The 47,255-nt window shown below is 68.9% G+C and carries 39 protein-coding genes, 1 tRNA gene and 1 pseudogene; 11 read left to right on the top strand and 30 right to left on the bottom strand.

Going from position 1 to position 47,255, the window contains the following annotated elements:
- On the top strand, positions 1-154 hold a 154-nt coding region (locus MKK65_RS27385; protein ID WP_243957380.1), incomplete at its 5' end, for a transposase.
- A gap of 294 nt (positions 155-448) precedes the next feature.
- Here the strand turns inward: MKK65_RS27385 and MKK65_RS27380 are convergent.
- A complete protein-coding gene (locus MKK65_RS27380; RefSeq protein ID WP_243961282.1) occupies positions 449-1,375 on the bottom strand; it encodes an N-carbamoyl-D-amino-acid hydrolase in 927 nt (308 codons plus the stop codon).
- Between the two features lie 207 nt (positions 1,376-1,582).
- Between MKK65_RS27380 and MKK65_RS27375 the strand changes: the two genes are divergently transcribed.
- Complete coding sequence (locus tag MKK65_RS27375; protein WP_409565502.1) at positions 1,583-3,199, top strand: ABC transporter substrate-binding protein; 1,617 nt, start codon at positions 1,583-1,585, stop codon at positions 3,197-3,199.
- A 115-nt stretch (positions 3,200-3,314) separates the two neighbouring features.
- Here MKK65_RS27375 and MKK65_RS27370 read toward each other — a convergent pair.
- The 9 genes and pseudogenes from MKK65_RS27370 to MKK65_RS27330 all read right to left on the bottom strand — a co-directional run.
- Positions 3,315-3,413 (bottom strand): annotated as a pseudogene (locus tag MKK65_RS27370) (IS630 family transposase); the annotation flags it as partial.
- Positions 3,412-4,227, bottom strand: a complete 816-nt coding sequence (locus tag MKK65_RS27365) for a M55 family metallopeptidase (protein WP_243961280.1) — start codon at positions 4,225-4,227, stop codon at positions 3,412-3,414. The pseudogene MKK65_RS27370 and the gene MKK65_RS27365, both read right to left, overlap by 2 nt.
- A 3-nt stretch (positions 4,228-4,230) precedes the next feature.
- Complete coding sequence (locus tag MKK65_RS27360; protein WP_243961278.1) at positions 4,231-5,307, bottom strand: P1 family peptidase; 1,077 nt, start codon at positions 5,305-5,307, stop codon at positions 4,231-4,233.
- Positions 5,304-6,206 carry a glutathione ABC transporter permease GsiD gene (gsiD, locus tag MKK65_RS27355; RefSeq protein WP_243961276.1) on the bottom strand — a complete coding sequence of 301 codons (903 nt, stop codon included), beginning with the start codon at positions 6,204-6,206 and terminating at the stop codon, positions 5,304-5,306. Before gsiD ends, MKK65_RS27360 begins: the two co-directional genes overlap by 4 nt.
- Positions 6,207-6,213: 7 nt before the next feature.
- The gene (gene gsiC, locus MKK65_RS27350) at positions 6,214-7,134 is read right to left on the bottom strand and encodes a glutathione ABC transporter permease GsiC (protein WP_243961274.1); all 921 of its coding nucleotides are present in this window, start codon (positions 7,132-7,134) and stop codon (positions 6,214-6,216) included.
- Positions 7,135-7,239: 105 nt separating this feature from the next.
- The gene (gene gsiB / locus MKK65_RS27345; protein WP_243961273.1) at positions 7,240-8,790 is read right to left on the bottom strand and encodes a glutathione ABC transporter substrate-binding protein GsiB; all 1,551 of its coding nucleotides are present in this window, start codon (positions 8,788-8,790) and stop codon (positions 7,240-7,242) included.
- A gap of 31 nt (positions 8,791-8,821) precedes the next feature.
- Complete coding sequence (locus MKK65_RS27340; protein ID WP_243961271.1) at positions 8,822-10,732, bottom strand: dipeptide ABC transporter ATP-binding protein; 1,911 nt, start codon at positions 10,730-10,732, stop codon at positions 8,822-8,824.
- Positions 10,733-10,740: 8 nt separating this feature from the next.
- On the bottom strand, positions 10,741-11,718 hold the full coding sequence (locus tag MKK65_RS27335; protein WP_243961270.1) for an isoaspartyl peptidase/L-asparaginase family protein: 978 nt from the start codon (positions 11,716-11,718) through the stop codon (positions 10,741-10,743).
- The gene (locus MKK65_RS27330; RefSeq protein ID WP_313902064.1) at positions 11,715-12,650 is read right to left on the bottom strand and encodes a MurR/RpiR family transcriptional regulator; all 936 of its coding nucleotides are present in this window, start codon (positions 12,648-12,650) and stop codon (positions 11,715-11,717) included. The genes MKK65_RS27335 and MKK65_RS27330 overlap by 4 nt, the downstream gene beginning before the upstream one ends.
- Before the next feature lie 824 nt (positions 12,651-13,474).
- On the opposite strand from MKK65_RS27330, the gene MKK65_RS27320 reads away from it, so the two are divergent.
- Positions 13,475-13,696 (top strand): hypothetical protein, encoded by a 222-nt coding sequence (locus MKK65_RS27320; RefSeq protein WP_243961269.1) that lies wholly within the window; start codon positions 13,475-13,477, stop codon positions 13,694-13,696.
- A gap of 90 nt (positions 13,697-13,786) precedes the next feature.
- Here the strand turns inward: MKK65_RS27320 and MKK65_RS27315 are convergent, their stop codons facing one another.
- The 12 genes from MKK65_RS27315 to MKK65_RS27260 all read right to left on the bottom strand — a co-directional run bounded on the left by MKK65_RS27315 (position 13,787) and on the right by MKK65_RS27260 (position 25,035).
- Entirely contained in the window at positions 13,787-14,185 is a 399-nt protein-coding gene (locus MKK65_RS27315; protein WP_279596993.1) for an AtzH-like domain-containing protein, read from the bottom strand.
- Complete coding sequence (locus tag MKK65_RS27310; RefSeq protein WP_243961267.1) at positions 14,186-15,367, bottom strand: amidase; 1,182 nt, start codon at positions 15,365-15,367, stop codon at positions 14,186-14,188. It abuts the gene before it with no gap.
- A complete protein-coding gene (locus MKK65_RS27305; protein ID WP_243961266.1) occupies positions 15,364-16,980 on the bottom strand; it encodes an ABC transporter ATP-binding protein in 1,617 nt (538 codons plus the stop codon). The genes MKK65_RS27310 and MKK65_RS27305 overlap by 4 nt, the downstream gene beginning before the upstream one ends.
- Positions 16,977-17,804 carry an ABC transporter permease gene (locus MKK65_RS27300; RefSeq protein ID WP_243961265.1) on the bottom strand — a complete coding sequence of 276 codons (828 nt, stop codon included), beginning with the start codon at positions 17,802-17,804 and terminating at the stop codon, positions 16,977-16,979. Before MKK65_RS27300 ends, MKK65_RS27305 begins: the two co-directional genes overlap by 4 nt.
- A gap of 2 nt (positions 17,805-17,806) precedes the next feature.
- Complete coding sequence (locus tag MKK65_RS27295) at positions 17,807-18,778, bottom strand: ABC transporter permease (protein ID WP_243961264.1); 972 nt, start codon at positions 18,776-18,778, stop codon at positions 17,807-17,809.
- 4 nt (positions 18,779-18,782) lie between these two features.
- Positions 18,783-20,402, bottom strand: a complete 1,620-nt coding sequence (locus MKK65_RS27290; RefSeq protein ID WP_243961263.1) for an ABC transporter substrate-binding protein — start codon at positions 20,400-20,402, stop codon at positions 18,783-18,785.
- Between the two features lie 268 nt (positions 20,403-20,670).
- On the bottom strand, positions 20,671-21,591 hold the full coding sequence (locus MKK65_RS27285; RefSeq protein ID WP_243961262.1) for an acetamidase/formamidase family protein: 921 nt from the start codon (positions 21,589-21,591) through the stop codon (positions 20,671-20,673).
- 41 nt (positions 21,592-21,632) lie between these two features.
- Positions 21,633-22,469 carry an ABC transporter permease gene (locus MKK65_RS27280; protein WP_243961261.1) on the bottom strand — a complete coding sequence of 279 codons (837 nt, stop codon included), beginning with the start codon at positions 22,467-22,469 and terminating at the stop codon, positions 21,633-21,635.
- A gap of 1 nt (position 22,470) precedes the next feature.
- Positions 22,471-23,331 (bottom strand): ABC transporter ATP-binding protein, encoded by an 861-nt coding sequence (locus MKK65_RS27275; protein ID WP_243961260.1) that lies wholly within the window; start codon positions 23,329-23,331, stop codon positions 22,471-22,473.
- Between the two features lie 11 nt (positions 23,332-23,342).
- Positions 23,343-24,347 carry an ABC transporter substrate-binding protein gene (locus tag MKK65_RS27270; RefSeq protein WP_243961259.1) on the bottom strand — a complete coding sequence of 335 codons (1,005 nt, stop codon included), beginning with the start codon at positions 24,345-24,347 and terminating at the stop codon, positions 23,343-23,345.
- Between the two features lie 98 nt (positions 24,348-24,445).
- Positions 24,446-24,823, bottom strand: coding sequence for an ABC transporter substrate-binding protein (locus tag MKK65_RS27265; RefSeq protein WP_243961285.1), 378 nt, complete (start codon positions 24,821-24,823; stop codon positions 24,446-24,448).
- Entirely contained in the window at positions 24,787-25,035 is a 249-nt protein-coding gene (locus MKK65_RS27260) for a hypothetical protein (RefSeq protein WP_243961258.1), read from the bottom strand. The genes MKK65_RS27265 and MKK65_RS27260 overlap by 37 nt, the downstream gene beginning before the upstream one ends.
- 141 nt (positions 25,036-25,176) lie before the next feature.
- On the opposite strand from MKK65_RS27260, the gene MKK65_RS27255 reads away from it, so the two are divergent.
- The 5 genes from MKK65_RS27255 (at position 25,177) to MKK65_RS31615 (ending at position 28,966) form a co-directional block, all read left to right on the top strand.
- Complete coding sequence (locus MKK65_RS27255) at positions 25,177-26,076, top strand: fatty acid desaturase (RefSeq protein ID WP_243961257.1); 900 nt, start codon at positions 25,177-25,179, stop codon at positions 26,074-26,076.
- Positions 26,073-27,107 (top strand): alpha/beta fold hydrolase, encoded by a 1,035-nt coding sequence (locus MKK65_RS27250; RefSeq protein WP_243961256.1) that lies wholly within the window; start codon positions 26,073-26,075, stop codon positions 27,105-27,107. Before MKK65_RS27255 ends, MKK65_RS27250 begins: the two co-directional genes overlap by 4 nt.
- Positions 27,108-27,201: 94 nt before the next feature.
- The gene (locus MKK65_RS27245; RefSeq protein WP_243961255.1) at positions 27,202-28,233 is read left to right on the top strand and encodes an aldo/keto reductase; all 1,032 of its coding nucleotides are present in this window, start codon (positions 27,202-27,204) and stop codon (positions 28,231-28,233) included.
- Positions 28,234-28,300: 67 nt separating this feature from the next.
- Positions 28,301-28,609 (top strand): hypothetical protein, encoded by a 309-nt coding sequence (locus tag MKK65_RS31310; protein ID WP_279596992.1) that lies wholly within the window; start codon positions 28,301-28,303, stop codon positions 28,607-28,609.
- Between the two features lie 39 nt (positions 28,610-28,648).
- Positions 28,649-28,966, top strand: a complete 318-nt coding sequence (locus MKK65_RS31615; protein WP_409565503.1) for a hypothetical protein — start codon at positions 28,649-28,651, stop codon at positions 28,964-28,966.
- Positions 28,967-29,261: 295 nt separating this feature from the next.
- On the opposite strand, the gene MKK65_RS27235 is transcribed toward MKK65_RS31615, so the two are convergent.
- The 7 genes from MKK65_RS27235 to MKK65_RS27205 form a co-directional block, all read right to left on the bottom strand.
- The gene (locus MKK65_RS27235) at positions 29,262-30,650 is read right to left on the bottom strand and encodes a TAXI family TRAP transporter solute-binding subunit (protein ID WP_243961254.1); all 1,389 of its coding nucleotides are present in this window, start codon (positions 30,648-30,650) and stop codon (positions 29,262-29,264) included.
- 51 nt (positions 30,651-30,701) lie between these two features.
- Positions 30,702-32,027 (bottom strand): CHASE3 domain-containing protein, encoded by a 1,326-nt coding sequence (locus MKK65_RS27230; protein WP_243961252.1) that lies wholly within the window; start codon positions 32,025-32,027, stop codon positions 30,702-30,704.
- Positions 32,028-32,348: 321 nt separating this feature from the next.
- Positions 32,349-33,647: a family 16 glycosylhydrolase gene (locus MKK65_RS27225; RefSeq protein WP_243961251.1), complete on the bottom strand. Its 1,299-nt coding sequence runs from the start codon at positions 33,645-33,647 to the stop codon at positions 32,349-32,351.
- A gap of 79 nt (positions 33,648-33,726) precedes the next feature.
- Positions 33,727-35,043, bottom strand: a complete 1,317-nt coding sequence (locus MKK65_RS27220) for an HlyD family type I secretion periplasmic adaptor subunit (RefSeq protein WP_243961250.1) — start codon at positions 35,041-35,043, stop codon at positions 33,727-33,729.
- The gene (locus MKK65_RS27215) at positions 35,040-36,764 is read right to left on the bottom strand and encodes a type I secretion system permease/ATPase (protein ID WP_243961249.1); all 1,725 of its coding nucleotides are present in this window, start codon (positions 36,762-36,764) and stop codon (positions 35,040-35,042) included. Before MKK65_RS27215 ends, MKK65_RS27220 begins: the two co-directional genes overlap by 4 nt.
- 71 nt (positions 36,765-36,835) lie before the next feature.
- Positions 36,836-39,379 carry a hypothetical protein gene (locus MKK65_RS27210; protein ID WP_243961248.1) on the bottom strand — a complete coding sequence of 848 codons (2,544 nt, stop codon included), beginning with the start codon at positions 39,377-39,379 and terminating at the stop codon, positions 36,836-36,838.
- A 422-nt stretch (positions 39,380-39,801) separates the two neighbouring features.
- Positions 39,802-40,530 carry a lysophospholipid acyltransferase family protein gene (locus MKK65_RS27205; protein ID WP_243961247.1) on the bottom strand — a complete coding sequence of 243 codons (729 nt, stop codon included), beginning with the start codon at positions 40,528-40,530 and terminating at the stop codon, positions 39,802-39,804.
- Between the two features lie 413 nt (positions 40,531-40,943).
- Here MKK65_RS27205 and MKK65_RS27200 point away from each other — a divergent pair, with 413 nt between their 5' ends.
- The 3 genes from MKK65_RS27200 (at position 40,944) to MKK65_RS27190 (ending at position 47,060) form a co-directional block, all read left to right on the top strand.
- Positions 40,944-43,367, top strand: coding sequence for a PAS domain S-box protein (locus MKK65_RS27200; protein ID WP_243961284.1), 2,424 nt, complete (start codon positions 40,944-40,946; stop codon positions 43,365-43,367).
- Positions 43,368-43,488: 121 nt separating this feature from the next.
- Entirely contained in the window at positions 43,489-45,009 is a 1,521-nt protein-coding gene (locus MKK65_RS27195) for an ATPase domain-containing protein (protein WP_243961246.1), read from the top strand.
- Positions 45,009-47,060 (top strand): PAS domain-containing hybrid sensor histidine kinase/response regulator, encoded by a 2,052-nt coding sequence (locus MKK65_RS27190; RefSeq protein WP_201025795.1) that lies wholly within the window; start codon positions 45,009-45,011, stop codon positions 47,058-47,060. Before MKK65_RS27195 ends, MKK65_RS27190 begins: the two co-directional genes overlap by 1 nt.
- A gap of 67 nt (positions 47,061-47,127) precedes the next feature.
- Here the strand turns inward: MKK65_RS27190 and MKK65_RS27185 are convergent.
- A tRNA-Met gene (locus MKK65_RS27185) sits at positions 47,128-47,204 on the bottom strand.
- Positions 47,205-47,255: the final 51 nt, after the last annotated feature.

Genomic DNA, 47,255 nt, shown 5'->3' with positions numbered 1-47,255 from the left:
GAACGCCTCGTGGTTCCTGTCGCTGGCCGATGCCCGCGAGCGCATCGAGGACTGGAGGTGCCACTACAACGAAGATCGCCCCCATACGGCCTTGGGCGGCTTGACGCCCCGAGCCTTCGCCAACCAAGCTGTCACAGCCCGAAAACTTGCATAGGCCGTGGACCACAAACGGGGTCAACTCCACGTGCGCAAAGCCATACCTCAGGGAGGACCACTTTTCAGGGGGCAGGCCAGAAAGCGGACGAGCCACTCCTGACTCGCTGAGGTTATGCAGAGCGCCTGACATACAATGCCATGCGGGCAGAGTGAAAGCGCAGTCGCCGGCTCGTGATATATTACAGGAAAGCAATGAAGAGTTGTGCGCTTGTTTGTGAGCTCTACGATGCTCGTAGTTTGACTGGAGGTATCGCTCATCACAGCGGTGTCGGCATAAGACAGGTGCCACGGATCAAACCTCGACCTGCATGCCGGTTTGCGCGGTGATGCGGCTGTAGTGCTCGGTCCGGCGATGACGGGCGAAGTCGAAGATCGTCGTCTTGCCGAAGGCGCACTTGTCGAAGTCGCAGGCGGCCAGGATGAGTTCGTCCTCTTCTGTCGCCGCCCGGGCGAGGACGAATCCATCCGGATCGACGATGATCGAGCCTCCCATCAGCGGATGCCCATCCTCGATGCCGGCCTTAGCAACGCCGACGACATAAGTCGCGTTCTGATAGGCGCCCGCCTGAAGCGACAGGTCGGAATGGAACAGACGCTTCTCCAGGCCTTCAGAACTCTGCTGACCGTTCGCCGAGGGGGTGTTGTAGCCGATCGTGACGAGTTCCACCCCCTGAAGGCCCAAGCACCGGTAGGTCTCCGGCCAGCGCCGGTCGTTGCAGATCGCCATGCCCATCACGACACCGGCGTTGCGCCAAACGCGAAATCCGAGATCGCCCGGCTCGAAGTAGCGCTTCTCCAGATGCTGGTGGGTGCGCTCTGGGTCGTACTCGCTGTGCCCGGGTAGATGGATCTTGCGGTACTTGCCGACGATGGCGCCCGCCCGGTCGGTCAGGATCGAGGTGTTGAAGCGGCGGCCTTCGGGCGTCAGTTCGGCGTAGCCAAAGGTGATGGCAACGCCGAGGGCGCGTGCGCGCTCGAACAGGGGCGCCGTCGCGCCGTTCGGCATCTCGCGCTCGAAGAACGCGTCGATCTCGGCCTCGTCATCCATGTACCAGCGCGGAAAGAAGGTCGTAAGCGCGAGTTCAGGATAGACCAGCATCTCGACACCTCGAGCGGCGGCGGCTTCCAGCAAGGCGATCATCCGGGCCACGACGACCTGCCGGCTGTCGGCATGCTGAATCGGGCCCATCTGAGCGCCGCCGATGACGAGTTGAACCATGGGGAGCTCACCATTCTGGATACGTCACGGTCGGACCGAACGCCGTGCAACCGCGTATCCTCCCGCCGGTGCAAAGCCGCTGCCAAGCTCTGGAACCGGCGCGGGCACGAACCCGCATGCAACCGTTGCAGACAGCTTGGCTGGAGATTTGCGGGACCGCCGTCAGCCGCCGGCCATCCCACGTCGGCACGAGACCGAGGTCCCGACATGTCGACGTTGCCACCCTGGCGATCCGCGATCCTGTCCTTTGCCTTACTGCTGGGCATGCACGACGCCTCCTCGGCCCAGGGCGTGCTGCGGATCGGCATGACCGCCTCCGACATCCCGCTGACCACAGGACAGGCGGACAACGGTGGCGAGGGGATCCGCTTCGTCGGGCAAACGATCTACGACGCGTTGATCGCATGGGACCTCACCCACTCCGACAAGCCCGCCGACCTGATCCCTGGTCTCGCGACGAACTGGACGGTGGATCCGGTCGATAGGAACAGATGGACGTTCAATATCCGACCGGGCGTCAAATTCCATGATGGATCTGACTTCACCGCCGACGCAGCCGTCTGGAACCTCGACAAGCTGTTAAGGCCCGACGCTCCTCAATATGACCCACGCCAGTCCGCGCAGGGCAAGGTGCGTATCCCGGCGGTAGCGAGCTATCGGGCGATCGATCCGATGACGCTGGAGATCGTGACTAAGGCGCCCGATGCGACGCTGCCCTACCAGCTCGTTTATATCGCCATGTCCTCACCGGCGCAGTGGGAGAAGGTTGGTCGGTCCTGGGACGCCTTCGCCAAGCAGCCGTCCGGTACGGGTCCGTGGAAGCTTACGCTGTTCGCCCCGCGTGAGCGCGCGGAGATGGTGCCCAACGACTCCTATTGGGACGCGTCGCGTGTGCCGAAGCTCGACAAGATGGTGCTTGTGCCGCTGCCCGATGCGAACGCGCGTGTCGCCGCACTGCGTTCCGGTCAGATCGACTGGATTGAGGCGCCGTCGCCAGATGCAGTGGCGTCCTTGAGGAAAGCGGGCTTCACGATTGCCACAAACTCGTATCCGCACAACTGGACGTGGCACCTGTCTCGCATCGCGGGTTCACCCTGGAACGACATCCGGGTGCGCAAGGCGGTCAATCTCGCGGTCGATCGCGAGGGACTGAAGGAGCTGCTCGGCGGCCTAGCGGTTCCGGCTACCGGGTTCCTCCCGCCTGACGACCGGTGGTTCGGCAATCCGTCGTTCCAGGTCAGGTACGATCCCGGCGCGGCCAGGAAGCTTCTGGCGGAAGCCGGTTACGGGCCGGGTAGGCCCCTGAGGACGAAGATCGCAATCTCGGCATCGGGCTCTGGCCAGATGCAGCCCCTGCCGATGAACGAGTTCATACAGCAGAACCTCGCCGAGGTCGGCGTCCAGATCGACTACGAGGTGGTCGAGTGGAACACGCTCATCAACATCTGGCGCGCCGGTGCCAAGGCTGACATCTCACGCGGCGTGACCGGCATCAATTACAGCTACTCGCTGCAGGATCCGTACAGTGCGCTGATCCGTCATCTTAAGTGCGATCTGACGGCCCCCGTGGGAAGCAACTGGGGATATTATTGCGATCCAGCGATGGACAAGATGTTCGACGACGTGCGCAACACCTTCGATCCCATTCAGCAGGCCAAGGTACTGATGAAAATCCACGAGAAATTCGTCGACGATGCGCTGTTCGTCATGGTCGTTCATGACGTGAACCCGCGAGCCATGAACCCGAGCGTGAAGGGGTTCGTTCAGGCCCAGAGCTGGAACCAGAGCCTCTCACCGGTCTACATCTCGGCTCCGGAACGTTAGCGGATCAGATAAGCGCCGTCCTAAAGTCGATCGGACGTTGGCTGGATGTGGCAGAAAGCGGAATGACCGCTTCTGAAAAGGCTGCCCGGAGAAGCGGACGTTCTTCTACCAACCCAATTGAGGTGGCTGCCGCTGGCTCGTCGGGGAAGACGAGCCGCCCGGGGTCAAGGTCGGGCGAAGCCTCGAACCACGCCTCCTGCGCCGCCTCCACTTCACCGGAGCGCGGCCGACATAGCTGACATGCAGTTGATTATCCGAACGGCCTCCTCGATGCGCGCGGCAGTAAATGCGAATCCATTGCCCTCTCCCCGTCGCAGGCCCGGCCAAACGCAGAACAGATCCGCCAGAGCAGGAGATTGTGCCCACATGCGGATCTCGAAAGGAGCGTCGAAGCGGAGTGGCGGCGCTGCGCGATCCCGCAGCGCCGCCGCGACGGTCTTCTGGATCGCCGCGCAGGCCTGCGCGGGCGAGAGGCTGATGCCGCTGTTCTGTCCCGTCGCACGCTTGGTTTCCACGAATCGGGTCTGAGGAAACAGTGCATGGTTCTCGGCGATGAAGACGTCATCGCCGCTCCCCATCACGACCGGCACGCCGTATTCGCCAGCCAGCGCGCCGTAGAGACCGGCTTTGCCAAGTTCAAGGCCGTTGATCTCTAGCCGGGCGAAGGCGAAGTTGTTGACCGTGTGGGCCAGGATGCCCCGTCCGCTCGCCCGTGAGTGGTAGCCCACGAGGCAGACCGCATCGATGTCCTGATCGAGGCCGGCCATCATCCCGAGGGGCCGTGGCTTACCCTGGACGACCTGCGCCCTGGGATCGAGGAGGTCGGGGGGCATGTTGCGGAAGTTGCCGTGCGAGTCGTTGACCAGCACCGCTCGTGCGCCACCGTCGAACGCGCCCGCGATGGCGGCGTTGGCCTCCCGCGTCATCAGCAGCCGCGCGCGCTCGTATTCGGGGTTGCCCGGCGTCGTCTGGACGCGATGGTAAATCCCGGCGACGCCTTCGATATCCGTCGAGATCAGGATGCGCATCGCTCAGGCTCCGAGAATATCGGCCCAGCCGGGCAGGAGATCGGCCAGCGCGCGCCGCCTGTGGCCGTCGCGGCCCATTACCGCCTCGGCCCGCCATAAAGCGTGGATAATCGCCTGCTCGATCCCGTCCGCGGTGGCCTCGAACAGCGGGTCGAGCTCCGTGTCGTGCAGCAGGGCGAGCGCCGGCATCGGGCGCGCAGGATCGTGTGGCACGGTGTAGGCGGTCGAGAAAGCGAGCGCGATGTCGCCGCTGCCATGGCCGAACACCGAGCCGGTCCGGGCGAGACCCGCCCCGGCCCGCAGGGCGAGGCGGCGGAGCTGGCGCGCGTCGAGGGGCGCGTCGGTGGCGACGATCATGATGATCGACCCCTTCTCCGGGGCCTCCGCGGCCGAGTCCGGTTCGTCCGCGTCTGCCCGGAGGTGGGCGGCGAGCGGCGTGCCGCAGACCCGGATCTGGGACGGCTTGCCGAAATTAGAGAGGACGAGGGTGCCCAGCGTGAACCGGCCGCGCGTGCGCGTGCGGACCCGCCGGGAAGCGGTGCCGATGCCGCCTTTTAGGCCGAAGCTCGACATCCCGCGCCCGGCCCCTACCGATCCTTCCGCGACGTCGGCGCCGGCCGCGTCTAGGGCCTCGCGATAGTGGGACGCCCCCACCGCCATGCGCTGAATGTCGTTGAGGTAGCCGTCGTTGCACTCGAAGACGAGTGGGTTGAGCGTCGGCAGTACGCGCCCGATCTCCGGATTGTCAGCGATCGCCGCGCGGATCTGGGCCGCGGCCACCGCCGGCACCGCGAAGGTGTTGGTCAGGGCGATAGGCGTCTCCAGCACACCGAGCTCCTCGACTTGCATCAGGCCGACGGACTTGCCGAAGCCGTTCAGCACGACGCCGGCCGCCGGAACGCGGTCCCGGTAGGGATCGCTGCCGTGCGGCCGCACGACCGTGACGCCAGTCTGCACGTCGCCCTCGGCCAGCGTGCAATGACCGACTGTCACGCCCGGGACGTCGGTGATGGCGTCGCGCTGACCCCTCGGCAGGCTGCCGACGCGAGGCGTTGGGCGCGGGGGGGCGGCCGGCGTCACAGGCGGTCGATCTTCGGGTCGAGAGCGTCCCGGAGGCCATCCCCGAGGAGGTTGAAGGCTAGCACCGTGAAGTAGATCGCGAGGCTCGGGAACAGCGCGACGTGCGGCGCCGAGACCATGTCGGCGCGGGCCTCGTTCAGCATGGCGCCCCATTCGGGCGTCGGCGGCTGCGCGCCCATGCCGAGGAAGGACAGACTCGCAGCCGTGATGATCGAGGTACCCAGCCGCATTGTGAAGTAGACCACAATGCCCGAGATCGTGCCCGGCAGGATGTGGCGCAGGATGATCGTCCGGTCGGGAGCGCCGATGCTTCGCGCGGCCTCGATGTAGGTGCTGTTCTTCAGGACCAGGGTCGTGCCGCGCACGAGGCGCGCGAAGGCCGGGACGCTGAAGACCGACACCGCTACGACGACGTTGACGAGCCCGGAGCCGAGGATGGCGACGACGCCGAGCGCCAGCAAGATGCCCGGGAAGGCGAACAGCACGTCGGACATGCGCATGACGATCCGGTCCCACCAGCCGCCGTAGTAGCCCGCCAGGAGACCGAGCACGGTCCCGACGAGACCGCCGACGGCGACCGAGAGGAATCCAGTCGCCAGGGAGATCCGCGCGCCTTCGACGATGCGGCTCAGGATGTCGCGCCCGAGGGGATCGACGCCGAGCCAGTGCGCGAGCGAGGGACCCTCGTTGATCCGGTCGTAGTCGAAGTCGTTGACCGGATCATAGGGCACGATCCACGGGGCCAGCGCAGCCACCACGACCAGCAGGCCGATGAAGCCCAGGGCGACGACAGCGACGCGCTGGCGCCGAAACTTGCGCCAGAATTCCGACCACGGCGTCCGGATGCCGGTGGGGACGGGCGCGACGGTGGGGGCGGCGGGGACGAGGATGTCGGTCACGGCCGGCTCACCTGTAGCGGATGGTCGGGTTGATGAGGCCGTAGAGCACGTCCACGACTAGGTTGATTAGGATGAACTCCAGCGAGAACAGCAGGACTAGGGCCTGGATCACCGGATAGTCGCGCTGGTTGACGGCATCGACGAGCAGGCGGCCCATGCCGGGCCAGTTGAACACCGCCTCCACGACGATCGAGCCGCCGAGCAGGAAGCCGAACTGCAGGCCCATCATGGTCACGATCGGGATCAAAGCGTTGCGCAGGCAGTGCTTGGCGATGACAACGCGCTCCTTGAGGCCCTTTGCGCGGGCGGTTCGCACGAAATCCTCGCCGATGACCTCCACGAAGGCCGCGCGGGTGAAGCGGGCCATCACGGCGGCCACGGCCGCGCCCAGCGTCAGCGACGGCAGCACGTAGTGCCGCCACGTGTCGGCGCCGACGGTCGGCAGCCAGCCGAGCTCGACCGAGAAGATTTGCATCAGGAGGATGCCGAGCGCGAAGGCGGGGAACGAGATGCCGGACACGGCGAGCGTCATCCCGACCCGGTCGGGCCATTCGTTGCGGTAGACCGCCGAGACGATGCCGATGATCAGCCCGAAGGCGACCGCCCAGGCCATGCTGGAGAGCGTGAGCAGGAGGGTCGGCAGGAAGCGCTCGCCGATCTCGGTCGAGACCGGGCGGCGGGTGCGGATCGAGACGCCGAGATCGCCGCGTGCGAGGTTGGCGAAGTAGCGCACGAACTGTTCCGGCAGGGGCCGGTCGAGGCCGAGCTCTGTGCGCACCAGGGCCACCGTCTGGGCGTCGGCATCCTGCCCGGCCGCCAGCCGGGCAGGATCCCCGGGCAGCAGGTGGACGAACAGGAAGACCAGCACCGAGACGATCAGCAGCGTCGGCAGCAGCCCGAGAAGCCGCTTGAGCAGGAAGGTCAGCATAGGCTCGCGCCCGCGATCCGGGGTTTGCGTGAGGCTATCGCGCGGGCGCGCCGCGCCGGGCCGGCCAACGATCGGGCCAGCCGGCGCGGGGTCCGCGATTGGCGGCTACTGAGCGACAGCGATTTCGCCGGAATCGATGTTGCCGTCGGGCATGACGTAGACGCCTGAGAGCCGCGCGGAGGTCGCGTAGAGGTTCTGCTCGGTGACCAGCGGCGCCCAGGGGGCGTCCTTCATCACGATCTCCTGCGCCTTGGCATAGAGCTCGGCCCGCTCCGCGTCGTTGGTCGAGACCAGCGCCTTGGCGAGGAGGGCGTCGAACTCGGCGTTGCTGTAGTAGGCGGTGTTGTTAAGCTTGGGCGGCCACGCCTCCGTCGCCAGCAACGGCCGCAGGCCCCAGTCGGTCTCACCGGTCGAGGATGACCAGCCGGCATAGTAGAGGCGGACGCGGGCGGTCTTCGGATCGGGGGCGGTCTGCACCCACTCGGTGCGCTGGCCGGGCTCCAGGGCCAGGGTCTGCACCTTGATGCCGACCTGCCCGAGCTGCTGTTGGAGGAACTGGATCGCCTTCTGGGCGGTGGTGGTGGTGTAGGCGCTCCAGAGGGTCGCCTCGAAGCCGTTGGCGTAGCCGGCCTCCTTCAGGAGTTGGCGCGCCTTGGCCGGGTCGTAGGGCCAGGGGTCCATCTTGTGGGCGTAGCGCACGCCCTGCGGGACGATGCCCTGGGCGGGGAAGGCGAAGCCCGAGAAAGCGACCTTGGCCAAGGCCTCCTTATTGATCGCGTAGTTGATGGCCTGACGGACGCGCAGGTCGTCGAACGGCTTCTGCAGCACGTTCATGCTGAGATACCGCTCGATGATCGAGGCGTGGACCTCGATCTTCAGCTTCTTGCTGGCTTCGAGCATCTTGGCCTGCTCGTAGGGCAGCGGGAAGGCGAAATCGGCCTCCCCGGTCTGCAGCATGGCGGCGCGCGTGCCGTTCTCGGGCACCGGCTTCCACGTGATGGTGTCGACCTTCGGGAAGCCGGCCTGCCAGTAGTCGGAGAACTTGGCGCCCTTCACGTAGTCGGTCTGCTTCCAGTCGACGAAGGTGAACGGCCCGGTGCCGACCGGGTGGAAGGCGATGTCCTTGCCGTACTTCTTGAGGGCCGTGGGCGAGATGATCGCCGCCGAGGCGTGGGCCAGTGAGTTGATGAACGGCCCGAAGGGCTCCTTAAGGGTGATGCACAGACTCGTGGGCGAGAGCACCTCGATCGTCTTGATGCGGTTGAACTGATTGTACCGCGCGAGGTGATTTTCAGGATCGAGCACGCGGTCGAGGTTGGCCTTCACCGCCGCGGCGTCGAACGTCGTACCGTCGTGGAATTTCACGCCCTCACGCAGCTTGAACGTGTAGACGAGGCCGTCGGGCGAGCTCTCGTAGCTCTCGGCCAGAACGTTGCGGACCTTGAGATCCTTGTCGAAGCCGAAGAGGCCCTCGTAGAACGACTTGGTGACGGCGGTCGTGAGCGTGGTGTTGGTGTTGTACGGGTCGAGGGTCTCGGGCTGGCCGCTGATCGCCAGGATCGGATCACCCGCGGCGGCGGCGGCGGGCGCGGCCGCCGCGGCGAGCAGGCCGGTGGCGAGGAGGAAGCGCTCGAACATGGTCAGACCTCGGGACATGAGACGATCCTGCTGGCGGGAATAGGCGGTGTCAGGCGGCTAGCCCGCCGACCGTGTGGCGGGCGACGAAATGGCCGGGGCCGATCTCGACGAGGGGCGCGACCTGCGGCTCGTCGCCGAGCGCCCGGACTGGGCTTGGGATCTCATCGGTCAGGAGCCGGCGGGCGCGCAGGTGTCGGCGGGCCGGGTCGGCGATCGGCACCGCCGCCATCAGCTTGCGGGTGTAGGGGTGCTGTGGGTTCTCGAAGATCGCGCGGCGGGGGCCGATCTCGACGATCTGGCCGAGATACATCACCGCGACCCGGTGGCTGATGCGCTCGACCACCGCCATGTCGTGGCTGATGAACAGGTAGGCGAGGCCGAACTCCCGTTGGAGGTCGAGCATCAGGTTCACGATCTGCGCCTGGATCGACACGTCGAGCGCCGAGACCGCCTCGTCGGCGACGATGACCTTCGGGTTCAGGGCTAGGGCTCGGGCGATGGCGATGCGCTGCCGCTGACCGCCCGAGAACTCGTGTGGGTAGCGCTGGGCCTGGTCGGGGGTCAGCCCGACGCGCTCGAGCAGCCACGCCACCCGCGCCTCAGCCTCCCGACGCGTCGCGATCCCGTGGACTAGCAGCGGCTCCATAACCGAGAAGCCGACGGTTAGGCGGGGATCGAGGGACGCGTAGGGGTCCTGGAAGATGAACTGGATGTTGCGCCGCAGGCCGCGGAGCTGCCCGGGTGGCAGGTCGCGGACGTTGCCGCCATCGAACTCGATCAGGCCGCTCTCGCTCTCCACGAGGCGCAGAAGCGAACGGCCCGTCGTGGACTTGCCGCAGCCGGATTCGCCGACGAGGGCCAGGGTCTCGCCGGGGTGGAGATCGAAGCTGACCCGCTCCACCGCGTGGACGCGGCGGCGCACGCGGTTGAGCAGGCCGCCGCGGATGTCGAACCGGGTGACGAGGTCGCGCACCCGCAGGATCGGCCCGGCGCCAGCGCGGACTGTGTCGTGGGGCACGTCGACCGTGGCGGGCGCCCCCTGTCCTGCCGGCTGTTCCCGGGCCTCGGCCCGCCGCAGGTCGAACTTCCGGGGCAGATCGCTGCCCGCCATGGCGCCAAGCTTAGGCACGGCGGCCAGCAGCGCCTTGGTGTAGGCATGGCGCGGCGCGGCGAAGAGCGCGGGCGCCTCCCCCTCCTCCACCTTGTCGCCGCGGTACATGACCAGCACGCGGTCGGCGATCTCAGCCACGACGCCCATGTCATGGGTGATGAAGACGACTCCCATCTTCATCTCGGCCTGGAGGCTGCGGATCAGTTCGAGGATCTGCGCCTGGATCGTGACGTCGAGGGCCGTGGTCGGCTCATCGGCGATGAGCAGCTGCGGCTTGCAGGACAGGGCCATGGCGATCATCACGCGCTGGCGCATGCCGCCGGACAGCTGGTGCGGGTAGCGCGTGAGGACGTTGCGCGCCTCGGGGATGCGCACTAGGTCGAGCATTTGCAGCGCCTCGGCCCGGGCGGCCGAGGCGCTCTTCCCCTGGTGGACGCGGATCGATTCCGCGATCTGATCCCCGGCAGTGAAGACCGGGTTCAGGGAGGTCATCGGCTCCTGGAAGATCATCGCGATCTCGGCGCCGCGGATCGCCCCCATCTTGGCGTTCGGGGCGGCGAGATCGAGGATCTCGCCCGAGCCGCGCCGGAACAGCATCTGCCCGGCCGCGATCCGGCCGCCGCCGTGCTCGACGAGGCGCATCAGGCTGAGCGAGGTCACGGACTTGCCGGACCCGGACTCGCCGACGATCGCTAGGGTCTCGCCGGCGTCGACGTGGAACGCCAGGTCGCGGACCGCCTCCACCGTCCGCTCGGAGGTCGCGAAGCGGACGGTGAGCCCCGTGACGGAAACGACCCGTCCCTCGGGCAGAGCGGCAGGAGAGGCGGTCCCAGCTGCGATGGTCGGCATGGCGGATCTCATCGCGCGGAGGCCGGGACGCGGCGAGATTCGCCGAAGATAGCGGTGTTCAGCATCTCGCCGGGGCGGACGAGGCCGCGATACATGCCCTCTGTGTTGAACGGCATCGCCACCTGCCCGCGCCCGTCGACGGCGATCAGCCCGCCGCGGCCGCCGACCGACGGCAGGCTTTCCTCGACAACCGCCCGGGTTGCCGCCTCGAGGTCCTGGCCCCCGTAGGCCATGCGCGCGCAGACGTCGTGCGCCGCCGCAACGCGAATGAAGGCCTCCCCCGTGCCGGTGCACGAGACCGCGGCGGTCCGATCGTCCGCGTAGGTGCCCGCGCCGATCAGCGGCGAGTCACCGATCCGACCGGGACGCTTGTTGGTCATGCCGCCGGTCGAGGTCAGGGCGGCGAGGTGGCCGTTGCGGTCGAGGGCGACAGCGCCCACCGTGCCGAACTTGCGGGTCTCGTCCAGGGGGCCCGAAGCCGCGTCGTGGTCGAGAGCGACCTGACCGGCGGCCCGGGCCCGGCGAAGCTGGTCGCGGCGCGCCTCCGTCGAGAAAAAATCGGGCTCGACCATCTCTAGGCCGTGCCGGCGCGCGAAGGCCTCGGCGCCGGCACCGGCCATGAGGACGTGCTTGGCCGCTTCCATCACCGCGCGGGCCGCGCGGCCGGGCCGGCGGACCCGCGAGACGCTCGCGACAGCGCCGGCCCGCAGTGTGGCGCCGTCCATGATCGCGGCGTCGAGCTCGTGGGTCTCGGCGCTCGTGAAGACGGCACCGCGGCCGGCGTTGAAGAGCGGGCACTCCTCCAGGAGGTCGACGGCGACACTCACGGCGTCGAGGGCGCTGCCGCCGGCGGCGAGGCAGGCCGCTCCGGCCGCCAGGATGTCGGCGAGGGCCGCGTGATAGCGCGCTTCGCCCAGATCGTCCTGGCCCTGCGCGATCGTCCCGGCGCCGCCGTGGATCACGAGAACGGGGCGGTGGTCGCTCATGGAACGGTTCCCGTAGGCGTGGTGTCGGACAGGTCGTCGGATCCGCCCTGAGGCGGCCAGGCGGCGTAGTCGCGGTCGAGCCACGGCAGCACGGCCTCCGTCACCCGCGTCGCCGCTGGAACGAGATCCTCGGTGGCGTGGGCGAAGGCGCTCGCCAGGGCCTCCACGAGTGCCGTCAGGCTGGCATCCGAGGCGGCGAAGTAGTGGCAGTCGGTCTGCGCGTAGAGCGTGATCGTGGCGGCGGCGACGAGGGGCGAGTGCGGTCCGTCGGTCAGTGCCAGGACCGTGGCGCCGTGCTTCTGGGCGATCTCGGCCAGCCGCACCGTGTCGGCGAAGTACCGCGGCGTGGCGAGGGCGATGACCAAGTCGTCGGCGGTCAGCCGGCGCAGGGTCCGGGCGGCGAAGCCGGGCCCCTCCAGTGTCGCCAGCAAGTGGACGTCCTCGCGGTTGACGTCGAGGTTGCGCGCCAGGATGCCGGCCGGCCAGCTGCTGCTGCCCAGCCCGACAACGTAGACCCGCCGGGCCCGGCGCATCGCCTCGACGGCTTGCGCGCAGGTCTGGCCGTCGAGCCCGCGCCGCGTCGCCTCGATGTTGCGGATGATGTCGGCCAAGGCTCCGTCGAGGATGCCGGACGCGGTCGCGGGCTGATCACGGCTGCCGCGCAGCTTCTCGACCGGTGCGAGCGCCTTCTCATAGCCGAGGACGAGGGCCGCGCGGAACTTTGCGTAGCCCTCGTAGCCCACGGCGCGGGCAAACCGATTAGCGGTTGCGACTGAGACGCCAACCAAATCTGCAAGCTCATTCACAGGCAGAGTCGCAGCGCGCAACGGATGATCAAGGACGAAGCGGGCGACTTCTCGGTGGGCGGAGCTGAGCGCCGGAAACGCGTGCGCGATCCGTTGCGCGACAGAAGGTTCCTTAGACTCCAACACCACGACGCTTAAGCCGATCAAAAATTCTCACCTCTCATCAGTCTGAGAATTTTTTTGATCATCCGCAAGCGCTTCGACGCTTATTTTCGCGGCACCAGCTGCACAAATCGCTGAACTTCCCAGAGAGATTGGGTCATCTCACTCGTGATCAGATGCGGATCCGAGGGCTTCGTCCCGAGGCGAGCCGTGATAATTTTGGTTCGCGGGCGATCGGTTCGTCGGTTCGGAGCAGAGCTTTCGGTGACGCGGTGCGCCGCGGGCAGCCTCGCTTTGCGCAGGTTGTGCGTCGCATTGCGGGAGCATCGAAAAGCCACTTCAATCAGTGGCCCAACCGTATTCTCAGCAGCGAGATAGATTTCTCGCCGGGTCCGACGAACATGTCGGCGTTGGCGATCGACGCTTGTAACTGTGGTGCGTAGGTTTTGCCTCTACCGCAAGGTCGGGCGCTCGCTTGGCTACAAGCAGACCAGAGTCATCACATCGGGGTCCGCTTTCGGGGAAGGACGAGAGCCTCCTGAATGATCGAGATGGGCGCACGGCCGAACGTCCGATTTTGCGCGCTCTGGCGATCCGGCATGACGTGGTCTGGCCGAAAGCGGACCGGCAGCTCTGACGTCCGTCCGCTGCAAAGGTGAACCCAGTCTCATTCTAGGAGATATGAGCGCGCCGGAAATGAGGGCCTCGCCGTCCGAGACGAACAGGTCGTCGGTCCGACCGAAAACATGGAAGACTTCATCCACATCGGGACGAAATACGTCGCCGATGTCTGACCGGTGCGTCGCGAGGGTTCGTGATAAGAACCTGTGGCGGGCGAGCGCGACGGCATGGGCGCCTCGCTGATCGACGGGAGGGCCGAGCAGGCCGTCCCCGTGGTCGACGCCGTCGATGCCCTGCTCAATCTGATTGCCGAGGACGCGGCCCCGCTGAGCTGCTCGTCGCAGGTTGCGCATGCCAAGGTGATCGTTCGCCCCGGCTCAGGTGCGGCCGATCAGCTCGCCGGTCACGCGGCCGCCCTCGAGAGGGGAGGAGCGACGGTGCGGTGCTGAAGGCGGTCAGCGACGGGCTGGCGGCAGAGCCGAGCCGCGGGGTTGACCGAAGCTGAATGTGTCCGGTCCTCTGCGCCCAGCGATCCTGGGTCACATCGCGATCGGCAGGATGGACACATGGGCGGATACCACCTTCCATCCGAGACCGGGCAAGCGCATCCAGGTTTGGCTCTGGCGCCCGATCCCGGGCTTGCCGCGCGGCCTGAACTCCAGATTGACGGTGGCGAAATCGGTCCCGATCGTCAGGATTTCCAGTCGGATCCATGCCTCCTTGGTGCCCCCCGACGGCGGATCGGCCGCGACGCGGGCGGCGTGAATCTCGGCGAACCCGTAACAGTTCTCTCCCAGCGCGTAGCGGATCGTATGCGGGCTATCCCAGAAGGTCGCGTCGAGCACGGCGATATCCTTCTCGACGAGCGCCTGCTCGTAGCGCTCGAACAAGGTCGCGATCTCGGCCACGACCTCCCGGCGGTTCAGGGTCACGTCCATTCAGCCCTCCAGCGCGACCGCAAGGCGGATCAGGTCGAGGTCGGTGCCGCGCGCACCGAGGATCGACAGGCCAACCGGAGCGCCGTCGACGCGGGCGCCCGGGATATTGACCTGCGGGACGCCGGTGAGGCCACCGTGGCTCGTCAGGCACGCGATGCGCTCGCGCAAGGGATGCAGCGCACCGAGCGGCAGCCCGCGCAGGGGCGCCGGGAACGGCGTGGTCGGAAGGCACAGGATCGTGCCGGCGGGCAGAAGCCGCGCGAGGCGGGCCCGGGCCTCGATCCGCATCAGGCTCGCGGCGCTGCGCTCGGCATCGGTCATCATCGAGCCCTGGATCAACGAGCGGGCGACCGAGAAGGCCATGCGGGGATTGCAGGCATCGAGCCAGGGCTCGAAGGTCTGCCACGCCTCGCTGCTCTGCAGGACGCGCTGCGCCCGCTGCCACACGGACAGGCCCTGCGGCGCTAGGGTCACGTCGCGCCGGTTGCCGACCAGGGCGGCCAGGCGGTCGATCTGCGGGGCCAGCGCCGCCTGCACCGCGGCGTCGGCGAAGCCGAGCGCGTCCGCGGCTACGAGGAGCGTGTGCGGTAACGAGTCCGGCATCGCCTGGTCGAACAGCACCTCGCCGACCCGCGCGAAGGTGCGCGCGTCCCGGGTGAACCAGCCGCAGGTATCCGAACCCGGTGCCTGGACGCAGATCCCGGCGAAGTCGATGCGGCCGTGGGTCGGCCGGATCCCATAGAGGCCGCAGAAGCTCGCCGGCACGCGCACGGAGCCGCCGGTATCCGTGCCCAGGGCGAAGTCGCAGGCGCCCGAGGCCACCGCCGAGGCCGAGCCGCTGGACGAGCCGCCGGGCACCCGGTCGGGCATCGTGGGATTGAGCGGTGTGCCGTCGTGGGCGTTCTCGCCGAGGATCCCCAGGGAGACCTCGTCGGTCACGGTCTTGCCGACGACCGAGGCGCCCGCGTCGAGCAGCATCTGCACCACACCGGCATGGCGGGTCGGTGTCGGGTAGACGCGGGGCCAGTCCGGATTGCCGCCCCCCGTTGGGGTGTCCGCGACGTCGATCAGGTCTTTGACGGCGAAGGTGAGGCCGGCGAGCGGCCCCGTGGCGGATCCGGCGACGCGCACTCGCGGCCCGGGCAGGAACGGGTCCGTCGAGAGGGGCGGTTCGGCTGTCATGCGGGGATCGGCTCCTGCCACTGCACGCCGGGCACGGCGGCGAACAAGGCTTTCGTGTAGGGGTGCTTCGGCGCGAAGAAGATCTCAGACGTCGGCGCGACCTCGACCACTTGACCGGACCGCATCACGGCGATGCGGTCGCAGACCTGCAGCGCGACCCGGAGATCGTGGGTCACGAACAGCATGCTGAGGTGCAGCCGCGCCTTGATATCGGCGAGCAGCGCGAGCACCTGCGCCTGTACCGAGACGTCCAGGGCCGAGACGGGCTCGTCGGCCACCAGGATCTCGGGCTTCATGGCGAGCGCCCGGGCGATGCCGATCCGCTGGCGCTGGCCGCCGCTAAACTCGTGCGGGAAGCGCTGCGCCGCCGCGGGATCGAGGCCGACCAGCGCCAGCATCTCGCAGGCCTGGACCCGCGCGATCCTCGGTTCGGTGCCGTGAATGATCGGCCCCTCGGCGACGATGTCGATCACGCGCTGGCGCGGGTCGAGCGAGCCGTAGGGATCCTGGAACACCATCTGCACGCGTCGGCGGTGCGGGCGCATCTGGCGGCGGCTCAGGTCGGCGACGCTGTGCCCGGCGAGAAGGATCTCCCCGCCGTCGACGGGCATCAGCCGGGTGATCGCCCGGGCGAGCGTGCTCTTGCCCGAGCCGCTCTCGCCGACGAGGCCCAGGGTCTCGCCCCGCCGCAGCGTGACGTCGACGCCGTCGAGGGCGCGGGTGACGCGGCCCCCGAACAGGCCACGGGCGCCGTAGGTCTTCTCGACCCGCTTGGCCTCCACCACCAAGGGGGCGGTGCTCGCGGCGCGCCGCGGCGGCGGCACGAGCTTCGGCACGGCGGCGATGAGCGCGCGCGTGTAAGGATGCTTCGGCGCCCCGAGGACCGAGGCCGCCGGCCCCTGCTCGACCAAGACGCCCTTCTGCAGAACCGCCACCGTGTCGGCGATGTCGGCCACCACGCCGAAATCGTGCGTGATGAATAGGATGCTCGTGCCGTGCTCGCGCTGCAAGTCGCGGATCAGAGAGAGGATCTGCGCCTGCGTGGTGACGTCGAGCGCCGTGGTCGGCTCGTCGGCGATGAGCAGCCGTGGGTTCAGCGCCAGCGCCATGGCGATCATCGCGCGCTGGCGTTGACCGCCCGAGAGCTGGTGCGGATAGGCGCGCAGCAGCCGGGCCGGGTCCGGGAGGTGGACACTGTCGAGGAGCGCGAGGATGCGCGCCCGGCGGTCGGCGCGCCCGAGCGGCGTGTGGATGCGCAGGACCTCGTCGATCTGCCGCCCGATCGTGTGGAGCGGGTTCAGGGCCGTCATCGGCTCCTGGAAGATCATCGCGATGCGGGCACCCCGGACCTTGCGCATTTGACGCGGGGTGATCGCGGCGAGATTCGCGCCCTCGAACAGGATGCGCCCGCCCGCGACGCGCACGCGCGGTCCCGGGAGCAGCCCGAGGATCGCACGGGCCACCATCGACTTGCCCGATCCGCTCTCGCCGATCAGGCAAGTGACCGCACCGGGCCGCAGGACGAGATCCAGATCGGTGACGGCATTCGGCCGGTCCGCGCCGGGGGGTAGCGTGATCGTGAGCGTCTCGATCTCGAGGACGGCGTCGCTCATCGCTCTCGGAGCCTCGGGTTCAGGACCTCGTTCAGACCATCCCCGACGAGGTTGATGGCAAGGACGGTCAGCAGGATCGCCAGCCCGGGGAAGGTGCAGATCCACCACGCCGACCGGAGGACCGCGCGGCCCGAGCTGATGATCAGGCCCCAGCTCATCACGTTGGGATCGCCGAGGCCCAGGAAGGCGAGCCCCGCCTCGATCAGGATCGCCGTGCCGATCAGGAGCGTGCCGACCGCGATGATCGCCGCGGTGCAGTTCGGCAGCATGTGGCGGAAGATGATCCGCGTGTCGCCCGCCCCCAGGCCGTCGCAGGCCAGCACGAACTCGCGGCTGCCGAGTGCCACGAACTCGCCCCGCACGAGCCGGGCGATGCCCGGCCAGGAGACGGCCACAATGGCCACGACCTCGCTGAACAGCGACGGCGACAGGATCGCCACGATCAGGATCGCCAGCACGAAGGCGGGGATCGTCTGGAAAAACTCCGTGAGCCGCATCAGTGCGATATCGACGCTGCCCCGGTAGTAGCCGGCGAGCCCGCCGATCAGCGTCCCGAGCAGGATCGCCCCGCCGGTAGCGCTCAGACCGATGATCAGGGAGGTGCGGGCGCCGTACGCAATCTCGGCGGCCACGTCCCGGCCCAGCGTGTCGGTGCCAAGCAGAAACGGGCTGCCCGGCGGCTGAAGGGCCGGGCCGACGAGCGCGAACGGATCGCCCGGATAGAGGAGCGGCGTGAGCGCCACGAGGGCGACCAGCCCAAGGAGCACCGCCGCCCCCGCGAGGGCGAGGCGGTTGCGCGCGAACCGCGCCAGGGCCGTGCGCATCGCTAGAGCTCCAGCCGCGGATCGAGGCAGACGTAAACGAGGTCGACGGCGAGGTTGATCACCACAACGAGACAGGCCGAGACGAAGAAGATGCCCAGGAGCAGGTTGAGGTCGCGCGACTGGAGCGCGTTGAAGGCCAGCGTGCCGACACCCGGCCAGCCGAACACCGTCTCGACCACGATGGAGCCGCCGATCAGGTTGCCGGCCTGCACGCCCGCCATGGTGACTACCGGCAGCAGCGCGTTGCGCAGGACGTGGCCGGTCATCACCCGCGCTTCGGTCTGGCCCTTAGCGCGGGCGGTGGTGACGTAGTCCATGCCGACCTGTTCCAACACGGAGGCGCGCATCACCCGGGCGTAGACCGCGAGGTAGAACAGCGCGAGCGCCACCGCCGGCATGACGAGGTGGCGGCCGACGTCCCAGACCTCGTCCCAGCCCTCGTTGTCAGCGCCGACCGTGTCGTAGCCGCTGGTGGGCAGCCAGCCGAGCCGGATGGCGAAAACCACGATCATCATCAGCCCAAGCCAGAAGCCCGGGGTCGCGTAGGCCACAAGGCTGACGAGGGAGATGAGTGCGTCACGCCAGGAATTGCGCCCGGTCGCGGCCACGAGGCCCAGCAGCGTGCCGATCAGCAACGCGGCCGCGAAGGCGGTGAGCATCAGCAGCCCGGTGGGCCAGAGCCGGTCGATGATGAGACCCCCCACCGGGCTGTCGTTGCGGAACGAGTAGCCGAGATCGAGGTGGAGCATGTTCAGCAGGTAGACGCCGAACTGCGTGGCCAGCGGCTGGTCGAGGCCGAACTTGTGGCGCAGCTGCTCCATGTATTCGGGGCTCGCTGCCCCGCTCTCGCCGGCCAGCACGGAGGCCGCGTCGCCCGGGGCGAGGTGGATCAGGAAGAAGTTGAGCACAATGATGCCGAGCACCACCGGGATCGCCAGCAGCAGCCGGTAACCGAGGAAACGCGCGAGCCGCACGGGTTTAAGCGTCCAACCAGGCCTGCTCGAAGGCTTGTTGGGTCCCGAGGGGGCCAGTCGTGTGGTCCTTGAGGCGCCGGTTGAACACGCTGACGTATTGCACGTCGATGAGCCAGATCATCGGGCTATCCTCCGCCAGGACCTGCTGGACCTTCTTGTAAAGCGCGGCGCGTTTCTCAGGGTCCAGCTCGCGCGCGCCCTCACCGAGCATCCGATCGACCTGGGGATTGCTGTAGAAGGTGTCGTTGACGAAGGTCACACCCTTGCGGATCTGGCTGGTGAGGAACTGCTTGTTCAACCCGTAGACCGGATCGACGCCCTGGCTGAGGAACGGCTCGTTCAGGTCGTAATCGTAGTTCGTGTAGACGCGCCGCAGCCAGGTCGCGGTGTCCTCCGAGCGGAGCGTCACGGCGATGCCCACGACGGCGAGCGCCTGCTTCAGGTACTCGGCCTGCCGCAGCCACTGCTCGCCGAAGGAGTTCACTTCCAGGTGCAGGGCGAAGCGGGTCCCGTCCGGGCCGCGCGGGGCGCCGGCCTCGTCGAGCAGCTTGTTGGCGATGTCCAGCCGGTCGGGCACATCGTACTGGCGCACGTCGTCGGTGTAGAGGCCGGCGGTCTTGAACTTGCGGCTGAGCGGGCCGGTGGCGGGCAGGCCGTAGCCGAACATCACGTCCTTCAGGATGACCTTGCGGTCGATGGCGTAGGCGATCGCCTGACGCACGTCCTTCTTCTGAAGATGCGGGTGACGGCCGTTCAGCTCCAGGACGCTCTGGGCCGGCGTCATCTCGTAGCCCTTGGTCGTGAGATCGAGGATCGGGTTGGTCTTCATCCGCGCGAGGTCGGCGTAGTTCACCGCGCTGTAGCCGGCGAAATGCGCCTCCCCCGCCTCCATGGCGGCCGAGCGCGTGGCGGCGTCCGGAATGAACCGGGCGACGATCCGGTTGAGATACGGCAGGCCGGGCTTCCAGTACTTCTCGTTGCGATCGAGGCGCACGAACTGGCCGCGCTCCCAGCTCGTGAACTTGAACGGGCCGGTTCCGATCGGCTTGTTGGCGCTGGGGTTCTGCAGGACATCCGTGCCCTCGAACACCGAGCGGCACAGGATCGGCAGGTCTCGCCCGGAGAGCGCCTTCATGATGTAGGGCGCCGGATTGGCGAGCCGCAGGATTGCGGTCATCGGGTCCGGCGTGTCGACAGCCACCAGCTCAGCCAGCATGACCGGCGCGATCGGATTGTACTTATTCAGGATCTCCATGAAGGAGTACTGCACATCGGCGCTGGTGAACGGCTTGCCGTTGTGGAAGGTCACACCGTCCTGAAGCTTGAACGTGATGGTCTTGCCGTCGGACGCGACCTCCCACGACTTCGCGAGGTTCGGCTGCGGGTTCTGGTCCCAGTCGTAGGTGCACAGTCCCTCGTAGACCTGCGTGGCGATCGGCGGGATGTTGCCCGCCGATACCGCGTAGTGCGCCAGGGTCGAGGGCTCTGGATGGACGATCATCACCATCGTCCCCCCGCGTTTCGGCTCGGCGGCGCGCGCGCCGCTCGCCGCGACTGCGAGGCCGAGGGGAAGCGCGAGAACCGTGCGGCGGGAGAGATCAGTCGTGTCGAACGTGCGGGACAAGCCGGAGGACTCCTGAACCATCCCTTCGATCAGCAACATGCATGCCATGCAGATTTTTGACGGACGGGTCATGACATCGTCAGACCATGGAGATATTTTTGTAGATGCGACCGATCGCCTTCGAGGGCCGGATAAACATTCTGAACATCTTTGCCATGGCCGGACGCGCTGCCGCGCGACCTTCGGGCCGAGCAGCGGGCACGACGAACCGCGCGGTTCAGCCGGCTCGTATCCGGTCCGCCCTCGGATGGCAGAGCGGCGACTCAAGTCACTGCAAAGCCACGAGGATCGCCTTCGGCACCTTGCAGATATACGTGTATTTCGGATTGACCATCTGCGTGCAGCGCGCCTCGGCGATTTGCGCGAGCAGCAGGTAACCGTCGGGCTCGGGGATGTTCCACTCATCCGCGAGCCAGTAGATCATGTCGGCGAAGGCGATGCGCATCGCATCCTCGAGCGGCCGTGCGCAGCCGAGCGTGCAGATGTGCGTGGGCGTCTCGATCCGCGGATGGCTGAGCCGCGCCGGTGCAGGCGCGAGGCTCACCCGCAGGGTCACGTTCGCACCGATCTCGATCGCCCCCATTCCGACCGCTTCGCCGTCGCCCTGGAGCGCGTGACAATCGCCGATGAAGAAATGCGCGCCGGGCTTCTCGACCCGCAGCATCACCGTGTTGCCGGTGGTGACCTCCTGAACGTCGAGATTGCCGCCATGCGTGCCGTTGTCGACCGTCAGGACCGCGCCGTGGACCGGCGCGACGCCGATGACGCCGGCCATCGGCTTCACCGGCAGCCGCAGCCGGTCGTTCCAGATCACATGGCCGTCCTGCACGTCGACGACTTTGGTGCGGATGCCCCATTCCTTGCGGCGGACCCAGTCCGGGAACATGCCGTGCCCCGGCCAGAGCGAGCTGTAGCCGCGCGGGCCGAGTTCCATGTCGAGGATCTCGACCTTCAGCATGTCGCCGGGTTGCGCGCCCGCGATCTCGATCGGGCCCGTCGCCCCGTTCACGAACGGGAAGGTGACGTCGGCCTCGGTCAGGTTCTGCCCCAGATCCTTGATGACGCCGTCGCCGATGTTGATCACGCACTCGACCGTGACGATCTCGCCTGGTGCGATCCTCGCTACGAAGGGCTCGTCGCCCGAGAGGGCGTACTTGATCGTTCCCTGCTTGCTGATGCGCTGCGTCACACTGGGCTCCTGGTGGCGTTGGTTTCGGGGGATGGCGCGGGTCAGAGATGATCCCGCCAGGGCATGAGGATCCGTTCGGCCCGGCCGACCAGGAAGGTCAGGACGAGGGCCAGCGCGATCGTGCCGACCAGCGCGGCGAAGACCTTCGGGATCGCGTAGAGGGAGCCCGCCTGGAAGATGGCGTGGCCCAGACCCACGGACGACGACATGAACTCGCCGACGATCGCGCCGATCAGCGCGAAGCCGACGGTGAGCTTCAGGCCGGCGAAGATGTCGGCAAGGCTCGACGGCACGACGAGCTTGGCGAAGATCTGCGGTTTCCGCGCGCCGAGGGTACGCAGGAGGTTGATCTGGTCCGGATCGACGCCTAGCGCGCCCTTGTAGGAGGTCACGAGGGCGACCACGACGACCGACAGCGTCGACATCGCGACCTTCGAGGCGAGACCCGTACCGAACCAGATGATGATGATCGGGGCGAGCGCGATGATCGGGATCGAGCCGATCGCGACGATGAAGGGCTGGACGACCCGCGAGACGAAGGTCGAGTACCAGAGCGACAGGCCGGCGAGCGTCCCCACGACATTGCCGATCAGGAATCCGAGCCCCGTCTCGAGGGCCGTGACGCCCGCGTCGCGCAGGAGCGTGCCGTCGGCGAGACCCTGCCAGAGGAACCGGCCGATCGCGGAGGGCGAGCCGAACAGGAACGACGCTTGCGGGTTCAGGCGCGTCTGCCATTCCCAGGCCGACAGCAGAGCCGCAAGAAGCGTGACCTGCACGAGCAGGACGAGCACGCCCGCCCGCAGGCGCGCATTGTCGCGCGGCGGGGCCTTCTGGCTCTCTCCAGCGATGGTTGCCGGTCCGGTCACAGCGTCCGACATCTCAGGACCTCGCGGCAGCACGGCTGATGCCAGGCCCGGCGCGGCCGAGCGTGGAGCGTGGGATGTCGAGATCGGCCCAGATCTGGCGGACGTAGTCGCCGAAACCGGTGCTCTCGCGGGCGCCGATCATGTCGTCGGGCGCGCAGTCGAGGTCGATCGTGTAGCTGGCCTTGACGGCGGTCGGCCGCCCGCTCAGCACGAGGACGCGATCGGCGATCGACACGGCTTCCTCGATGTCGTGCGTGATCAGGAGTGCGGACTTGGCCCCCTCGCGCACGAGCCGTACCGTGTCGGCCTCGATCAGCAGCTTCGTCTGGAAGTCGAGCGCCGCGAAGGGCTCGTCGAACAGCAGGACATCCGGATCGTTGATCAGGGTGCGGGCGAGCGCCACGCGCTGGCGCATGCCGCCCGACAGGGTCGCAGGATAGGCCCCGGCGAACCCGTGCAGGCCGAGCTGGTCGAGGAGCGCCCGCGCCCGTTCGTCGGCCTGCCCGCGCGGCATCCCGCGCAGTTCGGTCCCGAGCTTCACGTTGTCGAGGGCCGTGCGCCAGGGCAGCAGAAGGTCCTTCTGCAGCATGTAGCCGATCCCGCTCGGCGGCCGTCCGCGTCGGTCGAGGGGCGCGCCGTTCCAGAGGATGCGGCCCGAATCCACCGGCGTCAGACCGCAGACGGCATTGAGCAGCGTGGTCTTCCCGCAGCCCGAAGGCCCGACGATCGCCACGATCTCTCCGCGGGCGAGCGCGAAGGTGAGGTCGCCGACGACCGGCAGGAGGCGACCGCCCGTCCGATACGCCTTGGCGAGGCGCTCGACGGCGAGCGGAGGCACGGGGTGGGGCGCGGCGGGCGGGGGGCCTTCGGACATTGGGGCGCCGGTCAACCGGCGCGCTTCGCGGCCTTGTCGGCAAAGGTATTGTCGACGACCTGATCGAAGTTGAGCGTGCCCTTGATGTTGCCGAGATACTTCTGCATGCCCATCAGGCTTTCCCAGGCGTCCTTCTCGGTCACGACGGTTGAAGCCGGAATCTTATATTTCAACTCGGCCTCGATCGCCGCGTCCACGACCTCGCCCGGCAAATCCGGGAATTCCAGCCGCGCGACCTTCTTCGCGTAGTCGGGATCGCCGTAGGTCTTGCGCCCGGCTTCCTCGAAGGCCGTTACCAGAGCCTGCACGGTCTCGGGATCCTTCTGGATCGTGCCGGGCAGCACCATGATCCCCGTGTTGCAGAAAGGTCCGACGTAGTTCGAGAAATCGAACACGATCCTGGCGCCCTGCGCCACCGCCTGCGCCACGCCGGGCTGATAGGCGACCGCGATGTCGGCCGCACCCGCGAGCATAGCGGCGATCTCGGTTCCGGGGCTCACCGGCACGATCGTCGCGTCGGTGCCGAGCTTCATGCCGTTGCTCGCGAGGAGCCGCTTGGTGACGCTGAAGTTGGTGTTGGGCTCCGGCGAGGTGGCGATCCGCTTGCCCTTGAAGCCCTTCGGGTCGGTGAAGGGCTCGACCGTCTTCGAGACCGCGAAGTAGTGGGCCCGCTGAACGACGGTGCCGACGACCATCCCGGGGCCGCCGTTCTCGCGCGAGATCACCACCATCGTGGGATCGCCGATGGCGAAATCCGCCGAGCCGCCCAGCACGGCCGCGAAGGTCTGCGTGTCGCCGCCGGCGGCGCTCACCTGCATGGCAAGGCCGTTCTTCTCGAAGATGCCGGCGTGAATCCCAACGTAGAGGTTTATGTAGCCCAGGTTGTGGACGGCCTCGCTGAAACGGACCGTCTTGAGGCCCGCGGCGCGTGCGGCCATCGGCGCACCGACCGCCAGGCCGGCCATGCCTTTCAGGATCGAGCGCCGATGGAGCAGGGGCGACCAGGATGGGGGCATGCGAACTCCGTGAACAGCGACGAGGCGATGGGTCGACAGCCGAACACGCGCAATCGCGCACGGACAAGATCGCACGATTTCAGCCGACGGCCACTATTCTAAGCAAGTTGGCTGCCAGACCACGCGATTGTTCGCCGAAATAAAGCGTTCTTCGAGCTTAGATCTGCTCGGCATGCGCGGGATGCATCACGTCTGTCCGAGAGTTGACGCAGATGAGGCGCCCGGTACGCCGCTCCGGCGCGTTCGACGTGCATCGGTGCCCGCAGCGTCAGCACGACGGTCCGGTCGTCCACGGCCTCGAGGCCGGTAGTCACGTCCATGAGCCGGCCGCCCAGAGCACCGCGGGCCGCCCAGCGCTTCAGCGAGGCGACGCAGTCGGCGGCCCGGACGGGCGCCCCATCGTGGAAGCGCAGCCCGTCGCGCAGGGTGAAGCGCCACGTCAGCCGGTCATCCGACACCGACCACGTGTCGACCATCTGCGGCCGGAACACGCCCGTGCGTCCGGCGCGAACAGCGTGTCGTAGACCATGTAGCCGAAGGTCCGCGTGATGTAAGCCGTGGTGAAGTAGGGGTCGAGGGTGACGATCTCGGCCTCCAGCACCGCCTTCACCGTCGTTTCCGCGCGGCCGGAGATCGGCGCAAGCAGCGCCGCGGCCGCGAGCAGGCCGCAAAACCAGGATCGTCTCATTGCGCATTCACCCTTTGCCCTGAGCCGGTAGGCAAACGGGATACCAAGCTGAGCACGCGCCTGGCGTATGAGCCGAGGCACCGGCATGGATGATGCAGGGCCTGTGCACCTTCGAGGCGCTCACACGGTCCAGGGAAACGCATGGCCTCCGCGAGCGGACGGGTTCTCACGGGCGCGGAGGTGAAGGCGCTGTCGCAGCGTTCGGACGGGCGCGGTGCCATCCGCCTCGGCGCGCATCTCCTGATGCTGGCCGGGGCCGGCTGGCTGGTCTGGTGCTCGGGACCCTGGACGCTGCTGCCCGCCATGCTGCTGCTGGGCATCGTGCAATCGGCCCTGTTCGCGCCGATCCACAAGACCGTCCACCTGACCGCCTTCCACTCGCGCAGGGCCAATGCGGTCGTCGGTTGGCTGGTGGCCTGCCCGTCGCTGCTGAACTGGCACTTCTACACGGCCTTCCACTTTGCCCACCATCGCCACACCCAGGATCCCGAGCGGGATCCGGAACTCGCGCTGATGCCGCCCTCCACCCTGGACGCCTATGTCTGGCGCGTGCTGGCGCTGCCCTACTGGCGAACCCGCCTGCAGGTGGCCTCAGCCGGCCTGCACGGCGGCCTCTCGGCCTACCCGTTCATCACCGATCGCGCCGCGCCCCGCATCATCCGCTCGATCCGGTCGATGTGCGCAGTCCTGTTCGCCGGCGCGGCCCTCGCCGTGGTTCTGGTCGGCTGGTGGGCGCCCCTGATCTTCTGGATCGGGCCGCAGCTTCTGGGACAGCCGTTCCTGCGGCTTTACCTGCTCGCCGAGCATACGCTCTGCGCGATGGATGACAACGGCCTGACCAACACGCGCACGACCTTGACCAACGGGCTCATGCGGCTCCTCATGTGGAACATGCCGTTCCACACCGAGCACCACCTCTACCCGTCGATCCCGTTCCACCGCCTGCCGGATGCCCACGCGGCGATGCGCGCGCGGCTCGGCGTGTTGCAGCGGGGCTATGCTCGCTGGCATGTCGGCTTCGTGCGGACGTTGCGCCCGTGAGCGGCTGGGCGATGGCCACCGGAACCTTCGAACTCGGGGACCTGTCCCTTCAGTCGGGCGCGGTGCTGCCGGGTGCGCAGCTGCGCTGGAAGACGCACGGGACCCTGTCGCCCGGGCGCGACAACGTCGTGCTCTACCCGACGAGCTACGCGGCCCAGCATCCGGACCTCGAATGGCTGATCGGCCCCGACGGGGTGCTCGATTCCGGCCGCTGGTTCATCGTCATCCCGGACATGTTCGGCAACGGCCTGTCGTCGAGCCCGTCGAATACGCCGAACTGGCCCGGCCTCGTCACCGCCTGGGACAACGTTTACGCGCAGCGCCGCCTGCTTGCCGAGACCTGGGGGATCGCGCGCCTGCACGCTGTCTACGGCTGGTCCATGGGGGCGCAGCAGGCCTATCACTGGGCGGCCCTGTTTCCCGAGCGGGTCGGCCGCGCGGTGATCAATTGTGGCAGCGCGCGGACCGCCACCCACAACCGCGTGTTCCTGAAGGGCCTCATGGCGGTGCTGGAAGCGGCGCCGGAGCATCACGGCGCAGGCCGCTTCTCGGCCGAGCCGATTGCCGCCCTCCAAGCCTTCGGGCGCATCTATGCGGGATGGGCGCTCAGCCAGGACTTCTACCGGGCGGATCTGCACCGGACCGCGCTCGGCGCCCCGGATCTCGACACCTTCCTGCGCACCGACTGGGAGGAGCGCTTCGCCCGCCGTCCCGCGGCCGATCTCTATGCGCAGCTCTGCACCTGGGAGGCGGGCGACATCAGCCGCGACCCGCGCTACGGCGGTGACCTCACCCGGGTGCTCAACGCGATCACGGCCCGGCTGCTGCTGATGCCGGGCGAGACCGATCTCTACTTCCGCGTCGCCGACAACGCTGCCGAGCTGCCGCACCTGCGCGATGCCGTCCTGCAGCCGATCCCGAGCATCTGGGGCCATCGCGCCAGCAACCCGTCGACCAACCCGGCCGATGCCGCCTTCCTGCGCGAGACCGTGCGGGCGTTCCTCGCCTCGGCTAAAACCGACGCGCCCTGAGCATCGCGCTTTCGCCGTTGCGGAAAACCCGGCCGGGGCGTGCGCGTTGAACGGTCAGGCGCCCCGCGCGTCGTGCGATCGTACAGAGGACCCGATGGAATACAGGCAATTCGGACGCTCGGGCCTCACCGTGCCAGTGCTTAGCTTCGGCACCGGCACGTTCGGGGGGACGAACGAATTCTTCCAGCGCTGGGGGCAGACGGACGTGTCCGAGGCGACCCGCATGGTCGATCTGTGCCTCGATTCCGGCGTTAGCTTCTTCGACACGGCCGACATCTATTCGGCGGGCGCCTCGGAGGAGATCCTGGGGCAGGCCCTCAAGGGGAAGCGCCAGCGGGCGCTGATCTCGACCAAGGCGACGTTCCGCTTCAACGACGACCTGAATCAGGTCGGGTCCTCGCGCTATCACCTGATCCGCGCCTGCGAGGCCAGCCTGAAGCGGCTCGGCACCGACCATATCGACGTCTACTTCATGCACGGCTTCGACGCGCTCACGCCCGTCGAGGAGACTTTGCGCGCCCTCGACGATCTCACCCGCTCGGGCAAGATCGGCTACATCGGCGCGTCGAACTTCTCGGGCTGGCAGCTCATGAAGGCGCTCGCGACCTCGGAGCGCTACGGGCTCGCCCGCTACGTCGCCTACCAGGGCTACTATTCCCTGATCGGCCGGCACTACGAGTGGGAGCTGATGCCCCTCGGGATCGACCAGGGCGTCGGCCTGATGGTGTGGAGCCCGCTCGGATGGGGCCGCCTGACCGGCAAGATCCGCCGGGGCCAACAGAACCAGAGCGGCCGCATCGCGGCGGGCGGTGCCGAGGGCGGACCGCCGGTCTCCGACGAGTATCTCTTCGGCGTCGTGGATGCCCTCGACGCCGTGGCGGCCGAGACCGGCAAGACCGTGGCGCAGGTGGCGCTCAACTGGCTGCTGACCCGTCCGACCGTGTGCAACATCGTGGTCGGCGCACGCACGGAGGAGCAGCTGAAGCAGAACCTCGGCGCCCTGGGTTGGGCGCTGACGCCCGAGCAGGTGGCACGCCTCGACGCGGCGAGCTGGGAGACGCCGATCTACCCCTACTGGCACCAGAAGGGATTCGACGAGCGCAACCCGAAGCCGACGACTTGGTAGAGAGCGCTGACAGTGGCTGTGCGCGGTGCATGGGCGGGGTCCACCCTGGCGGGGGGCGTGCCAACCAATGGTGCAGTCAGCCGCCTTCGGGCGGTACCGGGCGGTACCGGGCGGGATAAAGCAGCGCGTCGCCATCGCCCGGGTGATCGCCGACGAGGCTGAGGTGGTGCTGACGGACGAGATCTTCGGGGCGCTCGACTCCAAGACGCGAGCGCCTGCAAGACGAGCCGCTCCATCTCTGGTCCCGCACCGGGCTGACGATCCTGTCGGCACCCACGCCGTCGAGGAGGCGATATTCTTGGCCGGCCGCGGCGTGATGATGTCGCCCGGCCCCGGCCGGACCGAGACGATCTATCCGGTGGACCAGCCCCAGTAGCGCGATGTGGCGAGCTTGGCCGTCAGCGACTTGCGCCGGATGGGCACGGCCCCCGACCCAACCGGACGACCGCCCCTACGCCCTGGCGAAGGCCCGCCGCATCGTCCCGGACCGCTCCGGGTGGCCGGTGACGACGGGCGCGTGATCGAGAGGGAGGTCCAGGCTCTGCCGCCGGCCGCAATTCCAGAACCGCTCGCGATCGGCGCTCTCCGGCTCTTCGACGGGGCTGCGCCAAAGGTCTTCGCGGTGGAGGCTGCCGTCGCCGGGGCGGTCGACACCACGCGGTGCGGCGGCTGGCGCCGCAACATAGCCAGCCGTGCCGCGACATCACTGATTTGGCGATGTCGAAACCCATGACTTCCGGAGTCGACAATGTCTGTCTCTGAGGCGTCCGCACGTATCCAGTAACGTCCGCTTACGAGGCGTTGTCACGGCCGGCTCGATGACCGCAATGGGCGCATTGCGGAACGTCCGGTTTCTTTAGTTGCGTCACGGCTTGATTCGGGCTCCCATTGACCTCGACACGCCGAAGTAGCGGAAGAGCCGTTCAAATTATCGCGCCACCTCAATGACATACGTGTTCGCAGTTTTATTCCAACTGGCGCGCCAACGGCGCGGCGAACATCGGACATGGCTGTCTCGACCGCTCCGGTCACCCCTCCGCTCCCGAAGGCGTGCGTGCGCCGCTCTGCCCCGCGGCCGCGACGTGGCGGAGATCGGCGATCGTCGCCCGGGCGGTGTCGAGGGCGATGGAGACGGCCGACATCGTGGCGGCGTCAGGCGCCCGCTCGCGGGCGTAGCGGACCGCGTCGCCGGCCAGGCGCTCGACCTCGCGGGTGAGATCGGCGATCGCCGCCGGGTCCCGGATGGCCCGGGCCTGCTCGGTGATCGCCAGAAGGCGCTCGACGATCTCGTCGATGTGCTCCCGGCGCAGGCCGGCCAGGCGCTGCCGGATCCAGGCCAGGATCGAGACCAGGCCGCCGGCCAGCGCGCCGAGCAGGTAGAGCGTGTCACCGTAGCGCTCGACGAAGCCATGCTGTTCGCGCTCGTAATAGTCGAGCGCCCCCGGATGGATCGGGATCCGGGCGCTGGTCGCCGCCACCGTGGTCTCGTAGGCGGGGGCCTGGACGTAGTCGGCGGCCTCGGTGGCGTGGCCGGCTTCCGTGCGCTTCTCGAACAGCTGCTGGGTCATGTCGGCTGCCATCGCGCGGCTCAGGGAGGCGCGGGCCATCAGGCGATAGGAGGCGCCCACCGTCTTCACGTCGTCCGCCGGCAATTTCGGCCGGCCGCCGAACAGGCCGCCGGGGATGGTCACGGCCTGGAGCTTGGGGAAGCGCTCGATCACCGCGTCGTCGTCCTCGACGGCGACGAACTCGACCTTGCCGCCCCGGGCCACCGAGCGGACCGCCGCCACCAGAGCGAGGGCCTTTGGGGCGGAGGGCGCGATGATGCTGATGAAGGCGTCGATCCGCTTCTCGCGGATCGCCCCCGCCACAGCATCCTCCGCCACCGGCACGAGCACGACGGCGCGGTCGCCGGGGCCGCCCCCCGTCCCCGGCTCCAGGCTCAGGCCGTAATAACCCAGGACGCTCTTGAGCAGCCAGATATCCGCGTCCCGGTGGCCGCCGATGCCGAGCCGCTTGCCCGCCAGGTGCGGGAAATCCTTGATGCCGGCCTGCTCGGGCGAGGCGATGATCATCGCCTGGTCGCGCAGGATCGCCAGGGTGAGGCCGTTGGTCGGCAGCAGGACGTCGGGCCGCACCACCGCCAGGTCGGCGCGCCCGTCCTGCAGGGCGGCGGCGCTCTCGCGCACGTCGTCGAAATCGAGGATCTTGAGGCGCAGGCCGGTGCTGCCGGATTCCAGCGCGTTCGCGTAGGCCCGGATCAGGCCGGGCTCGGTCCCGTCCCGGGGGGCGACCGCGACGATCAGTACCGTTGCCTGCAGGAGATACCAGGCAAGGAGGGCGGCAGCGGCCAGGAGCGCGACGGCGCCGGCCAGCAGGGTCTCACGGCGCAGCAGCCAGGACAGGGCGGTGGGCATCGGCCTCTCGGTGGGTCACGTCCGCGCCCAGGGCGCAGCTGGGAGGAACGGCTACAACGCCATCGCGGGGGCAGGAGCGACGTCGCGGAGACGGGCCGGTGCCGGCCCGGTCTGCGCCGGGGGCTCGACCGAAAAATACGCCATCGGCTCCCGGCGGCCGCGCAGGGGCTCGCGGCTGACCTCCCGCCAGGTCGCGGTCACCGAGCTGGCCGCGTGCCGGACGGCCTCCGAGGCCAGGATCGGAACGCCGTGGACCTTGGTCGCCTGCTCCAGGCGGGCAGCCACGTTCACGGTGTCGCCCAGGACGGTGAACTCGTAGCGCGCCTCCTCGCCGATGATCCCGCTGAACACCTCGCCACAATGGAGCCCGACCCCGATCTGCACCGTGGCGTCGTACTCGCCCTTGAGGTTCCAGCGGGCGATGACCGCGACCAGATCCGTGGCGAAGGCCACCGCCCGGGCGGCGTCGTCGGCTTGCGCCTCGGGCAGGCCGAACACCACCAGGGCGCCGTCGCCGATGAACTTGTCGACGACGCCGTTATGCAGCCGGGCCACGCGCATCACCCTCCGCCGGAACGCCGACAGGAAGGCCGAGAGCTGCTGCGGATCCAGGCGCTCGGCCAGGGCGGTGGAGCCGCGCATGTCGACGAAAGCGATGACCGCCTGCTGCCGCCGGCCGGCCCGCAGGCTGCCATCGTCGTCGGCCAGGCGCGAGACCAGCTCCTGGGGCAGAAAGCGGGACAGCCGGCGGCGGCGCCCGGCCTCCCGCATGGCCGAGACGGCAAACAGGATCAACACCAGGACGAGCCCCGCCAGGGCTGCCCAGATCAGCAGCGCGATCCGGGAGACTGCCGCCTCGCGCTGCTCCATCAGGGACGATTCCTGGGCCTCCATGCGGCGCACGACGGTGCGGATCTCGTCCATCAGGCGGCGCCCGCTTCCCTCGCGGACGAGGGTGCGGCTCGCCTCGGTGTCGCCGCTCCGGTGCAGGTCGATGGTGGCGCCGAGCTCGCCGAGTTTGTCCCGGATCAGCAGGATCAGGCCGTCGAGTTCGGCGCGCTGGCTGTCGTCGTCCCGGAGCAGATCGTTCAGCCGGGTGATCTCGCCGTTGACCTTGGACCGCCCATTTCGGAACGGCGGCAAAAAATTCTCGTCCTCGGTCAGCAGGTAGCCGCGCTGCCCGGTCTCGGCGTCCTGGACCGCCGAGAGCACCCGGCCGAGGCGGCCCTCGACCGCCAGGGCGTGACGGACGGCCTCGCTGCCGCGCTGCTGATAGACGGAGGCGCCCACCGCGATGCCCAGCATCGCCAGGATCACCGCGAGGCCGGCGATCATGCGGTCGACGGTCTTCGAGCGTGCGGGCAGATGCTCGATCACGTCCAGCGTGACCGAGACGTCCCGACGATTCCGGCGGCCGAGGCCGCTGGCCGGGTGGGCTGGCGCATGATCGCACTCTGCGCCGCGGGCACAGCGATCTCCTGTCTCAAAGGGTGGCGGCGGATGATCCGGAACGAGCCGACATGTGGGAGTGCCAGCACAAAAGACGGCTCCGGCGTTTGTTCCAGACCTCGCGGGTAAACATCACGGACGAAAGCGGTTTTCGGTCCGTGCTGCCGCAATCGTGATCCGATGTGCCCGCCCCCGCCGGATCCGTGTCATCGGGGCCATGCGCTCTGGACCGTACCCTCCCCCGGGACACTACAGGCCGAACATGCTCTGGGTCGGGGCGTGCAGCGTGAAGGCGTGACCTTCGTCGATCCAGCCGGTGCCGGCGTGGCCCTGCTCGATATAGGTGATCTCCGCGGCGCTGGACGCGTAGTAGTGGCGGCCGCTCTCGGTGTTGACGAAGCGCTCGATGTTCATCGCGGCCGATCCGGCCGCGGAGGGATCGCTGTAAGCCTCGAAGGCGACGCCGTCGTAGCGGTAGCCCGAACCGGAGCCGATCAGGCCGTCCCGTTCCGCCGCGCTGGCGGTGTAGAAATGGTCGCCGGTCGCCGCGTTGGTGAAGTGGAATACGTCCTCGGTGCCGACGGATCCGGTGGGGGCGGCCCAGCCGACCCCCTGATACGCGTAGGCCGGCTGGGACGTCTTGATCGCGTCCCGCTCCGCCGTGCTGGCCGTGTAGAGATGCTGGCCGGTGGACGCATCGTAGAAATGGAAGACCGGCTCCAGGCTCGCGCTCGTGCCGGTGTTCGGGTTCGCCTGGTAGGCGCGCAGGTAGTCGATGTTCATCTGGGCCGGGAACGGCGTCGACGCGTCGGCATCGCCCGGCCATGTCCCGCCGATCGCCAAGTTGGCGATCATGTACATGGGCTTGTCCAGGCTGGCGGGGGTGGGCGTGCGATAGACCTCCTGGCCGTCGAAGTAGAAGGCCAGGCTGTCCGGCCCCCAATCGACCCCGTAGGTGTGGAAGCCGTTGCTCATGTCGGCGACGTGCGACACGCCCTGGCTCACCGTGTGGTCGCCGGGGGTCTGGCCGGGCGCCAAGCTGTGCACGGTCGTGTAGAGCGTGCCGGGATCGTGCCCGAGCATCTCCATCACGTCGATCTCCGGGGGCCAGGAGCCGTCCTGCGACAGCAGCCAGAAGGCCGGCCACACCCCCTGCCCGGCCGGCAGCTCGGCCCGCATCTCGAAGTAGCCGTAGGTCTGGCTGAAGCTGTGGGAGGTGTTGATCATCCCCGACGTGTAGGGCTGGCCGCCGAGCTCCGAGAGCAGCGACGGGTCCGACGGCGCCGCCGTGATGGACAGGACGCCGTTATGGACGCTGAACGGGTTCGGCAGCGCCGCGGCACTCCCATCCGTGGGATGATCGGCCCGGACGTACCACTCCTGCTCCTGGTTGAACGGCCGCGTTCCGGTTGCGGTGACGTAGCTCCCCCATTGCGGGCCGCCCGCCGTGTCGAGGCCCGATGTCCCGTTCCAGAGGTCGAGGGTGTTGAACTCGGCGCTGTAGGTGAGGGTCGCGGTCTGGGCGAGGTTGTTCGGGTCGATCGGCATCGGGGCTGGCCTGTCGGTTCCGCCGCATCACGTCATGTATGCAATCAAGAGTTGCAAAATTCCTGCCGGCGGGGCGGGCCTATTTCTCGCGAAAGGCCCGGCGCGCCTGATCGACCAGGGGCTTGGTGAGGTACGACAGGACCGTCCGGTCGGCGGTCCGGATGAAGGCCTCCACCGGCATGCCGGGCATCAGCTTGGCGCCGTCGAGCCGGTTCAGCTCATCCTTGGTCACGCCCAGGCGCACGAGGTAGTAGAAGCTGCCGGTCCGCTTATCCTCGCTGACATCCGCCGCGATCCGGGTGACCCGGCCATTGAGCTCCGGCGTCGTCCGCTGGTCGAAGCTCGGAAAACGCAGGCCCGCGGCCTGGCCGGTCTGCAGCCGGTCGATGTCCTGGGGGGCGACCCGGACCTCGGCCACCAGGGAATCGGCGGTCGGCACGATCAGCATGATCGGCTCGCCCGGGGAGATCACGCCGCCGCGGGTATGGACCGCGAGTTCGTGCACGTAGCCGGTCTGCGGCGCGCGGATCTCGATGCGCTGGAGCTGGTCGAAGGCGGCGATCCGCTGCTCGGTCAGGGTCGCGGCCTTGGCGCGGTTCTCGGCCAGTTCCTTGGCGACGTCGCTGCGCAGGTTCTGCTCGAGCTGGATGATCTGCAGCTCGGTCTCCGAGACCTTGCCCTTGGTCTGGGCGATGTTGGCCACCAGGACCCCACGCTCGCCCTTGAGGCGGGACATGTCGCGCTGGAGGCTGGTGAGCCGGGTCAGCTGGATCAGGTTCTTCTTCCAGAGGTCCTCGACGCCCTCGTATTCCCGCCCGATGATCGTGGTCTCCTGCTCCTTGGCCGCGGCCTGCTCGACCAAGCCCTTGATCTCCTCGCGCAGCTGGCCGATCCGCTCGCGCAGCTGCGCCTTCTGGCCCTGGAGCGCGTCGCGGCGGAAGCGGAACAGCTTGCGCTCGCCGTCGACGATCCGGGCGACGTCGGGTCCCGCCCCGGCGAGATCGGCCGGGAAGACGGGCTCGTCGCGGCCGTCGCGCTCGGCCTCCAGCCGGGCGTTGCGGGCGGCGATCTCCCACAGGCTCTTGGTGACGCTGTCGTAGGTGGCCCGGGTGGTGGTGGCGTCGAGGCGGACCAGAAGGTCGCCGGCCTGGACGCGGGCGCCCTCCTGGATCGGCAGTTCGGCGACCACGCCGCCGGTGGGGTGCTGGACCTTCTTGATGTTGCTCTCGACCACCAGGGAGCCCGTGGCGATGATCGCCCCGGACAGTTCCGTGGCGGCCGTCCAGGCGCCGGTCCCGGTGGCCAGCACGATCACGGCGGCGACGCCGACGACGTGCCGCCGCAGTGAGCGCCGGGTCTCGCGGGTCGGGTCGGTCGGAACCTGCGCGCGCGTCATGCGACCCTCGTGGGTGTCTGTCGGGTCAGGGCGCCCAGTTGCGCCAGGACTTCGTCGCGGGGCCCGTGCAGCCGCACGCGGCCCTCGCCGAGAACCAGGATGCGGTCGACCGAAGCGAGCGCGCTCGGCCGGTGGGCGATCACCACCACGATGCCGCCCCGGGCGCGCACGCCCTGCACGGCGGCCGACAGGGCGCGGTCGCCGTCGACGTCGAGGTTGGAGTTCGGCTCATCGAGCACCACCAGGAACGGGTCGCCGTAGAGCGCCCGCGCCAGCGCGATCCGCTGGCGCTGGCCCCCCGACAGGCCGAGCCCGCCGGCGCCGACCCGGGCGTCGTAGCCGCCCGGAAGCCTCAGCACGACCTCGTGGACGCCCGCCGCCTTGGCGGCCGCTTGCAGGGCCTCCGGGTCCGGCGCCGGGTCGAACCGGGTGATGTTCTCCGCGATGGTGCCGTCGAACATCTCGATGTCCTGCGGCAGGTAGCCGACGGCGCGCCCGAGGGCGTCGGGATCCCACTGGTCGATCGCCGCGCTGTCGAGGCGGATCACCCCGCGGACCGGCCGGGCCAAGCCGACGAGCGCGCGGGCGAAGGTGGACTTGCCCGAGCCGCTGGCGCCGATCACCCCGAGCGCGCTGCCGGGGGCGAGGGCGACGTTGACGTCGTGCAGGATCAGGCTGTCGGTCCCGGGGGCGGCGATCGACAGGGCGGTCACGCGCACGCTCTCCCGGGGCGCCGGCAGTGGCGTCAGGGTCTCCGGCTCCCGCCGGGGCAGGAACGCCACGAGCCGGCTCCAGGCCTGCCGGGCGGCCGAGAACGACTTCCAGTTGGCGATGGCGAGGTCCACCGGCGCGAGCGCCCGGGCCGACAGGATCGTGGCCGCCAGCATCACCCCGGCGGTGGCCTCCTCGCGCACCACCAGGTAGGCGCCGAGCCCCAGGATCCCGGATTGCAGCACCGTGCGCAGCAGGCGCGCCACCGCGCCGAAGCCGATGGCGAGATCGTTGCTGGAGGTCGCGACGTCGAGGTTCCGGCGGGTCCGCACCTGCCAGAGATCGGCCACCCGCGACCGCATCCCCAGCGCGCAGAGCAGCGGCGCCGTCCGGTGCGCCATGTCGGTGAAGGACCGGCGCTCGCCGGCGACCCGCACGGTCTCCCGGGTGGTCTCGGCGGAGGCCCAGTCGGTCAGGACTGTCAGCACGCACAGGAACAGGGCGCCGGCCGCGATCGCCGCCCCGAGCCAGGGATGGAACAGGAAGCAGACCGCGATGTAGAGCGGAACCCAAGGCAGGTCGAAGAAGGCGGTGAGCGCCAGGCTCGACACGAAGCCCCGGACGGTGTCGAGGTCGCGCAGGGCCTGGGGGCCGTCGTCGCCGCGGGGCGTCTCGGAGCCGCGCTCCAGCAGGGTGCGGAAGATCCGCGGGCCGAGGCGCTCGTCCACGAGGCGACCGAACCGCGACAGGATCCGGGCGCGGAACACCTCGAACACGCTCTGGATCACGAACAGCATCAGGGCGATGCCGGCGAGCCCGACCAGGGTAGCGATGCTGCGGCTCGGCAGCACCCGGTCGTAGACCTGGAGCATGAAGATCGGGGCGGTCAGCATCAGTAGGTTGATCAGGCCGCTGACGATCATCACGGTGATCAGGGATGCGCGCCCGGCCCGGACGGCGGCCCAGAATTCCCGGCGCTTCGCAACACGCAACACGCGTTCGTCGGTCACAGGACCATCCCCCTGGAGACTCGGTGCGGCAAAAAAAACCCCCGCCGCGTGGGCGGCGGGGGGCTTGGCCGTCAGAGGCCGAGCAGGTGCAGGCCGCTCGTGGCGGTGTGCGGGGTCGGGTCGGTATGATGGACATCGGCATGGCCGCCGAGGTCGATCGTGGTGATCCCCAGATCGAGGCTCGCGTCATGGGAGGCCCCGGCCTCGCCCGCCCCGGCCGATGTCGCCGAGGCCGGGCTCAGGAGGTGCCCGACGAGGGAATCCGCGCCTCCGCCGGTGCTCTGCGGCAGCAGGATGCTGTCACCGGAGAGCAGGTTCGCGGTGGCGAGACTCGGCTGGTCGGCGCCCACCGCGATCGCGCTCGCCTGGACGAGGTGGGACGGATCCGCCGCGGGGGTGAGCACGGCGGCGTTGGCTAGGGGCGTCGTGGTGGTCGGGCCCGCGGCCACATCGATCAGCGGATGGGTGCCGGTGCCGCCGTGATCCGAGGCCCCGCCGGTCAGGCCGCCCAGCAGGCCGCCGACCGGGTTGCCCGCACCAGACCCGGAACCGCCCAGGACCGAGGTCACGGTTCCGAGCACGCCGTCCAGCAGACCGTCACTGCCCTGGCCGCCGGTGGCGGCACCCGAGAGGGCACCGGTCACCGACCCCAGCACGCCGCCAGCCGCCTCCGCGACATGCCCGACATCGCTCGCCACTTGCCCGGCCGCGGGGGCCGCACCACCGCTTAGCACTGCGCCCGGCAGGTTGACCGCGTCGGTCACGAGGTTGCTCGACTCGCCGAGCTCGCCGAGGCCGATGGTGTTTCCGAGGTTAATCACGGCGTGGACCGAGTCGTTCAGGACCGGCACGTCGTGGCCGACCTGCTCCAGCGTCGCGTGGACACCGTCGATCACGCCGTTGGAGACGGCCGCGACAGGCTGCAGCGGCGCGTTCGTCCCGAGCAGCGTTCCGGTTCCGACCGATTGCCCGCCGGTGAGGCCCTCGAGCAGGCCATCGAGGGGCGATGCGGAACCGCCGCCAGCATGGCTGCCGAGGAGGCCATCCACCGCGGACGTGACCGGAGCGAGCAGGTTGCCGCCCGGCGCTCCCGCACCGTCGCCGAGGCCGCCGGTGACACCGCCGAGCAAGCCGTCCAAGGGCGTCGTGCCATGACCGCCGAGCAGGCTGTCCACCGCGGAGGTGACCGGAGACAGCAGTCCGCTGGCCGAAGTACCGCCGCCGCCGCCGAGCAGGCCGTTGAGGGGTGTCCCGGCTCCGCCGCCATGGCCGCCGAGCAGGCCGTCCACCGTGGATGTGACCGGGGTCAACAGTCCGCCGGCCGAAGTACCGCCGCCGCCGCCGGTGAGGCCGCCGAGCAGGCCGTCGAGGGGCGTCCCGGCACCACCGTCATGGCCGCCGAGCAGACCGTCCACCGCGGAGGTGACGGGAGCAAGCAGACCGCCGGCCGGGGTGCCGGCTCCGCTGCCGAGACCGCCGACGATGCCGGTGACGCCCCCGAGCAGGCCGCCGGTGGCCTGGGTCACCGCGCCGACATCGCCGAGGATCGGCGACAGGGCCCCGAGGCCGTGTCCGCCCAGGAGCTCGGCCGGGAGCGAAGCCACGTCGGTCAGGAGGTTGCCGCCCTCACCCAGGTGGCCGAGGCCGAGGGTCTCGCCGAGATTGGTCAGGCCGTGGAGCGCGTCGTTCAGGAGCGGGATCGCGTGCCCGACATTCTCCAGAGTTGCATGGATGTCGAGGACCGCCGTGTTCGCGAGGTTGGTGACCGGGGCCAGCAGCCCGTCCGAGGACACCAGGCCGCCGGCATTGGCGACGCCGGTGAGGGAGCCGACCAGGGTATCGGCGGAGGCGAGGACGTGGCCGAGATCGGTCAGGACGGGGCTCGCCGCGGAGAGCCCGCCGCCGGTCAGGAGCGATCCGGGGAGCGCCAGGGTGTCGGTCAGCAGGTTGCCGGCCTCGCCGATATGACCGAGGCCGACCGTCTCGCCGAGCCCCGTGACCGCGTGGACCGGTCCGTTGAGCACCGGGATCTGGTGGCCGACATCCTCCAACGTGGTGTGCACGTCGAGGACAGCCTGGTTGAGGACGCTGGTCGCCGGGCTGAGGATCCCGCCGGCTCCGACGAGGCCGTTGCCGCTCGCCGGCACGGCCGTGACCGAGTCCAGCAAGGTCTCGGCGGCCACGCTGACGGCGCCGGCATCGCCGAGCAGGGCCGGGATGGCTGCGGAACCGGCCGGGTTGGCGGCGACGCTCGTCAGGTCGATGATCAGGTTGCCGGTCTCGCCGATATGGCCGAGGCCCACGGTCTCGCCGAGATTGGTCAGGCCGTGCAGCGGTCCGTTCAGCGGCGCGACCTCATGGCCGAGTCCTTCCAGCTGCGCGTGGGTGTTGAGCACGATCTGGTTCGCCGTGGTGCCGACCGCGTCGGGAAGCACCGATCCGTTCGCGTCGGCGGACCCGACATCGACGGCACCCTCGATGAGCGAGGCGATCGGGCCGAGGCTCGCGAGCTGGCCGGTGGAGAGGGCGGTCGAGGACAGGAGCGCGTCGGGGCCGACGAGCCATGCGAGCGAGCGCGAGGCGGGGCTGAGGATTGCGGCGGGAGATAGTGACATGAACACCTCCGGGTTCACCAGGCAACCCGCGATACAACCGTGAGTTGCAATGCGCGACGTCGGTAGGGAATACTGAGGCGGGCGATATTGAGTGGATCGCTGACGTTTCAAAGCACCGATCTTAGTCAAGATCAGCGTTGCGAGGGGCGGCGATCCTGTGATCGATAATATTGCTATTAATCAAGTACAGATTTGGCGGGAACAGGGGTCTGAACTTTGTCCGGCGGCAGATCCGCGTTCCCGCTGGCTCTTGAGGCGGTTCGCGCATCCGAATGCGTCGTGTGCCTGGGGGGTGAAGTCGACCTCGCGCAGCCGCTCGGCTCCGCGCGGGCGGATCCCGCGCCTGTTCACGCGCAGTGGATGGCCTGCGTGCTGCGGGCCCCGCGACGAGCAGCTCCGGGATTGCGGTTCCGGATGATGCTTTAACGCCGTCCCTGCGCGTCCGCCGGGCGCCAGCGGTCGAGCTCGCGGTCGATCGCGCCCTCGGTGCCGCGGAGGAATTCTGCCGCCGGAAGGCCGGGGGCGAGGGCGGCGAGGTAGCTGACCACGATGGTGCCGGCCCGCGTGGCCGCACCGCGGGGCCAGAACAGCCCCGAATTCACCGCCACCGGCACCACCGGCAGGCGCAGCCGGCCGTAGAGCAGCTCCACGCCGCGCTTGAACTGCAGCGGATCGCCGGCCCGGCCCCGGGTCCCCTCCGGAAAGATCAGCACCGAGCGGCCCGCCGCGACGGCCGCCTGGCTGCCCTCGATGATCGCCCGCAGGGCCTGGGTACCGTTGGTGCGATCGATCACGATCATCGGCGAGCGCCGCAGGAACCAGCCCACCACCGGGATCGCCAGCAATTCGCGCTTGGCCACGATGGCCACGTCGGGAACCAGCACCAGGAAGGCCAGGGTCTCCCAGGTCGATTGGTGGTTGGCCACGAGCAGGCAGGGCTCGGCCGGAAGGTGCTCGCGCCCCTCCTCGACGTAGCGCAGCCCGACGATCCGGTGCAGGCCCGCCAGGACCCCCCGCGCCCAGAGCCGCGCCGCTGTCCGGACTGGCCGCGCCGGCGCCCCAGCCAGGGCCAGGACCGCCAGCGGTGCGACGAACAGGGCCGTCCAGATGGTCCAGTATGCGACGAACAGGAGGGAACGGGTGTGCGCCAAGGTCGGGCCTCACGTCGAGCCCGGGGCGGGGCAGACCACCGCCATAGCGCCTCACGGATCGGGGTGCACGGCAATTCAGGCGGCTGCGAAAGCCTCAGGAGCCATCTTTTTCCGACCGTCAACGCGCACGGAGATCGACCGATCCGCTCCCGATGCATCAGCCCGGGATTTGGCGTACCCCTCCGCTGGCGCGATAGAGACCGTGCTCGGCAACCGATCGCACCGACGATCGCGCCGAATCCGAGAACGGCCGCCGCTGCATTGCGTTATCGAAGGGTTCGGTGAGCGGGTGGGACGCGAAGGAGACCGGATTGGCCAGGGTGACGGAGCGTGCGGGTGACGGGGGCGCTCTGTCGGACGAGCGGACGAACGGGTTGGATTCCATCGCGGGCGGTGGGGCGACGGGCGCCGTCATGCGCGCTGTCGACTGGTCGTCCTCGACCCTCGGCTCGCCCCAAGGCTGGCCCCACTGGCTGCGCGCCGCCGTCAGTCTGATGCAGGGCTCCGGCTTCCCGATGTTCGTAGCCGCAGGGCCCGAGCTGAGCTTCCTCTACAACGACGCCTATACCGGCCTCCTGGGTGGCAAGCACCCGACCGCGATGGGCGCGCCCTTGCGGCAGGTCTGGACGGAGATCTGGTCCGACATCGCGCCGTTCGTCGAGGCGACGCTGGCCGGCGAAGCGACCTGGGTCGAGAACCTGCCCCTGGTCATGAACCGCCATGGATATGCGGAAGAGACCTGGTTCACCTTCTCCTACGCGCCGCTCCGGGACGAGGCCGGCGCGGTGGCCGGCCTGTTCTGCACGTGCACGGAGACGACCGCCCGGATGCGGGTCGAGACAGCTTTGCGCGAGAGCGAGGCGCGGTTCCGCAACATGGCCGACCATGCCCCGGTCATGATGTGGGTGACCGGGGCCGACGGGGCCTGCACCTACCTCAACCGGCGCTGGTACGAGTATACCGGCCAGGCCGAGGCGGAGAGCCTGGGCCTGGGCTGGCTCGACGCGGTCCACCCGGACGACCGGGCCGCCTCGGGCCAGGCGTTCCTGGCCGCCAACGCCCGGCACGGCGAGTTCCGGGTCGAGTACCGCCTGCGCGGTGCGGATGGGCGTTATCGCTGGTTCATCGACGCGGCCCAGCCCCGTATCGGCGAGGATGGCGTCTTTTGCGGCTATATCGGCTCGGTCACCGACATCCACGACCGCAAGGCCGCCGAGGAGCGCCTGGTCGAGACCACGCGCCGGCTCGATGCCATCCTCAACAACACCTCGCAGGCGATCTTCCTGATGGATGAGCGCCAGCACTGCAGCTACATGAACCGCGCCGCCGAGATGCTCACCGGCTTCGCCCTGGAGGAGACCGAGGGCCGCGCCCTGCACGACGTGGTCCACCACACGCGGCCGGACGGATCGCCCTACCCGCTCTGCGAATGCCCGATCGACCAGGCCTTCCCGGAGAACGAGCGCGAGCAGGGCGAGGAGGTCTTCGTCCACAAGGACGGCTCATTCTATCCGGTCGGCTTCACCGCGAGCCCGATCCGGAACGAGCGCGGCGCGGCGATCGGGACGGTCATCGAGGCCCGCAACATCGAGGCGGAACTCCGCGCCAAGGCCGCGCTGGAGGCGTTCAACGCCACCCTGGAGCAGCGCGTCGAAGAGGAGGCCGCCCAGCGTGCGAAGGTCGAGGAGGCCCTGCGGCAATCGCAGAAGATGGAGGCGGTCGGACAACTGACCGGCGGCATCGCCCACGACTTCAACAACCTGCTCACCGGCATCTCGGGCAGCCTGGAGCTGCTGCAGACGCGCATGAGCCAGGGCCGGATGACCGACCTCGACCGCTACATGACCGCCGCCCAGGGCGCGGCCAAGCGGGCGGCGGCGCTGACCCACCGCCTGCTCGCCTTCTCGCGCCGCCAGACCCTCGACCCCAAGCCCACCGACGTGAACGCCCTGGTCCACGGCATGGAGGAGCTGGTCCGCCGGACTGTCGGCCCGTCGATCCATATCGAGGTGGTGGGCTCGGCAGGCCTGTGGCCTGCCCTGGTCGATCCGGGCCAGCTCGAGAACGGGCTCCTGAACCTCTGCATCAATGCCCGCGACGCCATGCCGGAGGGCGGGCGGATCACCATCGAGACCGCCAACCGCTGGCTTGACGACCGCGCCGCCCGGGAGCGCGACCTGCCGCACGGCCAGTACCTGTCTCTGTGCGTGACCGATACCGGGACCGGCATGCCCCCGGAGGTGATCGCCAAGGCCTTCGACCCGTTCTTCACCACCAAGCCCATCGGCCAGGGCACCGGCCTCGGCCTGTCGATGATCTACGGCTTTGCCCGGCAATCCGGCGGGCAGGTGCGGATCTATTCCGAGGTCGGACAGGGAACCACCGTCTGCCTCTACCTGCCGCGCTTCCACGGTGACATCTCCGCGGTTTCGGAGATGCCGGACCTCGCCGCGCCGCCGCGGGCCGAGCAGGGCGAGACGGTCCTCGTCATCGACGACGAGCCCTCGGTGCGCATGCTGGTGACCGAGATCCTGGAGGATCTCGGCTATCGGGCGATCGAGGCCGCGGACGGGCCGTCCGGGCTGAAGGTCCTGCAATCGGATGCGCGCATCGATCTGCTGATCACGGATGTCGGCCTGCCGGGCGGGATGAACGGCCGACAGGTGGCGGATGCCGCCCGCGAAACCCGTCCGGGGCTGAAGGTGTTGTTCATCACCGGCTATGCCGAGAATGCCGCCGTGGGCAACGGCTACCTGGATGACGGCATGCAGGTCCTCACGAAGCCCTTCGTGATCGAGACGCTGGCCACCCGCATCCGGGACATGATCGAGGCGTGAGGGCCTCGGCGGCGGGCGCGACGGCTGCGTCGCTGCCGGCGCTGACAAGGTCTGGTGCGGCCGCTACCGTGCGCGCCGCACCGATAGAGCGTGTGATAGCGGGGGAGCATTGAGCCAGCCGATGACCGATACCGACACGGCGTTCCCGACCAGCTCGGCGCCGCGGATCTCGACCGGCGTTCCCGGCTTGGACGACATCCTCTGCGGCGGCCTGACGCCGAGCCGCCTCTACCTGCTGGAGGGGACCCCCGGTACCGGCAAGACCACTCTGGCGCTCCAGTTCCTGCGCGAGGGCGCGGCGCGCGGCGAGGCGACGCTGTACGTCACGCTGTCCGAGACCGGCCAGGAACTGCGCGCCTCGGCGGCGACCCATGGGTGGTCGCTGGACGGCATCGAGGTCTATGAACTCGTCAACGAGATGGGGCTCGATCCCGACAGCGAGCAATCGATCCTCCACCCGTCCGAGATCGAACTCGGTGAGACCGTCCGGGAGGTCATCGCCCGGGTCGAGGCGCTGAAGCCCGAGCGGGTCGTGTTCGATTCGCTCTCGGAGCTGCGCCTGCTGGCCCAGAATCCGCTGCGTTACCGGCGCCAGATTCTGGCCCTCAAGCAGTTCTTCGCCCGGCGGGCCTGCACCGTGCTGATGCTCGACGACCGCACGTCGGAGACCGGCGACCTGCAGCTGCACAGCATCGCCCACGGGGTGGTCTCGCTGGAGCAGACGCTGCGCGAATTCGGATCCGAGCGGCGCCGGCTGCGCATCATCAAGATGCGCGGCATCAAGTACCGGGGCGGCGACCACGATTTTTCCCTCGAGACCGGGGGCATCCGGGTTTTCCCGCGCCTGATCGCCGCTGAGCATCATACGCCCTTCGACGCCAAGGTGCGCTCCACCGGGACGGGCGCGCTCGACCTGCTGCTCGGCGGCGGGTTGGTGCCCGGCACCAACACCTTGCTGCTGGGCCCGTCCGGGGTCGGCAAGACGACCACCGCCATCCGCTGCATGCTGGCGGCCCTGGAGCGCGGCGAGACCGCGACCTACTACCTGTTCGACGAGGGCCTCGCGACCCTGCTCGGGCGCGCGATCACCCTGGGCATGGACCTGACCCCGCATCTTGCGACCAAGCGCCTGACGATCACGCAGATCGATCCGGCGGAACTCTCCCCGGGTGAGTTCTCCAGCATGGTCCGGCAGGCCGTGGAGGAGCGTGGATCCAGTTTCGTGGTGATCGACAGCCTGAACGCCTACCTGCACGCGATGCCGGGCGAAGAGTTCCTCATCCTGCAAATGCACGAGATGCTGAGCTACCTGAACCAGCAAGGCGTCACGACGCTGCTGGTCCTGGGGCAGCACGGGGTGATCGGCGAGGTCCGCACCGATATCGATCTCAGCTATCTCAGCGACGCGATCCTGCTGTTCCGGTTCTTCGAAGCCAGGGGTGAGGTCCGCACGGCCTTGTCGGTGGTGAAGAGCCGGGTCAACGCGCACGAGCGCACCATCCGCGAGATGAAGCTGTCCGCGCAAGGGATCCAGGTCGGCGAGGCCCTGACGGATTTCGAGGGCGTGCTCACCGGCCTGCCCTCCTATCGCGGCTCGGTGGCGATGCTGACCGGCGACGCGCCGGCTGGCGGCGTCCGGTGATGGCCGCGGCGCCGGACGAGGAGTCCATCCTGATCCTGGCGCCGCGGGGGCGCGACGCCGCGGTGGCCGAGCAGGTGCTCGTGCGCGCCGGTGCGCAGGCCGCCATCTGTTCCGACCTCGCCGGTTGGCTGGGTGCTCTCCGGGCCGGGGCCGCCGCCGCCCTGGTGACCGAGGAGGCGCTCGGGGATGGCGATCTGGCCGACCTGTTCGCTTGGCTCGACGCCCAGCCCGCGTGGTCGGACTTCCCCTTCATCGTGCTGGCAACCCGCCAGCTCGGCCACCGCTCCGCGCCGGCGTCCCAGCGCCTCGCCCGGCTCGGCAACGTCGTCCTGCTGGAACGCCCGATCAACGCCGAGACACTGGTCAGCGCCACGGCCGCCGCCCTGCGGGCGCGCCGTCGCCAGTATCAGGCGCGCGAGCGTCTCCTGGAGCGCGAGCGTGACCGGGAGCAGCTCCGGCTCGCCAACGAGGGGCTGGAGCGGCGCGTGACCGAGCGGACCCGGGAGGTCGAGACCGCCCACGAGACCCTGGCCTTCGCGCTCGACGCCGCCGGGATGGGCTCCTGGGACCTTGATTATGGCACCGGCGCGTCCCGGCGCTCGCCCCGTTTCGACGCTGTCTTCGGCTACGACGCCCCCCAGTCGTTCTGGAGCCGGGAGACCTTCCTGGCCCATGTCGTCGACGAGGATCGCGGGGGCGTCGACCGGGCCTTCTCGACGGTCGGTGAGACCGGCCGGCTCGACCTCGAATGCCGCATCCGCCGGGTCGACGGAGCGGTGCGCTGGGTTGCCCTGCGGGGGCAGGTCAAGCACGACGCGACGGGCGCGGCGACCCGGATCGCCGGTATCCTGATGGACCGCACCGACCAGCACGTCACCGAGGAGGCGTTGCGCCAGGCCCAGAAGATGGAGGCGATCGGCCAGCTCACCGGCGGCGTCGCCCACGACTTCAACAACCTGCTCACCGTCATCGTCGGCGGCCTCGACATGGTGCTCCGGCGGCCCGAGCAGGTCGACCGGGTGAAGCGGCTCGCGGAAGCCGCCATGGGCGCGGCCCGGCGCGGCGAGCAGCTGACCCAGCAGCTCCTCGCCTTCTCACGCCGCCAGATGCTGCGGCCGCAGACGCTCAACCCCAATCGCCTGCTCCTCGATTTCCGGCCGCTCGCGGAGCGCGCTGCAGGCGGTGCGGTCGAGCTGGCCTTCGATCTCGATCCCGCTCTCGATCCGATCCGCATCGATCCGGCGCAGTTCGAGGCCGCGGTGCTGAACCTGATCGTGAATGCCCGCGACGCCATGGAAGGCCGCACCGGTCACACCCGGATCGCCGTGACGAGCCGCAACGCCCATCTCGGGACAGGTGCGGTGGCTGAGAAGGGCGTGGCGCCCGGGCCCTACGTGCTGGTCTCGGTGGCCGACACCGGCAACGGCATCGCGCCCGACAAGCTCCAGCGGGTGTTCGAGCCGTTCTTCACCACCAAGGAAGTCGGCAAGGGCACGGGGCTCGGCCTCAGCCAAGTCTACGGCTTCACCCGCAGCGCCAACGGCTTCGTCGAGATCGCCTCCGAGGTCGGGACCGGCACCACCGTGAACCTCTACTTCCCGCGCTCCACCGACCCGGCCGACGAGGAGACCGGGACCGGCGTGCTGCGTGCCATCCCCCTGCGTCGCGCCGGCGAGGGCGAGACCGTGCTGCTGGTCGAGGACGACGAGCAGGTGCTCGGGATGGCGGTGGAGAGCCTGGAGGAGCTGCGCTATCGGGTCATCATCGCCCGCAACGCCGCCGAGGCGCTGGCGCACCTGCGCGACGTGGAGCGGATCGACATCCTGTTCTCGGACGTGGTCATGCCGGGTGGCATGAACGGGTCCCAACTCGCCGTCGAAGCCCAACGGGTGCGCCCCGGGATCAAGGTTCTGCTCACCTCCGGCTACGTCGCCAATCTCGACGAGGGGCAGGTCATCGGCCACGGCGAATTGCCGGTTCTGAACAAGCCCTATCGCCGCGACGAGCTCGCCCGGTCCCTGCGCCTTGTGCTCGGGGGCGAGGGGCGCTGAGCCCCGAACGCAAAAAGCCGGTCCGCGTGAGCGGACCGGCTTGGTTGTGTCGTCGTGTCGGTGAGTTTGGTTGCGGGGACAGGATTTGAACCTGTGACCTTCAGGTTATGAGCCTGACGAGCTACCGGGCTGCTCCACCCCGCGCCAAGGTTGTGCGGCTGATCCGGTCTGGCTGTCCGCCTGTGTCGGGCGGGC

It is taken from the genome of Methylobacterium sp. J-001, from assembly GCF_022829565.1.
Taxonomy (GTDB): domain Bacteria; phylum Pseudomonadota; class Alphaproteobacteria; order Rhizobiales; family Beijerinckiaceae; genus Methylobacterium.
This window is presented reverse-complemented; position numbering and strand designations above follow the sequence as displayed.

Bases quoted from the DNA above. Each gene is read 5' to 3' on its own strand.
- MKK65_RS27300 (WP_243961265.1), bottom strand. From the start codon at position 17,804: ATGCGCACGGCCCTGGCGCGGTTCGCGCGCAACCGCCTCGCCCTCGCG.
- gsiB (WP_243961273.1), bottom strand. From the start codon at position 8,790: ATGTCCCGAGGTCTGACCATGTTCGAGCGCTTCCTCCTCGCCACCGGC.
- MKK65_RS27195 (WP_243961246.1), top strand. From the start codon at position 43,489: ATGACCGATACCGACACGGCGTTCCCGACCAGCTCGGCGCCGCGGATC.
- MKK65_RS27365 (WP_243961280.1), bottom strand. From the start codon at position 4,227: ATGCGCATCCTGATCTCGACGGATATCGAAGGCGTCGCCGGGATTTAC.
- MKK65_RS27380 (WP_243961282.1), bottom strand. From the start codon at position 1,375: ATGGTTCAACTCGTCATCGGCGGCGCTCAGATGGGCCCGATTCAGCAT.
- gsiC (WP_243961274.1), bottom strand. From the start codon at position 7,134: ATGCTGACCTTCCTGCTCAAGCGGCTTCTCGGGCTGCTGCCGACGCTG.
- MKK65_RS27315 (WP_279596993.1), bottom strand. From the start codon at position 14,185: ATGGACGTGACCCTGAACCGCCGGGAGGTCGTGGCCGAGATCGCGACC.
- MKK65_RS27255 (WP_243961257.1), top strand. From the start codon at position 25,177: ATGGCCTCCGCGAGCGGACGGGTTCTCACGGGCGCGGAGGTGAAGGCG.
- MKK65_RS27210 (WP_243961248.1), bottom strand. From the start codon at position 39,379: ATGTCACTATCTCCCGCCGCAATCCTCAGCCCCGCCTCGCGCTCGCTC.
- MKK65_RS31310 (WP_279596992.1), top strand. From the start codon at position 28,301: ATGGTGCAGTCAGCCGCCTTCGGGCGGTACCGGGCGGTACCGGGCGGG.
- MKK65_RS27280 (WP_243961261.1), bottom strand. From the start codon at position 22,469: ATGTCGGACGCTGTGACCGGACCGGCAACCATCGCTGGAGAGAGCCAG.
- MKK65_RS27305 (WP_243961266.1), bottom strand. From the start codon at position 16,980: ATGAGCGACGCCGTCCTCGAGATCGAGACGCTCACGATCACGCTACCC.
- MKK65_RS27225 (WP_243961251.1), bottom strand. From the start codon at position 33,647: ATGCCGATCGACCCGAACAACCTCGCCCAGACCGCGACCCTCACCTAC.
- MKK65_RS27375 (WP_409565502.1), top strand. From the start codon at position 1,583: ATGTCGACGTTGCCACCCTGGCGATCCGCGATCCTGTCCTTTGCCTTA.
- MKK65_RS27275 (WP_243961260.1), bottom strand. From the start codon at position 23,331: ATGTCCGAAGGCCCCCCGCCCGCCGCGCCCCACCCCGTGCCTCCGCTC.
- MKK65_RS27320 (WP_243961269.1), top strand. From the start codon at position 13,475: ATGGGCGCCTCGCTGATCGACGGGAGGGCCGAGCAGGCCGTCCCCGTG.
- MKK65_RS27200 (WP_243961284.1), top strand. From the start codon at position 40,944: ATGCGCGCTGTCGACTGGTCGTCCTCGACCCTCGGCTCGCCCCAAGGC.
- MKK65_RS27335 (WP_243961270.1), bottom strand. From the start codon at position 11,718: ATGAGCGACCACCGCCCCGTTCTCGTGATCCACGGCGGCGCCGGGACG.
- MKK65_RS27340 (WP_243961271.1), bottom strand. From the start codon at position 10,732: ATGCCGACCATCGCAGCTGGGACCGCCTCTCCTGCCGCTCTGCCCGAG.
- MKK65_RS27220 (WP_243961250.1), bottom strand. From the start codon at position 35,043: ATGACGCGCGCGCAGGTTCCGACCGACCCGACCCGCGAGACCCGGCGC.
- MKK65_RS27270 (WP_243961259.1), bottom strand. From the start codon at position 24,347: ATGCCCCCATCCTGGTCGCCCCTGCTCCATCGGCGCTCGATCCTGAAA.
- MKK65_RS27310 (WP_243961267.1), bottom strand. From the start codon at position 15,367: ATGACAGCCGAACCGCCCCTCTCGACGGACCCGTTCCTGCCCGGGCCG.
- MKK65_RS27260 (WP_243961258.1), bottom strand. From the start codon at position 25,035: ATGAGACGATCCTGGTTTTGCGGCCTGCTCGCGGCCGCGGCGCTGCTT.
- MKK65_RS27265 (WP_243961285.1), bottom strand. From the start codon at position 24,823: ATGGTCGACACGTGGTCGGTGTCGGATGACCGGCTGACGTGGCGCTTC.
- MKK65_RS27235 (WP_243961254.1), bottom strand. From the start codon at position 30,650: ATGCCCACCGCCCTGTCCTGGCTGCTGCGCCGTGAGACCCTGCTGGCC.
- MKK65_RS27245 (WP_243961255.1), top strand. From the start codon at position 27,202: ATGGAATACAGGCAATTCGGACGCTCGGGCCTCACCGTGCCAGTGCTT.
- MKK65_RS27190 (WP_201025795.1), top strand. From the start codon at position 45,009: ATGGCCGCGGCGCCGGACGAGGAGTCCATCCTGATCCTGGCGCCGCGG.
- MKK65_RS31615 (WP_409565503.1), top strand. From the start codon at position 28,649: ATGGGCACGGCCCCCGACCCAACCGGACGACCGCCCCTACGCCCTGGC.